General features: G+C 37.6%; 50 protein-coding genes, 21 tRNA genes, 3 rRNA genes and 1 pseudogene (2 of these 75 only partly in view). 9 read left to right on the top strand and 66 right to left on the bottom strand.

Annotation, left to right across the window (positions count from 1 at the left end; all coding sequences use genetic code 11):
• From D9842_RS21585 to D9842_RS21525, 13 genes are all read right to left on the bottom strand, one after another.
• Positions 1-248, bottom strand: a 16S ribosomal RNA gene (locus tag D9842_RS21585); it reaches 1,302 nt to the left of the window's first position.
• 106 nt (positions 249-354) lie between these two features.
• Positions 355-428 (bottom strand) — tRNA-Gly (locus tag D9842_RS21580).
• A 13-nt stretch (positions 429-441) separates the two neighbouring features.
• Positions 442-518, bottom strand: a tRNA-Pro gene (locus D9842_RS21575).
• Positions 519-522: 4 nt separating this feature from the next.
• Positions 523-599: transfer RNA gene (locus D9842_RS21570), tRNA-Arg, on the bottom strand.
• Between the two features lie 93 nt (positions 600-692).
• Positions 693-778, bottom strand: a tRNA-Leu gene (locus tag D9842_RS21565).
• A gap of 30 nt (positions 779-808) precedes the next feature.
• Positions 809-894, bottom strand: a tRNA-Leu gene (locus D9842_RS21560).
• Between the two features lie 12 nt (positions 895-906).
• Positions 907-982, bottom strand: a tRNA-Lys gene (locus D9842_RS21555).
• Positions 983-1,114: 132 nt separating this feature from the next.
• Positions 1,115-1,189, bottom strand: a tRNA-Gln gene (locus tag D9842_RS21550).
• A gap of 100 nt (positions 1,190-1,289) precedes the next feature.
• Positions 1,290-1,366 (bottom strand) — tRNA-Asp (locus tag D9842_RS21545).
• Between the two features lie 133 nt (positions 1,367-1,499).
• A tRNA-Glu gene (locus D9842_RS21540) sits at positions 1,500-1,571 on the bottom strand.
• Positions 1,572-1,580: 9 nt separating this feature from the next.
• A tRNA-Ser gene (locus D9842_RS21535) sits at positions 1,581-1,671 on the bottom strand.
• Between the two features lie 3 nt (positions 1,672-1,674).
• Positions 1,675-1,749, bottom strand: a tRNA-Asn gene (locus D9842_RS21530).
• Positions 1,750-1,873: 124 nt separating this feature from the next.
• Entirely contained in the window at positions 1,874-2,338 is a 465-nt protein-coding gene (locus D9842_RS21525) for a SprT family protein (RefSeq protein WP_121664250.1), read from the bottom strand.
• A 93-nt stretch (positions 2,339-2,431) separates the two neighbouring features.
• On the opposite strand from D9842_RS21525, the gene cmpA reads away from it, so the two are divergent.
• Complete coding sequence (cmpA, locus tag D9842_RS21520; RefSeq protein WP_098799762.1) at positions 2,432-2,545, top strand: cortex morphogenetic protein CmpA; 114 nt, start codon at positions 2,432-2,434, stop codon at positions 2,543-2,545.
• A gap of 34 nt (positions 2,546-2,579) precedes the next feature.
• Here cmpA and D9842_RS21515 read toward each other — a convergent pair whose 3' ends face one another.
• From D9842_RS21515 to acpS, 14 genes are all read right to left on the bottom strand, one after another.
• Positions 2,580-4,742, bottom strand: coding sequence for a Tex family protein (locus tag D9842_RS21515; protein WP_121664249.1), 2,163 nt, complete (start codon positions 4,740-4,742; stop codon positions 2,580-2,582).
• A gap of 144 nt (positions 4,743-4,886) precedes the next feature.
• Positions 4,887-5,486: a PP2C family serine/threonine-protein phosphatase gene (locus D9842_RS21510; protein ID WP_121664248.1), complete on the bottom strand. Its 600-nt coding sequence runs from the start codon at positions 5,484-5,486 to the stop codon at positions 4,887-4,889.
• On the bottom strand, positions 5,483-6,274 hold the full coding sequence (sigB, locus tag D9842_RS21505) for an RNA polymerase sigma factor SigB (RefSeq protein WP_121664247.1): 792 nt from the start codon (positions 6,272-6,274) through the stop codon (positions 5,483-5,485). The genes D9842_RS21510 and sigB overlap by 4 nt, the downstream gene beginning before the upstream one ends.
• The gene (gene rsbW, locus D9842_RS21500) at positions 6,240-6,722 is read right to left on the bottom strand and encodes an anti-sigma B factor RsbW (RefSeq protein ID WP_121664246.1); all 483 of its coding nucleotides are present in this window, start codon (positions 6,720-6,722) and stop codon (positions 6,240-6,242) included. The genes sigB and rsbW overlap by 35 nt, the downstream gene beginning before the upstream one ends.
• Entirely contained in the window at positions 6,719-7,051 is a 333-nt protein-coding gene (locus D9842_RS21495; protein ID WP_121664245.1) for an anti-sigma factor antagonist, read from the bottom strand. The genes rsbW and D9842_RS21495 overlap by 4 nt, the downstream gene beginning before the upstream one ends.
• A gap of 55 nt (positions 7,052-7,106) precedes the next feature.
• On the bottom strand, positions 7,107-8,114 hold the full coding sequence (locus D9842_RS21490) for a PP2C family protein-serine/threonine phosphatase (RefSeq protein ID WP_121664244.1): 1,008 nt from the start codon (positions 8,112-8,114) through the stop codon (positions 7,107-7,109).
• A 10-nt stretch (positions 8,115-8,124) separates the two neighbouring features.
• Positions 8,125-8,526 (bottom strand): anti-sigma regulatory factor, encoded by a 402-nt coding sequence (locus D9842_RS21485; protein WP_098797601.1) that lies wholly within the window; start codon positions 8,524-8,526, stop codon positions 8,125-8,127.
• A 3-nt stretch (positions 8,527-8,529) separates the two neighbouring features.
• A complete protein-coding gene (locus D9842_RS21480; RefSeq protein ID WP_098797600.1) occupies positions 8,530-8,892 on the bottom strand; it encodes an STAS domain-containing protein in 363 nt (120 codons plus the stop codon).
• Between the two features lie 3 nt (positions 8,893-8,895).
• Positions 8,896-9,726: an STAS domain-containing protein gene (locus D9842_RS21475; protein WP_121664243.1), complete on the bottom strand. Its 831-nt coding sequence runs from the start codon at positions 9,724-9,726 to the stop codon at positions 8,896-8,898.
• Positions 9,727-10,077: 351 nt separating this feature from the next.
• The gene (gene ndoA / locus D9842_RS21470; protein WP_026562078.1) at positions 10,078-10,428 is read right to left on the bottom strand and encodes a type II toxin-antitoxin system endoribonuclease NdoA; all 351 of its coding nucleotides are present in this window, start codon (positions 10,426-10,428) and stop codon (positions 10,078-10,080) included.
• A 4-nt stretch (positions 10,429-10,432) separates the two neighbouring features.
• Positions 10,433-10,714: a CopG family ribbon-helix-helix protein gene (locus tag D9842_RS21465; RefSeq protein WP_098797598.1), complete on the bottom strand. Its 282-nt coding sequence runs from the start codon at positions 10,712-10,714 to the stop codon at positions 10,433-10,435.
• 410 nt (positions 10,715-11,124) lie between these two features.
• On the bottom strand, positions 11,125-12,270 hold the full coding sequence (gene alr, locus D9842_RS21460; RefSeq protein WP_121664242.1) for an alanine racemase: 1,146 nt from the start codon (positions 12,268-12,270) through the stop codon (positions 11,125-11,127).
• Positions 12,271-12,535: 265 nt separating this feature from the next.
• Complete coding sequence (locus tag D9842_RS21455) at positions 12,536-13,555, bottom strand: LolA family protein (RefSeq protein ID WP_121664241.1); 1,020 nt, start codon at positions 13,553-13,555, stop codon at positions 12,536-12,538.
• Positions 13,556-13,770: 215 nt separating this feature from the next.
• A complete protein-coding gene (acpS, locus tag D9842_RS21450) occupies positions 13,771-14,136 on the bottom strand; it encodes a holo-ACP synthase (protein ID WP_121664240.1) in 366 nt (121 codons plus the stop codon).
• A gap of 133 nt (positions 14,137-14,269) precedes the next feature.
• On the opposite strand from acpS, the pseudogene D9842_RS21445 reads away from it, so the two are divergent.
• Positions 14,270-14,863, top strand: a pseudogene (locus tag D9842_RS21445) (rhomboid family intramembrane serine protease); the annotation flags it as partial.
• Positions 14,864-15,033: 170 nt separating this feature from the next.
• Here D9842_RS21445 and D9842_RS21440 read toward each other — a convergent pair.
• From D9842_RS21440 to D9842_RS21420, 5 genes are all read right to left on the bottom strand, one after another.
• Positions 15,034-16,473: a PH domain-containing protein gene (locus tag D9842_RS21440; protein ID WP_121664238.1), complete on the bottom strand. Its 1,440-nt coding sequence runs from the start codon at positions 16,471-16,473 to the stop codon at positions 15,034-15,036.
• On the bottom strand, positions 16,463-16,942 hold the full coding sequence (locus D9842_RS21435; protein WP_121664237.1) for a PH domain-containing protein: 480 nt from the start codon (positions 16,940-16,942) through the stop codon (positions 16,463-16,465). The genes D9842_RS21440 and D9842_RS21435 overlap by 11 nt, the downstream gene beginning before the upstream one ends.
• A 164-nt stretch (positions 16,943-17,106) precedes the next feature.
• Positions 17,107-18,072 (bottom strand): UV DNA damage repair endonuclease UvsE, encoded by a 966-nt coding sequence (gene uvsE / locus D9842_RS21430; protein ID WP_121664236.1) that lies wholly within the window; start codon positions 18,070-18,072, stop codon positions 17,107-17,109.
• Between the two features lie 811 nt (positions 18,073-18,883).
• Complete coding sequence (locus tag D9842_RS21425; protein WP_121664235.1) at positions 18,884-20,653, bottom strand: sensor histidine kinase; 1,770 nt, start codon at positions 20,651-20,653, stop codon at positions 18,884-18,886.
• Positions 20,650-21,372 carry a response regulator transcription factor gene (locus D9842_RS21420; protein WP_121664234.1) on the bottom strand — a complete coding sequence of 241 codons (723 nt, stop codon included), beginning with the start codon at positions 21,370-21,372 and terminating at the stop codon, positions 20,650-20,652. Before D9842_RS21420 ends, D9842_RS21425 begins: the two co-directional genes overlap by 4 nt.
• A gap of 159 nt (positions 21,373-21,531) precedes the next feature.
• On the opposite strand from D9842_RS21420, the gene D9842_RS21415 reads away from it, so the two are divergent.
• Positions 21,532-22,707: a DUF418 domain-containing protein gene (locus D9842_RS21415; protein ID WP_121664233.1), complete on the top strand. Its 1,176-nt coding sequence runs from the start codon at positions 21,532-21,534 to the stop codon at positions 22,705-22,707.
• Between the two features lie 43 nt (positions 22,708-22,750).
• Here D9842_RS21415 and D9842_RS21410 read toward each other — a convergent pair whose 3' ends face one another.
• The 5 genes from D9842_RS21410 to D9842_RS21390 form a co-directional block, all read right to left on the bottom strand.
• A complete protein-coding gene (locus D9842_RS21410) occupies positions 22,751-24,259 on the bottom strand; it encodes a degradosome RNA helicase CshA (protein WP_121664232.1) in 1,509 nt (502 codons plus the stop codon).
• A 373-nt stretch (positions 24,260-24,632) separates the two neighbouring features.
• On the bottom strand, positions 24,633-25,346 hold the full coding sequence (locus tag D9842_RS21405; RefSeq protein ID WP_121664231.1) for an alpha/beta hydrolase: 714 nt from the start codon (positions 25,344-25,346) through the stop codon (positions 24,633-24,635).
• Positions 25,347-25,406: 60 nt separating this feature from the next.
• Positions 25,407-26,771 carry a UDP-N-acetylmuramoyl-tripeptide--D-alanyl-D-alanine ligase gene (locus tag D9842_RS21400; protein WP_121664230.1) on the bottom strand — a complete coding sequence of 455 codons (1,365 nt, stop codon included), beginning with the start codon at positions 26,769-26,771 and terminating at the stop codon, positions 25,407-25,409.
• A 110-nt stretch (positions 26,772-26,881) separates the two neighbouring features.
• Positions 26,882-27,964, bottom strand: coding sequence for a D-alanine--D-alanine ligase (locus D9842_RS21395; protein WP_121664229.1), 1,083 nt, complete (start codon positions 27,962-27,964; stop codon positions 26,882-26,884).
• A 218-nt stretch (positions 27,965-28,182) separates the two neighbouring features.
• Entirely contained in the window at positions 28,183-28,908 is a 726-nt protein-coding gene (locus tag D9842_RS21390; protein WP_121664228.1) for a class I SAM-dependent methyltransferase, read from the bottom strand.
• A 298-nt stretch (positions 28,909-29,206) separates the two neighbouring features.
• On the opposite strand from D9842_RS21390, the gene D9842_RS21385 reads away from it, so the two are divergent.
• Both D9842_RS21385 and D9842_RS21380 read left to right on the top strand, forming a co-directional pair.
• Positions 29,207-29,788 carry an LOG family protein gene (locus D9842_RS21385; protein ID WP_121664227.1) on the top strand — a complete coding sequence of 194 codons (582 nt, stop codon included), beginning with the start codon at positions 29,207-29,209 and terminating at the stop codon, positions 29,786-29,788.
• Positions 29,789-29,928: 140 nt separating this feature from the next.
• The gene (locus tag D9842_RS21380) at positions 29,929-30,384 is read left to right on the top strand and encodes a divergent PAP2 family protein (protein ID WP_285842994.1); all 456 of its coding nucleotides are present in this window, start codon (positions 29,929-29,931) and stop codon (positions 30,382-30,384) included.
• A gap of 55 nt (positions 30,385-30,439) precedes the next feature.
• Here the strand turns inward: D9842_RS21380 and D9842_RS21375 are convergent, their stop codons facing one another.
• The 3 genes from D9842_RS21375 to D9842_RS21365 form a co-directional block, all read right to left on the bottom strand.
• Positions 30,440-31,045: a class I SAM-dependent methyltransferase gene (locus tag D9842_RS21375; protein ID WP_121664225.1), complete on the bottom strand. Its 606-nt coding sequence runs from the start codon at positions 31,043-31,045 to the stop codon at positions 30,440-30,442.
• 78 nt (positions 31,046-31,123) lie between these two features.
• A complete protein-coding gene (locus tag D9842_RS21370; protein WP_121664224.1) occupies positions 31,124-31,747 on the bottom strand; it encodes a LysE family transporter in 624 nt (207 codons plus the stop codon).
• 147 nt (positions 31,748-31,894) lie between these two features.
• Positions 31,895-32,413, bottom strand: coding sequence for a YfiT family bacillithiol transferase (locus D9842_RS21365; RefSeq protein ID WP_121664223.1), 519 nt, complete (start codon positions 32,411-32,413; stop codon positions 31,895-31,897).
• 184 nt (positions 32,414-32,597) lie between these two features.
• On the opposite strand from D9842_RS21365, the gene D9842_RS21360 reads away from it, so the two are divergent.
• Positions 32,598-33,581, top strand: coding sequence for a DMT family transporter (locus D9842_RS21360; protein WP_121664222.1), 984 nt, complete (start codon positions 32,598-32,600; stop codon positions 33,579-33,581).
• Positions 33,582-33,675: 94 nt separating this feature from the next.
• Here D9842_RS21360 and D9842_RS21355 read toward each other — a convergent pair whose 3' ends face one another.
• The 4 genes from D9842_RS21355 to D9842_RS21340 all read right to left on the bottom strand — a co-directional run bounded on the left by D9842_RS21355 (position 33,676) and on the right by D9842_RS21340 (position 37,177).
• Positions 33,676-34,164 (bottom strand): GNAT family N-acetyltransferase, encoded by a 489-nt coding sequence (locus D9842_RS21355; RefSeq protein ID WP_121664221.1) that lies wholly within the window; start codon positions 34,162-34,164, stop codon positions 33,676-33,678.
• A 231-nt stretch (positions 34,165-34,395) separates the two neighbouring features.
• Positions 34,396-35,172 (bottom strand): alpha/beta hydrolase, encoded by a 777-nt coding sequence (locus tag D9842_RS21350; RefSeq protein WP_121664220.1) that lies wholly within the window; start codon positions 35,170-35,172, stop codon positions 34,396-34,398.
• 159 nt (positions 35,173-35,331) lie between these two features.
• Complete coding sequence (gene ribD / locus D9842_RS21345) at positions 35,332-36,429, bottom strand: bifunctional diaminohydroxyphosphoribosylaminopyrimidine deaminase/5-amino-6-(5-phosphoribosylamino)uracil reductase RibD (RefSeq protein WP_121664219.1); 1,098 nt, start codon at positions 36,427-36,429, stop codon at positions 35,332-35,334.
• A complete protein-coding gene (locus tag D9842_RS21340) occupies positions 36,422-37,177 on the bottom strand; it encodes a GTP cyclohydrolase II (protein WP_121664218.1) in 756 nt (251 codons plus the stop codon). Before D9842_RS21340 ends, ribD begins: the two co-directional genes overlap by 8 nt.
• Before the next feature lie 250 nt (positions 37,178-37,427).
• Here D9842_RS21340 and D9842_RS21335 point away from each other — a divergent pair, with 250 nt between their 5' ends.
• Positions 37,428-37,751, top strand: a complete 324-nt coding sequence (locus D9842_RS21335) for a thioredoxin family protein (protein ID WP_121664217.1) — start codon at positions 37,428-37,430, stop codon at positions 37,749-37,751.
• 1,525 nt (positions 37,752-39,276) lie between these two features.
• On the opposite strand, the gene D9842_RS21320 is transcribed toward D9842_RS21335, so the two are convergent.
• The 4 genes from D9842_RS21320 to D9842_RS21305 all read right to left on the bottom strand — a co-directional run bounded on the left by D9842_RS21320 (position 39,277) and on the right by D9842_RS21305 (position 44,078).
• Positions 39,277-39,825, bottom strand: coding sequence for a glycerol-3-phosphate responsive antiterminator (locus D9842_RS21320; RefSeq protein ID WP_121664214.1), 549 nt, complete (start codon positions 39,823-39,825; stop codon positions 39,277-39,279).
• Between the two features lie 17 nt (positions 39,826-39,842).
• Positions 39,843-41,528, bottom strand: a complete 1,686-nt coding sequence (locus D9842_RS21315; protein ID WP_121664213.1) for a glycerol-3-phosphate dehydrogenase/oxidase — start codon at positions 41,526-41,528, stop codon at positions 39,843-39,845.
• Positions 41,529-41,699: 171 nt separating this feature from the next.
• The gene (gene glpK, locus D9842_RS21310) at positions 41,700-43,223 is read right to left on the bottom strand and encodes a glycerol kinase GlpK (protein WP_121664212.1); all 1,524 of its coding nucleotides are present in this window, start codon (positions 43,221-43,223) and stop codon (positions 41,700-41,702) included.
• Positions 43,224-43,256: 33 nt separating this feature from the next.
• Positions 43,257-44,078 (bottom strand): MIP/aquaporin family protein, encoded by an 822-nt coding sequence (locus D9842_RS21305; RefSeq protein ID WP_121664211.1) that lies wholly within the window; start codon positions 44,076-44,078, stop codon positions 43,257-43,259.
• Between the two features lie 561 nt (positions 44,079-44,639).
• Between D9842_RS21305 and D9842_RS21300 the strand changes: the two genes are divergently transcribed.
• Positions 44,640-45,944 (top strand): phytoene desaturase family protein, encoded by a 1,305-nt coding sequence (locus D9842_RS21300; protein WP_162987524.1) that lies wholly within the window; start codon positions 44,640-44,642, stop codon positions 45,942-45,944.
• 20 nt (positions 45,945-45,964) lie between these two features.
• Positions 45,965-46,564, top strand: a complete 600-nt coding sequence (locus tag D9842_RS21295) for a TetR/AcrR family transcriptional regulator (RefSeq protein ID WP_121664209.1) — start codon at positions 45,965-45,967, stop codon at positions 46,562-46,564.
• A 445-nt stretch (positions 46,565-47,009) separates the two neighbouring features.
• Here D9842_RS21295 and glmS read toward each other — a convergent pair whose 3' ends face one another.
• From glmS to D9842_RS21205, 18 genes are all read right to left on the bottom strand, one after another.
• Positions 47,010-48,815: a glutamine--fructose-6-phosphate transaminase (isomerizing) gene (gene glmS, locus D9842_RS21290; RefSeq protein ID WP_121664208.1), complete on the bottom strand. Its 1,806-nt coding sequence runs from the start codon at positions 48,813-48,815 to the stop codon at positions 47,010-47,012.
• A gap of 479 nt (positions 48,816-49,294) precedes the next feature.
• Positions 49,295-50,641, bottom strand: coding sequence for a phosphoglucosamine mutase (gene glmM / locus D9842_RS21285; protein ID WP_121664207.1), 1,347 nt, complete (start codon positions 50,639-50,641; stop codon positions 49,295-49,297).
• Between the two features lie 28 nt (positions 50,642-50,669).
• Positions 50,670-51,917 (bottom strand): CdaR family protein, encoded by a 1,248-nt coding sequence (locus D9842_RS21280; RefSeq protein ID WP_121664206.1) that lies wholly within the window; start codon positions 51,915-51,917, stop codon positions 50,670-50,672.
• Positions 51,910-52,731: a diadenylate cyclase CdaA gene (cdaA, locus tag D9842_RS21275; RefSeq protein WP_121664205.1), complete on the bottom strand. Its 822-nt coding sequence runs from the start codon at positions 52,729-52,731 to the stop codon at positions 51,910-51,912. The genes D9842_RS21280 and cdaA overlap by 8 nt, the downstream gene beginning before the upstream one ends.
• Positions 52,732-52,943: 212 nt before the next feature.
• The gene (locus tag D9842_RS21270) at positions 52,944-53,555 is read right to left on the bottom strand and encodes an anti-sigma factor family protein (RefSeq protein ID WP_121664204.1); all 612 of its coding nucleotides are present in this window, start codon (positions 53,553-53,555) and stop codon (positions 52,944-52,946) included.
• A 13-nt stretch (positions 53,556-53,568) separates the two neighbouring features.
• Positions 53,569-54,132 carry an RNA polymerase sigma factor SigW gene (gene sigW, locus D9842_RS21265; protein WP_098798136.1) on the bottom strand — a complete coding sequence of 188 codons (564 nt, stop codon included), beginning with the start codon at positions 54,130-54,132 and terminating at the stop codon, positions 53,569-53,571.
• Positions 54,133-54,385: 253 nt separating this feature from the next.
• Positions 54,386-54,461, bottom strand: a tRNA-Ala gene (locus tag D9842_RS21260).
• A gap of 11 nt (positions 54,462-54,472) precedes the next feature.
• Positions 54,473-54,547, bottom strand: a tRNA-Gly gene (locus D9842_RS21255).
• Between the two features lie 6 nt (positions 54,548-54,553).
• Positions 54,554-54,626: transfer RNA gene (locus D9842_RS21250), tRNA-Lys, on the bottom strand.
• Positions 54,627-54,629: 3 nt separating this feature from the next.
• A tRNA-Gln gene (locus tag D9842_RS21245) sits at positions 54,630-54,704 on the bottom strand.
• A 260-nt stretch (positions 54,705-54,964) separates the two neighbouring features.
• Positions 54,965-55,048, bottom strand: a tRNA-Tyr gene (locus D9842_RS21240).
• Positions 55,049-55,059: 11 nt separating this feature from the next.
• Positions 55,060-55,132 (bottom strand) — tRNA-Thr (locus D9842_RS21235).
• A gap of 35 nt (positions 55,133-55,167) precedes the next feature.
• Positions 55,168-55,243, bottom strand: a tRNA-Val gene (locus D9842_RS21230).
• Between the two features lie 62 nt (positions 55,244-55,305).
• Positions 55,306-55,380, bottom strand: a tRNA-Glu gene (locus tag D9842_RS21225).
• Between the two features lie 18 nt (positions 55,381-55,398).
• A tRNA-Thr gene (locus tag D9842_RS21220) sits at positions 55,399-55,471 on the bottom strand.
• A gap of 2 nt (positions 55,472-55,473) precedes the next feature.
• A tRNA-Asn gene (locus tag D9842_RS21215) sits at positions 55,474-55,548 on the bottom strand.
• A gap of 10 nt (positions 55,549-55,558) precedes the next feature.
• Positions 55,559-55,674, bottom strand: a 5S ribosomal RNA gene (gene rrf, locus D9842_RS21210).
• A 249-nt stretch (positions 55,675-55,923) separates the two neighbouring features.
• Positions 55,924-57,671: ribosomal RNA gene (locus D9842_RS21205) — 23S ribosomal RNA — on the bottom strand; it runs 1,182 nt beyond the window's last position.

Genomic DNA, 57,671 nt, shown 5'->3' with positions numbered 1-57,671 from the left:
GCGCCGCGGGTCCATCTGTAAGTGACAGCCGAAGCCGTCTTTCAACTTTGAACCATGCGGTTCAAAATGTTATCCGGTATTAGCTCCGGTTTCCCGGAGTTATCCCAATCTTACAGGCAGGTTACCCACGTGTTACTCACCCGTCCGCCGCTAACCTCAGGGAGCAAGCTCCCATTGGTTCGCTCGACTTGCATGTATTAGGCACGCCGCCAGCGTTCGTCCTGAGCCAGGATCAAACTCTCCAATAAAGAGTTGATATAGCTCATATAAATTTGTACTATATAGTACGTTTTTTTGTTAATCGAAATTAACGTTGGCACGCTTGGTTTTGTTTAGTTTTCAAAGATCATTTTTTGGAGCGGGTGAAGGGAATCGAACCCTCATCATCAGCTTGGAAGGCTGAGGTTTTACCACTAAACTACACCCGCAAGGTGACTCGACTGGTCGGGAAGACAGGATTCGAACCTGCGACCCCTTGGTCCCAAACCAAGTGCTCTACCAAGCTGAGCTACTTCCCGTATATGGCGCGCCCGAGAGGAGTCGAACCCCTAACCTTTTGATCCGTAGTCAAACGCTCTATCCAATTGAGCTACGGGCGCATTTTTAAATTATATTAACGAGCGACTTTACAATAATAACACCTTTAGAACCAACAAGTCAATACTTTTTATAAAAATATTTTTTGTGTGTTCTGGTGCGGCCGAGAGGACTTGAACCTCCACGGGGTCGCCCCCACTAGGCCCTCAACCTAGCGCGTCTGCCATTCCGCCACGACCGCGAAATCAATTCTAATAATGTTAAAAAACTCTGGTGCGGGTGAAGGGACTTGAACCCCCACGTCACAAGGACACTAGATCCTAAGTCTAGCGCGTCTGCCAATTCCGCCACACCCGCAAGGTGTGTAAATGGTGAGCCATGAAGGACTCGAACCTTCGACCCTCTGATTAAAAGTCAGATGCTCTACCAACTGAGCTAATGGCTCTTTTTTCAATATACTCTTAGTTTTGACAACTAAACCTCTGAAGGTTTCTTCAAGGAACAATTCGATCTGCGTGCTGAAGTTTCACTTCGTAGCATATTTGATCGCCACTACCAACTGAGCTAATGGCTTAAATGGCTGGGCTAGCTGGATTCGAACCAACGCATGTCGCAGTCAAAGTGCGATGCCTTACCGCTTGGCTATAGCCCACTGAAGTTATGTCACTAGACATTTATCGTCAAAGCAACAAGAAGTTAATAGTATCAAATTCTAAGTGTTATTACAACTGGTAATTCTCGCCAATAAATAATGGCGGTCCGGACGGGACTCGAACCCGCGACCTCCTGCGTGACAGGCAGGCATTCTAACCAACTGAACTACCGGACCAAAGTTTTTTCACGTAGTGAAAATAACTCACCTTAACTTAAAGTTTCATTACCTAGCAACACTAATCATACCAGAGAAAAAATAGGAGGTGAGCTACAAGTGTGCCCACTTCCTACTCTCTAAAATATAATTATGACCCATACGGGATTCGAACCCGTGTTACCGCCGTGAAAGGGCGGTGTCTTAACCGCTTGACCAATGGGCCATTATAATATGGCGGAGAAGGAGGGATTTGAACCCTCGCGCCGCTCACGCGACCTACACCCTTAGCAGGGGCGCCTCTTCAGCCTCTTGAGTACTTCCCCATATGGCTCCGCAGGTAGGACTCGAACCTACGACCGATCGGTTAACAGCCGATAGCTCTACCACTGAGCTACTGCGGAATAATTTCTAACAGACTTCTTTAATTATATTTAATCAAGCATGTCTTGTCAAGAATTCATTATACTTAACTTTGTTTTTCAACCGCCATCAACGACGGCTTTTATAATTTAACATAGTATCAACTTAAGAGTCAACCCCTTTTAAAAGATAGATTTTACCAGCACACTTGCCGCAAACTAGACGTGTTGTGTCTACTTTTCTCTTTCTTTTGTACTCATGATGACAAGCTGAACACTTGTAGATGAGAGAAGCTTGTCTTTTTTTAGATTCAGTTTTTAAAGGCGTACAAAATCTAGGAGCACCCACTTCTTTTAATAATAATTTAAAGTCTTCGTCCCCGTGCTTATATCCCTTTCCTTCTATATGAAGATGATAGTGGCAAAGCTCATGTTTAATGATCCCAATCATTTCTTCCAATCCATGTTCAAGAAAATATTTCGGATTAATATCAATGTTATGGGTACTTAGCATATACCTTCCACCGGTTGTTCTCAGTCTTTTGTTAAAGGTTGCTTTATGCTTAAATGGTTTTCTAAATAAGCTTATTGAAATGTCTTCCACCAATTGTTGCAGTTTATCATCATTCATGAAAAATTCCTCCATATATGTAACACCACACTTGCCTAGTGCATACATTATAAACACCCATACTCCATTATAATAGTTAAGGAGGTATGAGCAATGCCATCTTGGTTACAAAATCAAATGCAGCGGGCGTTTTTAGAAAAAAATCGCTATCAAATAAAATTACTTAATCAATGCTGGTTTTTCTATAGAGAAAAACACTGCTCCTAAAAGCAGTGTTTCTTTTTGGTTTCTTCACTCACCTTCAGCTCTTCAGCATAGTAAGTGCTACTCGACCTTTCTTAAAGTCTACATCGTCCACCCAAACTGTTACAACGTCACCTACAGATACAACATCTAATGGGTGTTTTACAAACGAACGACTAAGTTTAGAAATATGCACCAATCCATCCTGTTTAACGCCTATATCAACAAATGCTCCAAAATCGACAACATTGCGAACTGTTCCTTGAAGCTCCATTCCTTGCTGCAAATCCTCCAGTTTTAATACATCCTTCTTTAACAAAGGCTTAGTTACTTCATCACGAGGATCCCGTTCTGGACGAATTAATGCATCACATATATCTTTTAGAGTTAGCTCCCCAATTGATAATACATCAGCTGTTTCTTGTAGATTTAGGTTTTTCACTTTATCTTTTAACTCTTCGCTTCCTAAATCGGCTAAAGATACGTTTAATTGCTTCAATAGTTTTTCAACTTCCCCATAGCGTTCAGGGTGAATACTTGTTCGATCTAAAGGATGATCTCCATCAAGAACTCGTAAGAAGCCAATACACTGCTCATATGTTTTTGCTCCTAGACGAGGGATATCTTTTAGTTGTTTACGGTTAGAGAATCTCCCTAACTCTTCTCTTTTTTTCACAACATTGTTTGCAACTGCCTTACTGAGTCCAGCTACATACTGAAGTAAGGAAGACGAGGCAGTATTTACGTTAACTCCAACCTGGTTTACGACTGTTTCAACAACAAACGTTAGTGATTCATTTAATTTCTTTTGGGAAACATCATGTTGATATTGCCCTACACCAACTGATTTAGGATCAATCTTAACTAGTTCAGCCAAAGGATCCTGAAGTCTTCTTGCAATGGAAACTGCACTTCTTTCTTCTACCTGTAAGTCAGGGAACTCTTCTCTAGCAAGTTCTGAAGCCGAATACACACTTGCACCTGCTTCGTTTACGATAAGATATGAAATATCTCCAGATAATTCTCTTAATATATCTGCAATGAATTGTTCTGTTTCTCTTGACGCCGTTCCGTTTCCGATTGCAACAACCTCTATTTTAAATTGCTTTAAAACATCAATTACCTTTTCTTTTGCTTGTTCTTTCTTATTAACAGGTGGATGTGGATATACCACTCCAATATGAAGCATTTTTCCAGTCGGATCTACAACAGCTAATTTACAGCCTGTTCTAAAAGCAGGGTCAACACCTAGCACCATTCTTCCTTTCAATGGTGGTTGAAGAAGTAGATTTCTTAGATTTTCAGAGAAAATATGTATTGCACGGTCCTCTGCTTTTTCTGATAACTCTTTTCTGATTTCACGCTCAATTGATGGTTGAATAAGACGCTTATATGCATCTTCTATTGTTTCAATCACCAAATTATTCACAACCGATTTTTTCCCTTTCAACTCTTCTTTTTGAAGGTAATCTAATATCTGATCAGTTGGTGGTTGAAGGGATATGCGCAATATATCTTCTTTTTCACCTCGGTTAATCGCCAAAACCCGGTGAGGAACAATTTTCTGGATTGGCTCTTCGTACTCATAATACATTTCATAAACATTCTTCTCATCTTTTTCTTCATCCTTGGCAACAGAAGAAATAGATCCTTTTCGGAACGTTAACTCTCTAATCCATTGGCGATATTTCGGCTGATCTGAGATTTGTTCTGCTACAATATCTTGTGCACCTTGTATAGCCTCTTCTACTGTTGTTACACCTTTTTCTTCATTTATAAATTCCTTAGCCTTGAGTTGGATATCCCCCTCACCTGGCAAACTTAGGATCCAAGTGGCAAGTGGCTCTAACCCCTTTTCCTTTGCAACTGTCGCCTTTGTTCTTCTCTTTTGTTTATATGGTCTATATAAATCTTCTACCTGTTGAAGCTTCATAGCTTTATTAATATCAACAGCTAGTTGTTCAGTTAATTTTCCTTGCTCTTCTATTAAACGCAGTACTTCTTCTTTACGATTTTCAAGGTTTTGTATGTATGTCCATTTCTCGGATATATCACGTATCTGCACTTCATCCAATGCACCAGTTTGCTCTTTTCGATAACGGGCAATAAATGGAACTGTATTGCCTTCTTCTAATAATGAAATAACATTCGCAACCTGTTTTATATTGATCGCAAGCTCCTTGCTAATATGCTGCATGATTTTAGTTTGTTTTTCTTCCATATCCGAATCCTCCAACTGAGTTATATTCCTTCAAGCACATGTAAACATTTTACCAAATATATTTGTTCTATTAAAATAAACGCCATGTTAAGTTTAAAATATTGTCCTAGTTTGCAAATAAAAAATAGCCGGCTCACTATTTCCTTAGAATAGCTGACCGACTATATATGTTAAATCATCATTTAATGTTTTTGTATAGTCTTCAAGTTGTCGTGATAGATCTTCAACAGATTCACCTTTATTTAATAGTGTCTTTATCCCTGGAAGAACTAATCCGTCAGTATGAATGATAAACTTAGAACCTTGTTCATATGTGTAGGTTTGTGTACGATATTTTTGAGGTTTACCAGAAAGATAACCTAATATCGGAAGAGGATATATATAAGTCCCGGATGGCGCACAAAGAATAAAGCGTATATTCCCAACGGAGCTATAGGTAAATTCTCTTGTCTTAAAGTCTACCTTTAAGATAGAAACAGTTGCTCCCCGTTTATCTTTCAGCTCTTCATTACATAATTTCATTAAGTCTTCTACATCTTTATCATCATTCTTTTCGACTAACGAACTTATTGCCTCGGAGGATTCATTCGCCCGTTCCCCACTACCTAACCCATCGGCTAAGGCACAAATTAAATATTCGTCTGTTGCTTTTATAAAAAAGCTATCACCACAACACGATTTCCCTGCTTTCGGTAACTGAAATGCTAATGTATGAACATGTTGATTATAATCTTGAACAATCATTTATTTAACTCCGGGGGCATGTCTTTTGACAATGCTTCTCTTAATTTTTGAATGGCTCTCCTTTGCAGCCTTGATACATGCATTTGAGAGATACCTAACTGTTCACCAGTTTCTTTTTGACTTTTATTCAAAATAAACGTACATTCGATAATTTCCTTTTCTCGATCTGATAAAACATGCAATACACTCTGAAGCATTAGTTTTTGATTCACTTTTTCATACCCCTGCTCTTGTGAACCAACAATGTCAAGAATGGTGACAGTACTCCCGTCAGAATCAGCCTCAATAGAGTGATCGACCGATAAAGCCTGGTAGCTTTTTCCCATTTCCATTGTTTCTAATACTTCCTCTTCAGTTACATCTAGATATTCTGCTATCTCCCTCACTTGTGGAGATCGTTGATTTTCATTTGTTAACTTGTCTACAGCTGCCTTAATCTTGGGTCCTAATTCTTTAATCCTTCTCGGAACATGAACACTCCATGTTTTATCTCTTAAGAAACGTTTGATTTCTCCAATTATTGTTGGAATGGCAAAAGCTTCAAACGGCTTTCCAACAGAAGGGTCATATCTTCTAATAGCGCCCAATAAACCAATCATGCCCACCTGTCTAAGATCTTCATGAAAGCTTTTCCCTTTGGAATATTTCTTCGCTAAGGTTTCAACTAAACCTGTATAGTGTTCAACGAGTGCCAACTGGGCTACTTTACTTTCCGTTTTCTGAAAGTCAAGTATTAACTCGTTCACCTCTTCTTTAGTTAGCTTCATATTTTGAGATGGTTGTGCCATGATCTATTCGCTCCCCGCTTAAATACTTGATCATGAAGACCGTTACCCCAGCGTTAACATGGACACGGACTTCATCCATGAGCGTTTCCATCAAATAGAGACCTAAACCTCCTTCGGGAAGTTGGTCTACTGGACTTGAAGCAGAATAAGGACCAAGTTCATCTTTTGTTTTCTCAAAATCAAAGCTTTTGCCATTATCAGCAATCATCACTTCTAATCGATCTTCATATAAACCAAATCCAACGACCACTTCGCCCTCTTCATTGTTCTTATATGCATGCTGAACAGCATTTGTACAAGCTTCACTTGTAGCAATTTTCAAATCTTCAATATCATCATATGAATATCCCATTCTACTAGCAATCCCAGAGAGGGTTAAACGAATGATACCTACATATTCTGGTTTAGCTGGCACCTTCATCTCTATATAATCTACTAATTGCTTCATTGTACCCCACCCTCTGATTTTGAAGATATATCAATGATGTCACTTAGTCCAGTAATACTAAATAAGCGCTCCAGACGATCTGATAATTCTACTAAATTTAACTGCCCGCCGTTTTTTCTTACGCTTTTTAACAACCCAACAAACACACCTAAACCCGTACTATCCATATAAGATACATTTTTTAAATTAATTGTAATATTAGGATTCGGCTCTTCCGCTAATGGTATGATGGCTTCTCTTAACTTAGGTGCTGTATAAGCATCAATTTCACCTGCGACAGAGACAATCGCTTGATCTCCAAGCTTATTTATTTCAACTTTTAAATTCACCCGTTATCACCTCAAAAGAACTTTTATGCTATTACATACCCCGTAAAAGATACTACTAAACCATTCTTCTAATAATTATTAACGTAAAATCATCCCTTAACTGGAAATCCTGCATTTTTTCAAAATGCCTGTAGATTTTTTCTACAATTTGCTGAGACGGAAGATCTATATTCTGATGAATTAAATCTGTAATTGCTGTTCTTTCAACAAACCCTTCGTCAGTCCTAGATTCTGTTACGCCATCTGATAATAGGACAACCATATCTCCAGGTTTAACATTCTTCTGATACTGCTTATACTTGTAGTTTTGATCAATCCCTAAAACAAGACCCTTAGCAGTGAGATCCTCAAACTCTCTGGTTGAGGAGTGGTAATAAAACCCCGGTTCATGCCCTGCTGAAGCATATGTGAATAGGTGATCGACTGTATTGTACATTCCGTAAAACATCGTAATAAACATGCTCGGATCTACATTGCGTTCAACCACTCTATTTAAATTCTCCAGGATTTGATTTGGATTTTTACGTGATTCCGGAAAACTATCCATCGCATATTTAATCATAGACATACACAATGCTGCCGGAATTCCTTTTCCAATAACATCTGCCACCGCGATACTTATTCCTTGTTCATCCTGAACAAAGTGATGATAATCCCCATTCATTTGCTTTGCAGGAACACTTATCGCTCCAATATCCAGAGAATCAATAGTAGGAACAGATGTCTCTAACAGTGTTTGCTGAACATTTGCGGCAATTTGGATTTCAGATCTAATCTCTAGCTGTTGGTCCCTCAAGCTCTGATGTTCTTGATAGGCTAATCCGTATCCCATCATCACCTCAAGCAGGAAGTCTAATGAAGATAAAACCTCTTGCTGTATATCAGGGAAAAGCTCTTGAAGAACTTTCCTATGTGTACTAATGATTTCTTCAGGTGGAATCTGATGTTCAATCGTTTTTCGACTGAATTTTTGTCCTTGATATAGTGCTGTTTCTGTTTGTTCATTTAAGTAATTTCTTAATAGCTCCGAATATTTTGTCTCAAGAAAATCACGATAATCCATTTATGTCCTCCTACCGAAGCCATTTCACCGCCTGAATATCTGTTCCTTCGCCCACAGTGGAAGAAATATCAAATTCATCCATTAGACGTTTGACTCCAGGCAAACCTGCACCTAATCCTCCAGAAGTAGAAAACCCATCTTCCATCACTTTTCGAATATCAGGAATTCCCGGTCCATTATCAATGGCTGTTATTTTTAAACCACTTTTCCCAAGGTCATTAATGCGCTCAATACGCATTTCTCCTTGCCCTGCATATAGATATATATTACGAGCTAGTTCGGATATAGCAGTAGTAATTCTCGCTTGATCCACTGTACCGAAGCCAAGCTCTTTTGCAACATTCCGACCAAGTTGGCGGGCTGCTACAATGTCCCATTCGGTGACAATTTTAACACAGGATTGGTTTTCCATTTTTTACTCCCCCAACTCCCGCTGTAATGTTTCAAGCCCTTTTTCTAGGTCTAAAGCTGTTTGTACATCCTCAAGCTGGATGCCTAACTCAATTAATGTAATGGCAACAGCAGGCTGTATTCCTGTTAATACAACTTTTGCTCCCATAAGCTTCGACATACTAATTACATCACCCAGGACCTTTGCGATGAAAGAATCGATAACATCAACTGATGTTAAATCAATAACAACCCCATTTGCACCTGTCTCATGTATCTTATGAAGAAGATCTTCCTGAAATTGTAGAGCTGTTTGGTCATCTAACTCCCACTGAATTGAGATAAGCAAACAATTATGAAGCTTTAAGATCGGTATTCTAGCATTCATTAGTTATTCCTCCAAGGATACGATTTGACGATTAGTCATTTCCAATGCAGATTCTATTCCTTTTTGAAGACTATTCTTTGTAATAACCTGACTTAAATCAATTCCCAGGTTGACAATTGTTTGAGCAATTTCTGGTCTTATCCCAACCAATAAACATTTTGCGCCAACTAATCTTACTGCTTCAGATGCCTGAATAATATGGTGAGCTACCATTGTATCAACAACTGGAACTCCCGTAATATCAATTAAAACAACCTCAGCGCGATGCTTTACAACACCTTGCAGCAAGTTCTCCATAATTCGTTTTGCTCTCTCAGTATCAATTGTTCCTACTAAAGGCATAACGGTAATATTATCAAAAACCGGTATAAGTGGGGCAGATAATTCTTGTAAAGCTATCTTTTGAAGAGAAACAGTACGCTCCCATGAAGATGCATATTGATAAAGAACTTCACTGTTAATTGGAGCAATCCACTTATCAAATGCCCAGACTAACGCCATTTTCTCCTCATCAGTGTTCTCAACTGTCATCAACTCAAATAAAAGCTTACTCATTTCTTGTAAACTTGTTGAAATAAAACGAAGAGACCATCCTAATTGAACAACTTTCTGTGAAAAATCTGATAGCTTACTATTAATCTCATCATCTGGATTTCTAAAATAATGTAATAGTATATTAATATATTCATTGCAAATATTTGTATATACTTGATCAGAAATAACGTTTGATACCTTCTGGTCATCTACGTTCTTCATTTTTTCTTCCCATTTTATAATCAGTTCTTCTCTATTTGTTTGAATAAATGTCAAAAATGGATTAGAATCTTGACTCATCGTTCTGTTACTCCTCCTTAAAATTCACGGTCAATATCATCGTTTTAATTATACAGATTTCTTTGGACAAAAAAAAGAAATACACAGAATACTCTTTTAAGCGCTACCTTGATTTACCTTTAGTAAGACAACCATGTATACATAGATACGATAAAACCATATACAAAAGAACCTTTCAAAACAAAAATAGAGACTCTGTTAAAACAATTGTTATTTTAAAAAGAATCACCTGTTCAAACAAAGGTCATCTGTCATCCGTCATCGTACTTACAAAGTCAAAAAAATAAAAAAGGATGCTTTTCGGGCAACCTTTTTAGTTTTTAAAACATATATTCTATTGTATAAGGATATTTAAAAATCGATAAGTCCTAAGCTTATTTGTAAGGCTTCATCAACTTTATCCATCATCTCATCATCAAGATGGGTAATTTTATCAGTAAGCCTTTGTTTATCAATCGTTCGAATCTGTTCAAGCAGGATAACCGAATCCCTTTCAAACCCGTAACGCTTAGCATCAATCTCAACATGAGTTGGCAATTTTGCTTTTTGAATTTGGGCCGTAATTGCCGCTATAATAACTGTAGGACTAAAGCGGTTCCCAATATCGTTTTGAATAATTAATACAGGACGTACGCCACCTTGCTCTGAACCTACAACTGGAGAAAGATCGGCAAAATAAACGTCGCCTCGTTTAACAATCAAATGATTAACCCCCGCTGACTAAGCGTTCAACGGTATGGTCAGCCTCAGATTCTGCCAAAAATGCTTCAGATGCAATATTCAAATTGATTTTTGCCATTTCCATGTAACCACGTCTCATAGACTCACGAATTTGGCGCTTTTTACGCTCACGAATATACATTTTTGTCGCTTGATAAATAAGCTCGTTTCTGTTCCCGTTCTCTTGTTTTACCAATACATCCAATTCTGATACTAATGCTTGAGGTAACTGAATTAAAATTTCTGTTGTTGCGCTGGATTCAGACACAAACATACACCTCCACCAAACTTACCATCCTATTATATTCATTCCAAATTTAATAATAACATTTACTTTCAAAGATGCAAAGTATTTTCACTAGAAAGCGGCATTTGTAAAGCCTTTTAGGCATAAATACATACAACTTTTCGATATTGAAGGGTCACTCTAATGACTATATGACTGTTTTACTCTTTTATCACAATTTTATTTAAGAAAAGCGCAAGCACCTTGCTAAAGCCCCGACTAGCATAAGACGCAAATGAATGGAAGACGCTCTTTGTCTTCAATTCATCTGTGGGCTGCTCTTTAACAGAGACACCAAACTGAAAATTTACCCTTCTCTATTATGGTCATGTAAAGGATTATTATTCATTTTTTTGATGACATTTGAAAAGTTTCTATTCGTTGGGCATATTTCATAAAAGAGGATTACTCACTTCAATTATACACTCATCTTTTATATACATACGGGGAACACGTGAAGTAATTGTACATGGCACCTCATAATTTATTGTATCCAGACGCTTTGCTATCTCATCAATCGTGATGTTCTCATGATCCTGCTTACCAATTAGCGTAACGTTTGTTCCTACAGGTATTTCATATGGAAGCTTGACCATACATTGATCCATGCAGATCCGACCTACCAAAGGTACACGCTTATTTTGAATAATTACTTCTGCATCTTTTAACTTTCTTATCCATCCATCAGCATAACCAATTGGTAAAGTTCCAATCCATTCATCTTCTTTAGCTTCATATGTTGCTCCATAACTGATTTTCGTCCCTTTTGTAACTTTCTTTACGTGAACTAATTTTGTTTGTAGAGAAAATGCCTCTTGTAGGGAAAATGGAAGTTCACTTTTCATCTCCGGTGAAGGAGATAACCCATACATAGATATCCCAAATCTGACCGCATTATATACCTTTGATGGAAATTTTAATCCTGTAGCACTGTTTGCACAATGAACGAACAGACGATGATTCGGTACGGTTGAAATCATTTTTTCAAATTTATCATATTGTGTTAGAAAATAAGATGAGTCATTTTCATCTGCTGTTGCGAAATGTGTATAAATGCCTTTAACATGAAAACGATTTGATTCTTCCGCAAAATTAAAAATGTCTATGAGTTCATTTTCATCCTGAACGCCAAGACGCCCCATACCTGTATCTACTTTTATATGAAGATCAATGAAATCTTGAATACAGCCTTCTGCTTCTTTTAGCCAAGTTAACGAAAATACAGTCACTGTTAGTTTATGTTTTTCAACAATGTCAACATCTGAGGCTCTAATGGCTCCCATCACTAAAATTGGTGCTTGTATACCTTGATTGCGTAATGATATTGCCTCATCTAAAAAAGCAACTGCAAGCATGGTTGCACCAGATTTTAATGCAGTCTCTGCTACTTGCTTAGCCCCATGACCATAAGCATTTGCCTTTACTACCGCAATTAAATGAACCTCTTCACCTATATATTGTTTCATTAAACGAACATTATGTTCAATTGCATCTAGATTTACTTCAACCCATGTATCACGAAAAAAACCCGGTTGCATTACTCCACTTCCTTACCTATATTGACTGTTAAGCAAACATATTAAGTTTGTACAGTTATCCAATTATTTTACTTTTATATTGTGATTATCTCGACTAAAGGACAGAATTGTCAAATTAATAGGAGTAAAAATATGAAAAAGGGGTAAATTAACCTTGGAAATTAGGAGTAACTCCTGGAACATATAAAAATCTTGCCTAAGTTGGGCAAGTTTCACAATGTGGAGAATGATAAAAAAATCGGGTGGATTCCCCACCCGAAAAGGATTATTTGGCTGTTTGCCCTTGTACAGATTTAGCAACCATTAACATCTCATCTTCTGTTAAATCTTCAGATGCTAACATATAATCTACTCCATCATGTGACCATGTTAATGTAGATTCTGACATAGCACCAATTGTGAAGCCTAAATCCGCCGGATAACCATCTACGTATGTTGATGTAGAAGCAGATGCAGGTGTTGCAATTTCAGCTGTTTCTTGAATAAGCGTAAATGACTTTTCTCCACCGAATGATAAAATAACACGTTTACCACTTTCAGTTTCAACTTCTGATTCCTCAAGTAGTTTCACACCGTTTGGTTGTTCTAAAGGATACTTAACAGCGAATGGTTCGCGGTCACCAGTAGCCATTGTTGGAACTTCAATTTGAGCACTTGACATATTTTTCTCTACATCAAATGAATTTTCATCAAAAGATGCATTAAATTCAAAGCTTGAGAATTCTACAACAACAAGTGGATTTCGGTCTGTATCCATCACCTTGACCATTGTTGGAGTTAAATCTTTCTTGTTAAATGTAATTTCTTGTGCAGGTAGCATTTTATTGTTTTGATAATTTGTTTTCGTTTCAAAAACATACTTATCTTCAGCAGCAGAAAACTTCGCTTCAGCATCTTTCAAAATATCACTTACTAAAGATTCATATAAATATGCCTGACTGCTATTTTGTGGCCAGTCACTTTGGAAACGGAAGCTTTTATTTAGTGCTGGAGTTAATACAAATACCCCTTCGTCATTACGCAAGATCATTTGACTTTGTTCTTTCTGCGAATTCTTAAGATTTACTCGGTAGTAAGAAGGATTTTTATGCCAAATTTCAATTTCATATTCCTGTGGATCACTACCTGTTTGAAGTGTCATCTTTCCTTTTGCCTTATACCCTGACATTTCATCAATCTTCTTTTCTAACGCCTGAACTACATCTGCCTGTGATTTTTCACCACATCCCGCTAGAACAAGTACTGTTAAAAGCCCTACTAATAATAACACAAAGCTTTTTTTCAACTTTTTCAACCCCTTTGCCTCATATAACGTTAAAAAGGAAGAAATGTTTTGCTAGATCTCATCTCATTCAACTACTAGACTCCGTTAAATCCGAGAACGCTGAAAGATGGATTCTTAAAAACAACTTGTCTTCCCTATCGCATTACCAAATATATGAGACAAACTTTCCGAATATGCAGACTAGCTATAAAATTATTCAAAAAGCATAGGGTCTTTTATTTACCTTCTATTATTACTTGAGCAGCAGCATATTGTCTTGAATGTGTAATTGATACATGAACAACAGAATCCCGGGCTGTATCCTTTAGAATTTCAATACTCGGCTTTCCTTTATCATCATTTGTTATTTCAATGTCTTGAAATCCAATCTCTTCCCCAATTCCCGTCCCTAACGCTTTTGAATATGCTTCCTTTACAGCAAAACGTCCAGCTAAAAACTCTACTTTTCTTTCCCTAGATAAAGTAGCAAACTTCTCAATTTCTTTCATTGTTAATATTCGCTTAATAAAACCTGGCTGACGATCAACAATTCTTCTAATGCGATCCAATTCAATGATATCTAAACCAATTCCTGTAATCATATGTATAACAACACCTTCCAAGCCTTAATAGTACTATTTCCTAGAACTCGTACATATTCGTGTTAGTATAAAAGCATACTTGAACACTAATGATTAAAACAACATATCAGAAATGATCCAAAGGAGGACATTTATGTTTACTAGAACAGAGAATTTCCGCACCTTTTTACAATTATATCCTATTGTTTCCATTATTGTTGGCATTCACATCTTATTTTGGGTTCTCTTTCAGGTGCCAATTCCTCAGTTACAAATATTATTGGGATTATTAGATGGCTTTAACGCGGGAATTGCAAATGGAGAGTATTGGCGACTAATTACACCAATCTTTCTTCATATTGGATTTGGCCATTTGTTTTTTAATACAATCTCACTTATTTTATTTGCACCTGCCCTTGAGAAGATGATTGGGAAAGCCAAGTTTATTCTTTTATATGTAGGTGCCGGAGTTATTGCAAGTGTTGCGACCTATATCATTGAGCCCCTTCAATATTCTCATATCGGGGCTTCTGGTGCTATTTTCGGTTTATTTGGAGCTTACTTATTTATGGTGTATTTCAGAAAAGGAATCATTGATCAAGCAAACACTCAAATTATTATTAGTATTTTAGTCATCGGTCTTATTATGACTTTTATCAATACAAATATAAATGTTGTCGCGCACATTTTTGGGATGATAGGCGGGTTTTTACTTTCACCTATTTTAATAAAAAAACCAAGACATTATTCTTATCAATCTTTTCACACACCTAACACAGCTCGGAAGACAAATGTTTTTTCTTTAAACCTCAGAACACTCTTTTGGATTATTTTCGGCATCCTAATTTTAATTGGATTGTTTTTTAGATTTTAGATTAGCGTAAAAAACAGACACAGCCGCTATATGGCTGTGTCTGTTTATTTTCCTGTTTCATAAGAATACCAAGAAATGATTTTGTCCGTATCCCGATCATCCATATCTTTGACGGGAAAGCTGTTTCCAACCAGTCCGGTTTTTATCGTACACTCAAATGTTTGGAGTGAATATTTCTTTTGGAAATAGGAGGTTTTCGTTTTCACAGACTGCAGACGATTTCGATAAACTAGAATATCTGTTTTAGACACCCTTCGAAATGCTAACTGCATCTGATCACCTTCTATATTCCAGCCTGCATCTTTATATGAATAGTACCCCCACACTAAACAAATTGGAATGAGAATAAGTGAAGTATATCCCCATGGTTGAAAAAAATAAATAAGCGGAAGTATTAATGCAATTGCAGGTAGCACTTTCCTTATCATATACCTTTTCTTTGATCTTATAGGTAAACGGTGCAACCGGCTATTTTGTTTAAATAATGGTACAAACTGTTCCATTAACATTGAAACTTCGTGCTTAGAGACAACCGGAAATAGAATTGTGGAAGTGCCCTCATCAACTGCACTACCTCCTGCACTTTCTATATAAACGGTTTTATAGCCAAGCAGTTGCCTTAGCGGGTTTTGCACAATTTTAATTGCTTGAATTCGTTTTAACGGAATGGATACTTGGCTTTTTTCAAAGATCCCTCTGGAAATCCTAATTTCATCTTCCTCTTTAACAACTGTAAAGTACGCATATTTTAATAACACACCAATAATACTTAAGATCCAAGCAATAAAAAAACCAATAAATACTAAAATGGCATACAAAGTAATACTTGCATGTGTAAGAAATTCAAATCGCTCAAAAATTTCCTCAAACGAGATCAATTCATCGAATTGCGATACAAAAGCAGCAACTGCTGAAATAATTACTCCTATTCCACTCGACGTAGATGCAGCAACTAAAAGATCTTTCATTTTCATTTTATAAACAGTCTGCTCTTGTGGAATTGTTTGATCTTCTTCTATTAGAGAAGGTTTTTTTATTTCCTGCTTATACTCCGCTAACACTTCTTGAATTCGGTCGGCATCTTGTTTTTTTATGGCAGATAAAACAGCTTCAGCTTCTATTCCAGTTCCAGCAGTTTCAACCTGGACCTTTACAAGTCGGAACAGTTGTTGAACAATCCCCGCACTAATATTAATCGTTTGAATTCGTTCAATCGGAATGTACCTTTTCTTTGTCACAAAAATTCCGTGCTTGATTCTCAATTCACCATCTTCAAACCAATATGTAAACTTCCACCACTCCAATATACTTGTTACAACAATAAGAAGGGCTAAACAGCATCCACCAATGATAAAATAAAGATCAAACCGATCATTACTACCAACAAAGAAGAAAACAATTGCAGGAATTATATATGACTTTATCATTCTTGCAAAGCTTAAAATCATCCCTACTGGGTGAATTCTTTTAGGCTCAAACATCATCGTCTGTCACCCTCGCCAACTTTGAGATATGATCCCGCATAAGATCTGCTTCTTCTAAATCTAATGCTGGTATCTCATGCTTAGTTGCAGCGGTAGAAATTTCGATTGAAGCTAATTTATATCTCCGTAACAAAGGACCTTGGTGAGTATCAACATGCTGAACCCTCACCATCGGGATTAATACTCTTTTTATTACAAAAAGTCCAAACTGCAAATCAATTTCATGTTCATGAACCTCATATCTCCAAACACGGTGCCTTACCCTCGGGATGACCAAAACACTGATGATTGTATAAACCACCCAAACAGCTGCAGCTAATCCTAGGAACCAATACGATAATTCCAGAAAATAAATACCTACTCCAATGGCGACTACAATGAGTAACCAAAAACCTGCACTAATTAAAGCACCCATCTTCCAAGCTGTTAATGCCTTTTTACTAATTTGATTTTTCGGCTGTTCTCTCAACCCTCTCTCTCCCTTTTTAAAAATTATAATGAAAATTACGTACTTGCTTGTGGAAAGCAGGCCGTTCCAACACTTGTTCTCTAGTATTTTCTAAATGAAAATAATCCCATTTATTATAGCATAATGGGATCTTTCTATTTGTTACCACCATGTAAATAATTCCTTTATTTTATCTTAAAGGATGATTGATCAATCCATTCAATTTCTGAATGAGACTTCAAATCGGACACTAACTGAAAAAGGGCATTATCCTTTTGCTTTGCTTCAATCATGCAATCAATTTGATCAATGCTTCCTTTTACAGTGTGTAAAAACGTTAGGAACATGTTTGGATCAATATAATCTGCATGTGCTCGAAAGTCCTTCTCATTTTTAGGGCTTGAGATATGCATTTTTATAGGAAGGGTAGATTCCTTCCAAGTTCCAACAATACGGTCCCAATGCTGTTCCCAATCAGGATCCTCATGGAAAGCTAAATGATGGTGGTAGTCAAACACCTGTGGAACACCAAGCTTTTCACATAAATAAAGAGCATCACTTAAGTCAAAGGTAGTATCATCATTTTCAAAGATAAGCATTCTTTGTAATGATAGTGGAATCAAACCCCAATTATGAATAAATTGCTCGAGTGATTTTAACTTGTCATCATATGCTCCACCAATATGAATCACACATCGATGCTCAGGATCTATCCCCATTCCTTTTAATAGCATCTCATGCATATGTAAAGTCTTTAAAGACATTTTCATAATTTCTTTTTGAGTAGAATTCAATACAACAAAATGATCGGGATGAAAGCCAACACGCATAGGATGTTTTTTAAGATACTCCCCTATTTCAGCTAAGGATTCATCTAAATTGCTCATGTATTTCCAATCTCGAAGTTCTTCATGATTAGCCAAAGGAATCAACTTTGAGCTAAAACGAAAAAAATGAATATCGTGTGCCACATTATGCTTTAGCAACCTTAAACAGTTTTGAATATTTGATTGAGCTATCTTTTCTAACTTCTCTATCGCAGCTTCCCTGTCCTTAATTTTTTGAAACTGTGTAAAAGTCATGGTTTGAGAGGGTGAGCAGTTTTGTAAGTTCATACTCATTGCCACATACCCTAACCGTACAATTGTCATGTTTGTCACCTCTTAAGGAATAGTGTGTAGGTATAGCTTGCCCTAAGTAGATATTTTGAGTAGGGGAGTTGGCTGTGGGGACGGTTTTTATTTGTGTAGAAACTTCTATTCTAACTGGGGTTTTGGTGGGAGGTGGACTTCATTCGGGTTATGAAGACCGGTGGCGCGCGATTTCTTGCAGGGGGTGGTCTTCATTCGGGCTATGATGACCGGTGGCGCGCGATTCTTTGCGGGGGGTGGTCTTCATTCGGGCTATGATGACCGGTGGCGCACGATTCTTTGCGGGGGGTGGTCTTCATTCGGGCTATGATGACCGGTGGCGCGCGATTTCTTGCGGGGGGTGGTCTTCATTTGACTTATGAAGACCGGTGGAGTGCGATTCCTTGACTGGGGGGTGGTCTTCATTCCGCTTATGAAGACCGGTGAGGCGCGATTTCTTGCGGGGGGTGGTCTTCATTCGACTTATGAAGACCGGTGGAGTGCGATTTCTTGCGGGGGGTGGTCTTCATTCCGCTTATGAAGACCGGTGGAGTGCGATTTCTTGCGGGGGGTGGTCTTCATTTGGCTTATGAAGACCGGTGGAGTACGATTTCTTGCGGGGGGTGGTCTTCATTTGGCTTATGAAGACCGGTGGGGCGTGATTTCTTGCGGCGGGTGGTCTTCATTCGGTTCATGAACGACACTACCCGCTCTTTCCTTACCTCTTTTGTCGTTCATCCCTCTCATGAACGACACTACTCTCTCCCCACTTACCGCATATGTCGTTCATCCAAACCATACCATCCCAATTCCCCCCAAACGAAACAATATACTACTCATCCTGCTCAACATGCTTAGCCTGAACAGGAAATCTAAGCTTAATAACCGTTCCTTTCCCAACTGCCGAGGTTACATGAATCTCACCATGGTGCAATTTGACGATTTCTTTTGCGATACTCATCCCTAGTCCTGCTCCATCAACTTTTTCCTCTGTGTTAGTTCCTCTAAAGTATCGGTCAAAAAGATTTTCTTGCATCTCTTCGTTCATACCAACACCCTGATCTTCAACTGTTATTTCTACAAATTGTGGTTCAATTGCCTTTTTGAGTGTCACAAAAATAGCTGTATCAGGAGGGTTATGTTTTATTGCATTCATAATTAAATTATCAAATATACGCTCAAACCATTTCCTTGAAATCTCAAGTTCTATGTTTTTAGCCTCTTCAACAAAAGAAATGCTCACATTTCCAAGCATTCGATCATTCTTATATTTCTGTACAACATCCTTAAGGAAGTCATTAAGTAATATTCTTTCCTTTAAATAATATAGAGAATTGTTTTTTAATTGAAAGGCTAATGAAAAGTCCTCCACAAGCCCAAGCATATATTCCCCTTTTTCTCTGATGACCTTGCCCATATCTTTTATTTCTTCATTGGACCAATCATATTTATCGCTTTCAAGTAAATGACCATATCCTTGAACAGATGCTAAAGGTGTTCTTAAATCATGAGAAATCCCTGTCATCCACTCTTCCCTTGTTTGATCCAGTCGTTTTCTTTCTTTTTCTGTTGAACTTAGTGTTTCCGCCATATTGTAGAAGGCTTGAAAAACTTCCTGATAAAGGCGATAACGTACTTTGACTTTTCCATTTTTACGAAAAATTCTTTTCCTTTCATCCTCAGTAAGAACTTCCTGATATTGACCATGTTCCATTCGTTCTAGCCAACTAGTAAAAATGATGATTGGACGACCGTATCTAAACCCGTGCCATACAGCAATACTAATCGTAATTAACAGAATAATGATCCCAACTATAGTAAATGCAATTAAGATGTCACGATAAAATGATTGCTCAGCATAAGCTTCTTTCATATTATTTTTGGAGTGAAGAACCCAAGTTCGATTTGTCTTCTGATCATGGATAACTGTTACCCTTGTTTTATATAAACCTGGGGCCGTTTCTCTTGTGAGAATTTCAATTGGTTTATAGTATTCAATGTCAAGGTCTTTCCCAAAAGATTGAACTACTTTTCCTTGCTCATTCACTAAGTGAAGAGTATTGGATTTACCCATTTCCTTCTCTAATAAGCTTGCCTTGCTTTTATCCACTTCTCCATTTTGACTATATTTTTCAATAAGTTTCTGTAACTGTTCATATGTCATGTCCCTAAAACCTAATAAATAATAATAAGGCTCGTTATAGCTAATCGTATCTAATTCAGTGTAAACGGAGTAACCTTTAAAACGCTGGTCTTCTTCTATTTTTAATATTTCACTTAATGTATAGGAATCTTTTATATCTGGTGGTTTATTACTGGATGCAATTTCTTTTCCATTTTCATCAACAATTTGAAACCACATATCTTTTTTTTGCAGCTGTTCTTCCCACCCTTCACTAATGCTTGCTTTGCCATCAGTGATTGAAGTTTCAGTAGAAATTGATTCTAATGCACCTGTCGGGAAGCTCCTTTTCAAATCTTCTGTGGAAATAAACCAGATTAATAAGATTAATAGTGCCACGAAAATGGTGCTGATTAATAAGGTAATCCCTATATATTGTAGTAGAAAGTGAAAGGTCAGCCTTCGCTTTACAACTCTCACACATCTTTCTCCTTCACAAGCTTATAGCCTAATCCACGAACAGTTTTTAAATATTTAGGATTACTTGGATCTTCTTCAATTCGCTCTCTTAGCTTATGAATATGGACAGTAACTGTATTGTCGTCAACAAATCGGTCATAACCCCAAACTGTTTCAAGTAATTGTTGCTTAGAAATGACAATATTAGGATTTTGACAGAAATAGATTAATAGTAAAAAAGCCTGTGCAGGACACGGGACAACCTTTCCCTTTACAAGTAACTCCCCTGCATCTACATCCACTACAAAGCCTTTATAATCATAGCTATTACCTGACTTCACTTGATCATTAAACGAGGTCCTTTCAGATAAAGTTCTTCTTTTCAATGTTGCTTTTATTCTTGCTGCAATTTCAAGTGGATTAAATGGCTTCGTCACATAATCATCTCCACCAATTGCAAAACCTGTTAACACATCTAAATCAGACACTTTTGCAGTTAGAAATAAAATATAGGCATTAGAAATATCTCTTATTTTTGGACATAAATCAAAGCCCGATAAGTCCGGAAGCATAACATCTAGAACGATATAATCAATATCTTGCTGCTGAACAATTTCCAGCGCTTCTCTGGCTGTATATGCTTTAAAAATATTTATAAACCCTTCTTTATTCAGGACCATTTCAACCATCTTCACAATGGATGTTTCGTCATCTACCAATAAAATATTCGCTTCTTGCATTCAATCTCACCTCAACCCGATCGTATCATACAAACATTACCAAAACATTAATTTCCTTTTTGAACAATTAAGTTATTGTTAATCTCTAGGTTTCTTTAAATTAAGAAAAAAGAATTATAGTGAATTGACATAAATAAACAAATGAAAAGGAGAAAAATCATGAAGGAGAGCATAACTAGAATAACATTTATCGATGCCTTGAGAGGAGCTAGTCTTTTTGGCATCTTACTTCCTAATATTTTAATTTTTCAATTTGGAATGTGGGGCAAGGATGAAATACATTTATATAATCTTTCGAACTCAAATACTGTTGCTTATCAGTTTATAAAAATTTTTATAGAGGGGAGCTTTATGCCGATCTTCACCTTTTTATTTGGGTATTCCATGGTTAAAATGAAGGAAAAACTTGAGGCTCACCATCTTAAATTCAAACGATATTTTGTAAGGAGATTTCTTATGCTCCTGTTGCTTGGCATTTTACACAGTACCTTTTTGTGGGAAGGCGATATTTTAACTTTTTATGGTATGATGGGGTTTTTCTTATTACTCTTTTTAAATCGTCGTATGAAAACCATCTTTATTTGGGCAATCATCTTATTGTGCTTAACACCACTAATTGGTTATGGACAACTAGAAGAAACAAAACAAGAACAAGCTCAAATGGAAGAGTATGTTTCAGATACAATCCAAACCTACAGTTCGGGCTCATACACAGAAATTATGGATCATCGAAACAATGAATTACCAATGGATGTTTCACCAGGCTTGCTCATATTCATTTTGGCTTTTATTCCATTTATGTCTGCACCGCTTTTTTTATTTGGTATATACAGTGCAAAAATGGGTCTCTTTACACAGCCAGCACTCGAAAAAAGGCAATATCTCCTTGGTATGATCCTTGTTCCTGTTGGCTTATTATTAAAAAGTTTTAACATTTTCTTGCCTGACTTTAACTGGTCTGGGGTCCTTGGCATGCTAGGCGCTAACCTGCTGTCTCTTGGTTATATCTTTTTATTCGCCTTCCTATTTCATTTTTTAAAAGGAAATAAATTTCAGAATGCATTCGCCAATGTTGGGAAGCTTTCTCTTACAAATTATTTAATGCAAACTGTTATTTGCACAACCATTTATTACGGATATGGGTTTGGTCTGTTCGGTCATACGAACTTGTTCACCGGCATCCTTTTGGCTCTTTGTATTTTTTGTCTACAAGTAATTTCCAGTACGTTTTATTTAAAGATATCATCGCAAGGACCAGTTGAAAGAGTACTTCGCGTTGTTACAAATTTTTCTTTTAAGTCAACACTTAAAAAGAAAGAAACGATTTCGCTTTAAATATGCAAAAAAGCCGATCCTATTTAGGTCGGCTTTTTCGATATTATTTTGAGTTTGAGTAACGGCGTTTATTATTACCGCCTTGACCACTTTTACCACCACGATCACGGTCACGGTCACGGTTACCGTATGATGAACGATTCTTTTGTCCACCACCGCCGCCGCCGCGATTGTAATCACCTTTTCTTCTATTGCTAGAAGAGCGGCCACCTTTGTTTTTAGATCTTGAGTATAACGGAGCTTCTTCTGTTAGTTTAACCTCAACAGCAGTTGGCTCTTTAGTCATAAATTTAATTGCAGCAGCTACTACATCTTGTGCATCGAACTCTTCAAGAAGCTCTTCTGCTGTACGCTTGTAGAAAGAAAGGTTTTCACCTTCAATGATTGAGCGGATTTTTTCCACTGTCATTTGTTGTTGACTTTCAATTGCCTCATCAACAGTAGGTGGCTTCATACGATCCATTTTGCGTTTTGTTGTACGCTCAATGTTTTTAACAATGTCTAATTCTCTAGGTGTAACGAAAGTCATCGCCATACCTGTTTTACCTGCACGACCTGTACGTCCAATACGGTGAACATAGCTTTCTGGATCTTGAGGTACATCAAAATTATAAACATGTGTAACACCTGAAATATCTAGTCCACGCGCTGCAACGTCTGTTGCAACTAGTACTTCAATTGCACCTTCTTTAAATTTACGTAGAGTAGACATACGTTTAGCCTGTGTTAAGTCTCCATGAATACCTTCAGCTGTATAACCTCTTAACGTTAATGCTTCAGATAATTCATCAACACGACGTTTTGTACGACCAAAAACAATCGCAAGTTCAGGAGATTGAATATCAAGTAATCTTGTTAAAACATCGAATTTCTTTCTTTCGTGTGTTTCAAGGTAATATTGTGTAATATTTGGAACTGTCATTTCTTTTGCTTTTACTTTTACAAGCTCAGGGTCTTTCATAAATTTCTCTGCGATACGACGGATTGGATCCGGCATTGTTGCTGAGAAAAGTAATGTTTGACGATCCTCTGGTACATTAGAAAGAATGGATTCAATGTCCTCAATGAAGCCCATGTTTAACATTTCATCTGCTTCATCTAATACTATCGTATGAACGCCGCTTAAACGTAAAGTTTTACGATTAATATGGTCTAATAAGCGTCCAGGTGTTCCAACGATAATATGTGGATTTTTCTTTAATGAACGAATTTGTCTGTTAATATCTTGACCACCATAAATCGGAAGAACACGAGAGCGTTTGTGATAACCGATTTTGTAAAGCTCTTCTGATACCTGAATAGCAAGTTCACGTGTTGGAGCAACAACAACAGCTTGAATGTTGTTACTTTTCACATCAATCTTTTCAATAAGCGGAATACCAAATGCAGCTGTTTTACCAGTACCTGTTTGCGCCTGTCCAATAACATCCTTCTTTTGCAAACCTAACGGGATCGTTTGTGCTTGAATTGGTGATGGTTCTTCAAATCCCATTTTACTTATTGATTCCATCAATGACGTACTTAAACCTAAATCTTGAAACGTTAATGTCAATGTATTCATACTCCTTCTATATCGTTTGCTGTAAATATTTACAGACCTTATAGGTAATCTATATCGTATTCATAATGAAACGATGTTTAAATGAATCCTATATGCTCGGGGATCAGCCAAGCTTAATGTAGATTATCAACTGTTGTGTCATCATGAAAAACAGTCAGATGTTTAAAAAACCGGCAAGGATATGCCTGCTCTTCTTATACTACCCACACTTAGAAGATAGTAAAACCGTTCTGATTATTTGCCAACAAAAAATGCCCTTATTTCAACAAGGGCAGCAGTTTACCTTATTTAAAGCCCGCAAACACTTTAAATGTAATCATACCACTACCGGTTTCTTATTTCAACTTAATGTCAGAACAGCTTGCTAACTATAAATAGCACTTTCCTCATGTTGATTTCCTAAAAAGCGTTCAACATATTCCTTTAAATCCTCGTAATCATCACCATGACAAACATGGTGTTTAGAGCATGGGAGTAAGTGTAGTTCTTTTTGTTTAGAGGGAATAGTGTTGTACAAATAAAAAGCACTTTTAACCGGAACTATTCCATCACATTCACCTTGAACAATTAATACTGGCATGTTTAATTTCTGAATGTAGGGCTTTATTTCTTTCACTAACTTTCTAAATTCAATAGTTGACGATAAAGGTGTTTCGACTATCTTTTTCTTATACCGGTTAAATAGTTCATTATTATTAATTTTCCCACCAAATAAATCTTTTATCATATTTTTTACATCCACTGCTAATTGTTTAGGATTCACATAATAAACAGCAGCACTTAATAGAACCAACTTTTTCACTTCGTATTTAGCAGCTAAATACGAAGCAATAACCCCTCCCATTGAAAACCCAATAACATAGACCTCATCCACCTCTTTCATTAATAAAAGAAGTTCTTGTTCAGCATGAGAAATCCATTCTTTATATGTATGCCCTTTTAATGAAAGAGTTACTCCATGTCCAGGGAGAGTGGGAACTTTTACAATCCAATCAGTTTGTTTTTTGATATAGCTGGCAAGTGGTTCCACCTCATAAGGTGCTCCGGTGAAACCATGAATAAAGAGACATCCTTTCAAATGATAGAAACCTCCTTTACCGTTCAACTGGAAGGGATACACGCCTTAATCCCTTCCCTCTTACACAAATGAATTTACGACTTCTTCAAGCTTCATTCCTCTTGAGGCTTTTACAAGTACAATATCCTTTTCCTTCACAATTGACTGAAGATGCTTAATTAATTCATCCTTATGATCATAATGATGAACTGCATCAACCGGTTGATTTTCTTTTGCACCTTTTGCAATTTCTTTACCAAGTTTTCCATAAGTGAAGATGTGGGAAATATTATTTTGCTTTATTTCTCTCCCTACTTGTTGGTGATATTCTACTTCATCATCACCTAATTCAAGCATATCACCTAAAACGACAATCTTTTGATCAAAACCTTTTAAATTTTCGATAAGATCAATTGCCGCTAACATTGAAGTAGGACTTGCATTATAAGCATCATTAATGATTGATGCTCCATTTTTAGCTTGAATTAACTCCAAACGCATCCCAGTCAATTTCATGGACGAAAATCCCTTTTTTATTGCATCCTTTTCAATACCATAATGATCAGCAACCGCATAGGCTGCTAAAGCATTCCACACATTATGTTTTCCAAGTACAGGAATAAAGTATTCCTCATTATTCACTTCAAATAATGTTCCAGTTGGTTCTTGAATAATTTTTGAAGGAAAATAATTGTTAGAACTTGCTTCTCCAAAAGTAGCTGTTTTTAAAGACAGTCCTGGCACTCTCTCTTGTAAAAGTGGTTCATCGCCGTGATAAATAAATAATCCGTCTTTTTTTAAGCCTTTAGTAATCTCAAGCTTAGCTTCTGCAATTCCTTCTCTAGATCCTAAATCCATTAAATGAGCTTCACCGATATTTGTAATGACCGCAACATCCGGATGGGCAATTTCAGATAATAGTTCAATTTCTCCTTTACCACTCATCCCCATCTCTAAAACGGCTATTTCTGTATCCTCACTCATACTTAAAACGGTTAATGGTAAACCTATATGATTATTAAAGTTCCCTTGTGTTTTATGTACTTTATATGTTGTTTCTAAAACGGCTGCAACCATGTCCTTTGTTGTTGTTTTACCGTTACTACCTGTAATACCGACAATTTTCAGATTAGGTAATTCATTAATATATGCTGTTGCAAAAGCTTGTAGTGCCACTAAAGTGTCTTCAACTAAAATTAATGGCACTTCTTTTGGAGGGTTTTTTTCGGATTTCTGCCATATAACTGCTTTTGCTCCATTACTTATTGCTTTGTCAACGAACTCATGCCCATTGAACACGTCACCAACAAGCGGAAAAAATAAGTTATCTCTTTCAACTTTACGTGAATCAGTTGTTACGCCTGAAATTTCAACATGTTGATATTTTTCTTCTAGTCCTTCTCCATTCACCATGTTTTGTACATCAAGTAGTGTTCTTGTAATCATTAAATCCTCTCCTATTTAAGGAATCTTATGTGCTAAAGAAAAAAGGAACTGATTTATGCCATATTCAGTTCCTTTTTAAATATAATTAAGAATTTCATAAGCTTAGTTGATTAAAAAGAATGTTTAATTTGTTGCTTTTGTTCATAGCGCTCCAATGCAAGGTCAACAAGCTTTTCTATTAGTTGAGGGTATTCAAGGCCCGAATGCTTCCACATTAGCGGGAACATACTATATGGAGTGAAACCAGGCATTGTATTAACCTCATTAATAAGAGCCTTGCCGTCTTCAGTTAAGAAAAAATCAGCGCGAACTAGGCCTGATCCATCTATTGCCTTAAATGATGTGATGGCCATTTCTTTAATCATTTCATATTCCTCTTTAGTTACGTTACCTGGAATGATTAAATCTGTTTCTCCATCTTCATACTTTGCTTTATAATCATAGAATTCCACTTTAGGAGCAATTTCACCGACTACTGAGCATTCCGGATGATCATTACCAATAACGGCAATTTCAATCTCTCTTCCTACAATCGCTTCTTCAATAATCACCTTACGATCGAACTCAAATGCTTCCTTAATGGCCGCTTCTAAGCTTTCTCTATCTTTACATTTATTAATGCCAACACTTGATCCTAAATTTGCAGGCTTTACAAAGCATGGATAACCTAATTCAGCTTCGATTTCCTCATATTTGGCAGCTGGTGATTGCACATAATCACTTTTTATAAAAGATACATATTTTGCTTGAGCTAAGCCAGCTTGTGCAAATAAATTCTTCATGACAACTTTATCCATACCAGCTGCAGATGCTAATACACCATTCCCTACGTATGGAATATTTAATAATTCAAGTAATCCTTGAACCGTTCCATCTTCACCATTTGGTCCATGTAGCAACGGAAAGATCACATCAATTTTTTCCTGCTCCTCAACCTTTGCAGGAAATAACTCAGTATTTAATGTAACGGGTGAAATAGAATCTCCGTTCTCCTGCAATCTTAATGTACTTACTTCTTTTACAGGAGCATCTAATGCCTTCCCTCTTACCCATTCTCCATTTTCTTTAATGTATATAGGATGTATGTCAAATTTACTCATATCCAGTGCATTGATAACGGCTAGGGCTGTTTGCAAAGAAACATTGTGCTCTGCAGATTTCCCACCATAAATTAAGCCTAACTTCATTTTCATCCGGATTTTCCTCCTCAGCTCTTTCATCATTCTTATTTTATCACTTTAGGGCAAAATTGTTATTAACGATTCCTTATTTCTGTTATAAGTTTTCGAACATTTTCTATTTTTTTTGCCCATTTGTTCTATCATACGATAGGATTTCAATTTCGTTTCTGTCTTTAAGAAGGATGAATTGCTTGAACTAAGGAGGGTTCAGTATTTCTACTATGTATTTGTTATTTTTCTCCTATAAATGTGAATACCTTTTTATCGGATGGTTTAGTTGATTCTGTTGTTGAGTAGTTGCTATACATTTTGACATTAGTAAATCCAATTCTCTCCAAAATCAACTTGAATTCTTTTATTCCATACCATATAAAGGGCTGTAATTTTTGCTCTTTTTCAATCATCCTTCCTTCTTTTATCCGTTCAACTGATAACAAATATGTTGTTGATTGTTCGAGCATATCTAGCTTGATTAATTGTTTTTCACAAACATATAGATCACTCATAAATTCTTGAACCATACTATGCTTTTGCTGAACAAGAAATTCATCCTGTATAAAAAGATCAACAATAATGGTGCCCTTACTTTTTAGATGATCATAGACATTTTTTAAAAGTTTTATTGAATTAAGTCTTTCTTCTACAGCTAAGACAGACCCAAAAGGGATAATAATGGCGTCGTAACGAGTAGATTTTTTAAACTCATTCGGGCTCAATTGATAGATGGTCGCAGTCTGATTTAACTCCTCACATTTTTGCTTACAAGCCTCCTCTCCTTTCTTTGAATCCACCAGACCCTCCATTTGGATGCCATGATTCAAAAGATCAGGAAGAAGGAATAAATGACTTTGACCTATCTCAAGAATTTTGCCCTTTTTATTAATTAATTGTTGTTCATAAAAGTCTAACGCACTTTTTAATTCATATTCTTGAATATATGCTTCTTGCGCCTCCATTACAAACCACCTGAGATCTAATTTCACTATCATCTCTCCTAAAATAATTCTGTACGTATCTAAGGTCCCACTTATACAAGAAATTTATGTAAATTCAAACTGAATTAAGAAGCTTCATTTCATTTCTGTCATTATCACCATGAACATAAGTTCTTTATAAAGATGTTGTAAATTCCAGTACTTTTTATTTTCAAATAATGAAAAACCATCTAAACTAAAATAAGATGTATATTTTTCATTTAAAAGAATAGTCCTTTTTTACAACCCTTTTCACACACTTACTCAAGGAGGGGATAACATGAAAAGAATTTGTGTTTTTTGTGGATCTAGTCCAGGTGCTTCAGATTTATATTCAGAGGATGCAGCAAAACTTGGTACTCAATTAGCTAAAGAGGAAATTACGCTTGTATACGGTGGATCTAAAGTAGGTATTATGGGTGTAGTAGCGAATGCAGCTCTGCAAGCGGGCGGAGAAGTGATTGGCGTTATACCTAAAATGCTAATGGACCGTGAACTTGCCCACCCTGGTCTTTCTGAGCTTATTATTGTTCATTCCATGCATGAGCGTAAGGCAAAAATGGAAGAGCTATCAGATGGGTTTGTTGTTTTACCAGGTGGACCTGGGACAATGGAGGAATTTTTTGAAGTTTATACTTGGGCTCAATTAGGAGAGCATAGAAAGCCAATTGGCATGATGAACAGTAACCATTATTACGATAAGCTTCTTGCTTTCTTTGACCATATGATTCAAGAACAATTTTTAAAGCCTCAATATCGATCAATGGTTATTGTAGATTCTGACCCCGAGCAATTGATCCAGAAATTTCGTTCTTATGAACCTCCACTGTTAACAAAATGGATTACTCCACAACAAACATAGAAGGCTTTTGTCTTCTATGTTTTTCTTCACTAAAACTTTTTTATGATCCTTTGATACAGATTCATTCACATAACATTTTTTAAGCATCATTGTATATAGAATTTATTTTGTTAAAGACTATATACATAGAGGTGAGAGAAATGAATCGAGGAATCTGGACAGCTTTATCTGCCATTGGAATCGCACAAGGGCTTAAAATTTTTACACATAAAAAAGAAAACAATGTTTGGGACTGGCGTCCGATTTTCCAAACAGGTGGCATGCCAAGTTCTCACTCAGCCGGTGTATCTGCTTTGGCAACATATGTTGCAACGAAAAAGGGGTTTAATTCCACTGATACTGCATTAGCTGTTATCTTTGGAATTATTGTTATGTATGATGCACAAGGTATTCGTCGACATACAGGCGAAATCGCAAAGATTGTAAATGATATTGATGCAGACATTGAGGTATTATCCGGACATATGCCCGGTTTATTTCATGTAAAGCAGGAAAAGGAATTAAATGAGCTTCTAGGTCATCAACCTGCTGAAGTTGCTGGGGGAGCCCTTTTAGGTATACTAATCGGTATGGTAAGTAGCATGATGGAAAAATAAATTCAGAATAAAAAAATCATGAGTGAATGGCTTGTTTCCTTTCACTCATGATTTTTTATCCCTTCTTAACGGCTGTTACACAAACTGCTAATTCTGGATGTATTCGCTTATAAAAGATGTTTATTTCAGAAAAACCACAATCAGAAAGGTTCTTGTAGATTTGATTCGCAAACATCCTTGTTTTTATAGAACTGGCATTTTCTTCTCTAGGCTGCATTGTAATAGCAATTTTTCCTCCTATTTTCATTACCTGATGGAGACGTTGTAATCCTCTTTCAGGATGGGACCAAATTGTATAATTGTTCACTGTGACAACTTTATCGTATTTTTCCTCATCCAACCTTACTTTCTCAACATCACCTAGCATAAGAGTCACTTGTCCACTCTCAACATAATTCCCTAGTCTATGTTCCGCCTGGGCTTTCATCGTTTTCGAAACATCAAGACCGTCAATCTTAATCGTTCTATTGGCTTTTAACATGTACTCTATACACTTTCCTGAACCATAGCCAACCTCAAGAATACGATCACTACCATCTATATGTAAATGAGAAAGAGTCCATTTGTTTAACTTCTTATTTTCCATTGCCATAATGATTCCAGCCACTCTTCCAAGTAAGCCGTTAGGAACACTAAATTGTTTTTTAAACGAATTAATCATGTTTTGGCACCCCGGTATCGTTTTTCACTATTTACCCTATTTTTCACAAATCAAACGAATCGGGAGTTTTTCTCAATGTTAAAGAAGCAATAAAAAGCCTTGATAGCCAAAATATAAGCCGAACAAAATTAAAGAAATACCTGAAATTGTAGATATAACAGCAAGAAGGGTTGTTGTTAAATATCTTCTTAATACGCTAGCAAACATCGCCATCGTGAAATCCCATAATAAAACTCCTGATAGGATGGCAGCACTACAAATAAGAAGTTGTGTTCCACCATTTCCAATTGTGGTGTTGGCGAGAATTGCCCCATAAATTCCTATCCAAAATAAAATACTTAGAGGGTTAAGTAAAGACATAAAAAAGCCTGAAAAATAGGACTTAGAATAGCGGAGATTTACTCTACTAGTTGTGAACGTATGTTTTTTAGCTGCCATTAAACTTTCAATACCCGTATATACTAAAACAAAAAAGCCAAAAAACCATAGAAACATTTTCACTGTCGGGATTTGCAAAAAGTTTACAAACCCTAAATACACTAACACCATATATACAACATCAGCAGTTGTTGCCCCTAAACCAAACAGCCAGGCATGAAGGAATCCTCCTTTTATGCCCCGATCAATTTGACCTGCGTTTACAGGGCCTATGGGTGCTGCTAGTGAAACCCCTAGAAATACGTAGCTGAATAAGAAATTCAAATTCTTTACCCCCAATATTGATAGATGCTTGTACATCATATTCAACTGGATGAAGAATTATGTGAAAGTAATAACTGTTTTATTTGATTTTGCCCCTTTAAGCTTACTAAAAAAAGCAGCCCTATATAATTAGGACTGCTGGCTCTTTTAATGAACTCTTACTAACTTTATATGTTCTATATGATGCTTTCCATGCCACGAGTATAATGCAACATTAGTAGATAAGGAGATTTCCTTATTTGTTTCAGGATGAACGAATGTTTTTTCAAAGTCAGACATAGACATCGATTTTAATAAAAATACCCATCGTTCGTGTAAAGATTCAAGGAGATTAATAGAGATAGATAATGGTAATTTCGTATCAGGTAAAGCTGCCCATGTTTTTTCATCATATGCTTTAATAGTTGGACGATCTTCAGTTAGGGCTAATTTAAAGCGAATATAACTATTCATATGACTGTCTGCCAGATGATGAACCACTTGTCTAACCGTCCATCCACCTGGTCGGTATGATGTATCTAGCAAAGGCTCTGAAAGACCCTCAAGAGCTAACTTCACTTGCTTGGGAGTATTTTCTATATCTTCTATCCACCCTTCGATGTCTTTCTGAGATACATGCTTAGGTTTCTTAAATTCACCAATAGGATATTGAAGGCTTTTCCTCATCTCTACACTCTCCCTTTATTTGACTTTGTTATTTTCATTATATGGACGAAAGATCTTCTGGACAATATCTTATGTTAAAAGAAAGGATTGAATTTTACAAAAAAACACACTAAATTAAACAATTGTATGTTATATTATGTTAAACACACTTTTCCATTTAATGGAGATGATTGGAGGCTTCGCAATGCGGGCAATCTTATTAGGAGTTTGTTCTTCTTTCTTTTTTGCTTTTACGTTTGTGTTAAATCGTTCCATGGAGCTTTCCGGAGGTAGCTGGTTATGGAGTTCTTCTTTACGTTATTTTTTTATGCTTCCTTTTTTACTTCTTTTCGTTATGTGGAGAAAAAAGTGGCAGCCTCTTCTTATAGAGATGAAAAAAAATCCTCTAAAATGGCTTTTATGGGGAACAGTAGGATTCGGATTATTTTATGCACCTATTTGCTTTGCAGGAGCTTATGGACCAGGTTGGCTAATTGCGGCCACATGGCAAATGACAATCCTTTCAGGTTCTCTACTTGCACCACTATTTTATGAAAAAGTCCAAACAGTCAATGGATCTGTAAAGGTGAGAGGTAAGATTCCATTAAGAGGCTTAAGCATGTCTCTTATCATTATCTTCGGGGTAGCATTAATGCAATTTGAACATGCAAGTCAGTTATCAATCATGCCTGTTTTATTAACGATTATTCCAGTTCTCATTGCCTCCTTTGCTTATCCGCTGGGTAATCGGAAAATGATGGCGGTTTGTGAAGGAAGATTGGATGTTTTTCAAAGAGTATTGGGGATGACAATTGGAAGCTTACCACTTTGGATTATTTTTGCTATTATCGCTATCTTTACGACAGGCCTTCCAAGTAAAACGCAGACAATCCAATCATTTTGGGTTGCAATTTGTTCAGGTTTAATTGCTACTCTACTTTTCTTTCAAGCAACAAATTTAGTTCAACACAATATGGCTCAACTTGCAGCTGTAGAGGCAACTCAATCGATTCAGGTCCTTTTTGTACTAATTGGAGAAATTATATTTCTCGCTTCACCTCTTCCTACAGGTATGTCTTTATTAGGAATGGCCTTTGTCATGATCGGCATGGTGTTGCATAGTTACATATCAAGAAGCAGCCGCCCTGCTCAAACAATTAAACCAGACCCATCTAGGCAGCTTTCATAGCAGTTCTGCGAGAGTTTATATTTAGTGTCCAAAGGGAGACTCTTTCTTGGCCTACTTACCAAAAAGACTCCCTGAGCACTAATAATTTATTTTATCAATAATGATCTAGTACCATTCTTACAGTTTGTAATACATGACCATCAAACAAATCCTCATATTCCGTTTCAATTATAAACCCTTTTGATTTATAAAAATTGACACCAGCCAGATTTTCTTTTTCTACATTTACATATATTTTCTTAACATCGTTTAAGTGCTGTATCCCCGCTTTTAATAAGTCCGTACCAATACCCTTTCCTTGGTATTCTTCATAAAGATAAATGGCCCCTAATTCTACCTTTCTCTCATCTTTTAGAGGAGTAAAATTTGCAAAACCAATAATTTCATCCTCTTCTTCTGCTACTAAAAAAAGTGTTTCATTAAGTCTTTTGAGTAACATTTCAGAAGAATATGCAGTTGCAACAAAATTCTCTTGAGTGGAATCAGGAATAATTCCATTATATGTAGTCCGCCAACTAGATCTAGCAACATGTTGTACTTGTTCTATATCTCCTTCATTCATCTTTCGAATAGCTATCGTCATGTAATCTCCCTCTGTACTAATTTTTCACTTATATAATTACAAATTATAGCATTTCTTTGTTTAAATTCGAACATTTTTGCAAACGTATACAACTTTTAATAGACAAGCATTTAATATCTCTTGAAAAATAGTCAAATATTTAAAACGTTTTCACAACTGTTAATAACTTTTATAATATGTGGAAAAGCATGTGGATAACTCGAGAGTTATCCACTTCACCTTCATAAACCATTAGCTATTTACCAGCTCTGTTACTGATATACCAGCATTTAAACTCTGAATATGGTGATTTATGTTATCCACAATAAGCTGTGCATCATAATCCATTGATGCAACATGATATGAGTTTTTTAATTCTATTATCCTCTTATCAACTGAAGAAATTTGCTCATAAATAAAATCAGAATTTGCTGGTGGAACAACATGATCAACTGATGATTTAAAAATAACAGTAGGGGTTGTGATATACTTGGTTTTATTTTTTGTATCATCCATTAAATCTAACAGCTGATGTACAGCCTCTAACGGAACAGATTCATACGTTATTTCATGGACAGCAGGCTTTTTTATGTCCGGCTCCCCTTCTTCAATCATTTTCGGCTTTGTTTCATCGCTGTATTGTTTATAAGCAACATCTGTTACAGCTGCATTAATTAAGAAGATTCCATTCACTATTGTATTAGCAGCGAGTTGAATTGTTAAGGCACCGCCCATGGACTGACCAACTGCAAAAACATGGTCGCAGTTCTTTTTTAATTCATCAAATGCTATCTGTAAATCTGAAATCCATTCGTTATAAACGCAATTTTTCATATCTTCAACATTTGTCCCATGCCCTTTAAGACGAGGAATTGACACAGTGTACCCAAGCTTAGCAAGTTGCTTCCCTATATACTCCATGCTTTGTGGTGTACCGTTAAATCCATGACATAATAAGATTCCTGTACTATTACCAGAGAAATATAAACTTTCTGCACCCTTTATAACTGGATATACTTCTTTTTTCATCTATAATCCCCCTTAGGCTAATGTGGATAAATTCATTTATATTATATACATTATAATTCATATAAGATTACTTGGTTTTATTGTAACCTATTCTTTTCATTTTCACAACAAAGAACAAGAAAACAAAATAGATAATGAAAAAGCATGATGCGTATAACATCATGCTTCTTTATAGTGAGGATACCCTACAAACTTATAGTCTGGCCCAATTTTAATGATATCTAAATGCTGCAGATCAATGGCATCGGCCATCTTTTCAATTCCTTGGCCTCCGATAAAGCCTGGGGCTTGCTTTCCACCGATAATTTTTGGAGCCATATAAACAACTACTTTATCAACTAACTGCTCTGCTAAAAAAGAAGCATTCACTTCTCCTCCACCTTCAATTAAAACAGAGGAAATAGAATTCTCCCCTAGTATTCTTAGCACTTCTTGAATGTTTACACGCTCTTCACCATTTGTTACAAAGATTTTCACATTATGGTCTTCAAGCGCCTTTTTTATCTCTTTATCGAATTTTTTTGAAGTAAAAATCCATGTTTCGGCTTTTTGATCTTTTACCACCTTTGAATGAAGTGGTGTTCTTAATTGGCTATCCAAAATAATTCGAACCGGATTACGACCATGTTCAATTCTAGTCGTTAATTCAGGATCATCTTTTATCACCGTTTGGACCCCTACTAAAATTCCAGTATGTTCATGACGTAATTGATGAACATCCTTACGTGCCTCTTCAGAAGTAATCCACTTGCTATCAGATGTAAAAGATGAAATTTTACCATCTAACGTTGTAGCAGATTTTAACGTCACAAAAGGCATTTTTGAAACAATGAATTTATTAAACACTTCATTCATTTCACGTGACTCTTTTTCACAAATTCCTACTACCACTTCAATATTTGCTTCTTTAAGGATGTTAACACCATTTCCTGCAACAATCGGGTTAGGGTCAAGAGTAGCCACATATACCTTCTTAATACCCGCTTCAACGATGGCTACAGCACATGGTCCTGTACGTCCATAATGAGAACATGGTTCCAACGTTACATACATTGTGCCACCTCTTGCCTGTTCTCCTGCCATATTAAGTGCATGTATTTCTGCATGTGGTCCTCCAGCCTTTAAATGAGCTCCTACACCAACAATTCGATTATGATTTACAACGACAGCCCCTACCAATGGGTTTGGATCTGTTTGCCCCTTCATAGCGGCGGCATTCTCAATTGCTAACTTCATATAAAACTCATGTTCATTCAACGGTATAGCCTCCTCTAAAGTGGCCAGCCTTCTCCATTTTTGTTTCTAGGTAGCGTTGATTAAAGCTCGATATATCCCCCCATAAGGGAATACGACCTGAGACATTTGCACCTGAATCTTGCAATGCCTTTAGTTTAAGTGGGTTATTCGTAATTAGCGTTACCGGTAATTGACGAAGAGTTTTCAATACACGAATCGCATCATCATAATTTCTTTGATCATCCGAGAAACCAAGTGCCTCATTTGCCTCCACTGTATCTAAGCCCTCTTCTTGTAGGAGGTATGCAAGAGCCTTACTGAATAATCCAATACCTCTTCCTTCATGATCAGCAAGATAAAAAAGAGCTCCTGTACCATGTTCTGTAATCATTTTCAAAGTTTGTTTAAGCTGATATCCACAATCACATCTTTTACTTCCAAAGATATCACCTGTATGACAAATACTATGCATACGTATAAGAGCTTCATCATTATGAGCAAAATCACCATAAACAAGCACACTTGATTGCTGATGTTTTGATAAGTCTGCACTAGGTAATTTTCTTATGATTGATTCAAATGTTTCAGCTGAGTCCTGTTCAGCTTCAGCCTCCAGCCAGCAATACCATTTGAAGAATTCGGTTTTGCCATCTAATTGAACTGGGAGGTTTATTGGTCCCACAATATACGTAGCTCCTTGATTATGAGGAACAATCTTTACTTTTTCTTTTATTATATTTAGAGGGATATCTTTTATTGTTTCTACCATTAGGTTTCTCCCCTTTATAGGCTATCTATTCTTAACTTACTTATTGTAAGTGAGTATAAGGTTGAAAAGGAATGTCGTCAACTAACTTGAACTGAGCATCCTTTGTGTCATCAATACTTTATACCCTACTTTCTAAAGAATCAAGCTATGATAGGTGGATGACCATCTAGTTTTTTCCTATAATAGTTTAAGTAAGCAAATTACTGTTTTTTGGTCGAGTATTGGATAAAATAAGGGTAGAGGTGATAGCATGGAACATGTAAAAACAGAAAATCAATTTCAAGAGCTTATTAATGGTAATGAACCAGTAGTCCTTAAATTTTTTACAGACTGGTGCCCAGACTGTAAAAGAATGGACATGTTTCTACCAACTGTATTTGAAGAGGTAGGAAATGTATCAATGTATGAAATAAACAAAGATGACCTTCCCGAAATTGCAGAAAAATATGATGTAATGGGTATTCCAAGTTTATTAGTATTTAAAGATGGTGAAAAACAAGCACACTTACATAGCGCAAATGCAAAAACTCCAGATCAGGTGATTGAGTTTTTATCGGAATCTCTAAATAAATAATCATTCATTAAGAGTTTTTGATGCTGTCTGTAGTAGAGGTTATTGAAGAGATATGAATTTTATAGCTACAGAAAAAAGCTGTCCCGGCTGTGCTTGTATCGGGACAGCTTTTTGCTTGGTTACTGTTTTTGGGTCCCGATTTTGCTTGTATCGGGACAGATCTTAGCCTAGATGCTGCTTTTGGGTCCCGATTTCGCTTGTATCGAGACACATCTTGGCCTGGTTACTGCTTTTGGGTCTCGATTCTACTTGTATCGGGACAATTCTTAGCTTGGTTGCTGCTTTTGGGTCCCGATTCGCCTGGTATCGGGACACATCTTTGCTGGCTTGATGCTTTTGGGTCTCGATTCCGCTTGTATCGGGACACATCTTAGCCTAGATGCTACTTTTGGGTCCCGATTCTACTTGTATCGGGACACATCTTAGCCTAGATGCTGCTTTTGGGTCCCGATTTCGCTTGTATCGGGACACATCTTTGCTGTTCTGCTCCTTTTGGGTCCCGATTCTACTTGTATCGGGACAGATCTTTGCTGTTTTGCTGCTTTTGGGTCCCGATTCTCCTAGTATCAGGACACATCTTAGCTTGGTTGCTACTTTTGGGTCTCGATTCCGCTTGTATCGGGACACATCTTAGCTTGGTTGCTACTTTTGGGTCCCGATTCCTCTTGTATCAGGACACATCTTGGCCTGGTTGATGCTTTTGGGTCCCGATTCCGCTTGTATCGGGACACATCTTAGCCTGGTTACTGCTTTTGGGTCCCGATTCCGCTTGTATCGGGACACATCTTAGCTGGCTTGATGCTTTTGGGTCCCGATTCTCCTTGTATCGGGACACATCTTGGCTGTTCTGTTCCTTTTGCGTCCCGATTTCGCTTGTATCGGGACACATCCTAGCTTGGTTGCTGCTTTTGGGTCCCGATTCCTCTGGTATCGGGACACATCTTGGCTGTTCTGCTCCTTTTGCGTCCCGATTTCGCTTGTATCGGGACACATCCTAGCTTGGTTGCTGCTTTTGGGTCCCGATTCCTCTGGTATCGGGACACATCTTGGCTGTTCTGCTCCTTTTGCGTCCCGATTTCGCTTGTATCGGGACACATCCTAGCTTGGTTGCTGCTTTTGGGTCCCGATTCCTCTGGTATCGGGACACATCTTGGCTGTTCTGCTCCTTTTGCGTCCCGATTTCGCTTGTATCGGGACACATCCTAGCCTGGTTGCTACTTTTGGGTCCCGATTCGCCTTTTATCAGGACACATCTTAGCTGTTCTGCTCCTTTCGTCCTTTCGGGTCCCGATTCCGCTTGTATCGGGACACATCTTTGCTGTTCTACTACTTTTGCGTCCCGATTCGCCTTTTATCAGGACACATCTTAGCTTGGTTGCTCCTTTTGGGTCCCGATTCCCCTGTATCGGACACCTCCTAGCTTGGTTGCCGCTTCTGCGTCCCGATTCCGCTTGTATCGTAACATCATTCAACCTACTTTTACTATGATTGTTCCAATAAAACCGGAACAAATCCTTCTTACAAATTATATCCTCCACAATTCCTTTCGGGACGTTGTTACAGCATGTGCACCTGCTTTTAACACACTAGTTACTTCCTCTTGATTTGTTATTAAGCCGCCTGCTATTACAGGAATATTTGTTTCCTGACTTACTTTTTGAATCAAATGTGGTACACAGCCTGGTAGAACTTCTATAAAGTCAGGCTGAACCTTTTGCGCTAAGCTGTAACTTGTATCAATTGCCAAAGTATCAAGCAAAAAAAGACGCTGAATCGATAAAATACCATTTTTTTTAGCTGTCTTTAATACACTTGCTCTTGTTGAAATAACTCCATCAGGCTTTATTTTTTGACATAAAAACTCTGCTGAGTACTCATCGTTCTTTAAACCTTGTATTAAATCTGCATGTAAGAGGATTTTTTTATGATTTGCTTTTGCTAGCTTCATAATATTATCTAATTGAGCGATATGCACTTCTAGCATTACGATAAACTCGACATTTTTAGTAGAAAGGACCCGCTCAAAATCCTTCATTGATTTGGTCGCAGGTAACACCTGTTGATTTTCAAACATAGTGGACCTCACCCCTTCTATACACTTTTAGCATGTGGATGTTCATCATAATCTACAGGAACAGTGGCATCATATATGTGTTTTTCTAACTCATCACGGAAACGTTGTTCTTCTTCAAGCGACCAAGAGAAAATAGTTGCCATGAATTTTGTAACCGGTTCTTTCCACTTGATCACCCAATTTATATCAAAGAATAATGCACTAGTTCTTCTAATGAAGAAATCACATAGTGTTCCTACCATTTCTTGTTCAATTCCATAAATAAGGGATGCATATACTTCTAACGAAAGTCCAGCAGTCTCCGCTTCATGTCCCCTATGTTTGATTACTTCATAGAGGGCAGAAATATTTGATCCATATCGTTTCACTAGCTTCGTTGCTTCTTCCTCTGTTAGACCTAAATTTATCCCTTTCTGAACCTGTTCTTTCACGAAACTAGGGTACTGATTGGAACCACCAACATCTCCACCTGAAAGAATAATCTGGTCTGTCGTACATGCAGGATAATTTTTTCCCCTTAGTTCTTCTAATACAAGATTTACAACACCTTCTGCCATTTTGCGATAACCTGTTAGCTTTCCTCCAGCGATTGTCACTAAGCCGGACGGTGAGACAAAGATTTCATCCTTTCTAGAAATCTCTGAAGGATCTTTTCCTTCTTCGTGAATAAGAGGACGTAAGCCTACCCAGCTTGATTCAACATCATTCGTTGTTAAGTTTAGATTTGGAAACATATAATTAGTAGCTTTTAAAATATAATCTCTGTCCTCTACTGTCATTCTAGGGTGGCTAATTGAGCCTTTGTAATTTGTATCAGTTGTGCCTACATATGCTTTGTTATCACGCGGTATAGCAAACATCATTCTACCGTCATTAAAAGGAGTGTCGAAATACACTGCTTCTTTTAGAGGAAAACGTGACGAATCAATAACAAGGTGAACACCTTTTGTTAAGTGCAAATATTTCCCTTTCTTTGATTTGTCCTTCTCTCTTAACGTATCAACCCATGGACCTGCAGCATTTACAATTTTCTTTGCGTAAATTTTCCGCTTCTCACCAGTTAGTAAATCCTGAATTTGAACTCCAATGACTTTTCCTTTGTTATAAATAAATTCTTCTGCTTTTGTATAATTAGCTGCCAAAACACCTCTGTTTACCGCTTCTTTCATTACTTCTAATGTTAATCGCGCATCATCTGTTCGATATTCAACATACACCCCAGATCCCTTTAAGCCCTGTTCACGTAAAAGAGGTTCGCGTTCGATTGAATTTGTTTTGTTCAGCATTTTCCTTCTTTCAACCTTCTTAACTCCAGCTAAATAATCATATACTTTTAAGCCTATTGAAGTGGAAAACTTACCGAATGTTCCATTTTCAATGATAGGCAACATCATCCAGACAGGTGTTGTAACATGTGGGGCATTTTCATAGACAATTGCCCGCTCTTTTCCAACCTCTGCTACTAGCTTTACCTCGAATTGCTTTAAATAGCGTAAGCCTCCATGTACTAGTTTTGTAGATCGGCTAGAGGTACCTGCAGCAAAATCCTGCATCTCAATCAATCCCGTTTTTAAACCACGAACCTGGGCGTCTAAAGCAATTCCTGTTCCTGTAATTCCACCACCGATAACTAGTAGATCTAAAGTGCTCGCTTCCATTTCTTCTAAATATTTTGAACGATTTATGCTAGAAAACTGTGTCATTGTTTATCATCCTTTCAAATTGTAGGTAAAACAACAAAAAAGGGGACCACAACATGAACTGTAAAGAAATCCTTTTACAGCTTTGTTGTGGTCCCCTCAAAACGTCTCAAGACCAATTTTTTATTAACTTTTAGATATATACATTATAGCAGGGTTTTTCTTAATTTTCAATTAAGTCGTTTGCTTTTTACCCTTTTTATTTGGCTTAAAGCTCATTGTTGCCTTTACTGCTTCCTGCCAGCCTTCATATAGCTCATTTCTTTGATCCTCATCCATAGTAGGATCAAATGATTGATCTACCTTCCATTGTGAGGCAATTTCTTCACGGTCCTTCCAGAAGCCTACTGCTAAACCTGCTAAATAAGCAGCTCCTAAAGCTGTTGTTTCATTTATAACTGGACGCTCTACAGGAACATTGAGAAGATCACTTTGGAAATTCATGAGCATATTGTTTTTCACTGCTCCACCATCTACGCGTAATTTTTTCAGTTCAATTCCTGAGTCTGCTTCCATTGCTGTTAATACATCCTTTGTTTGATAAGCAAGAGATTCAAGGGTTGCACGTACAAAATGTTCTTTCGTTGTTCCACGAGTTAATCCAAACACCGCACCTCGTGCATCACTATCCCAATAAGGTGTGCCTAATCCTACGAAAGCAGGAACGACGTATACGCCATCAGTCGAATCGACCTTTGAAGCATAGTCTTCTGATTGTGGGGCATTTTCAATCATTTTAATTCCATCACGTAACCATTGAATTGCAGACCCCGCAACAAAAATACTTCCTTCTAGAGCATACTCAACTTTCCCATCAACGCCCCAAGCAATTGTTGTTAACAATCCATTTGCTGATGGAACTGCTTTTTCACCTGTATTCATTAACATAAAGCAACCTGTTCCATATGTGTTTTTTGCCATCCCTTTTTCATAGCAAGCCTGCCCAAACAATGCAGCCTGCTGGTCACCTGCCACCCCTGCAATTGGAACAGCTTCACCAAAAAAGTGATAATCTACTGTTTCTGCATAAACTTCTGATGAAGAACAAACTTCAGGTAGCATCGATTGTGGGATATCTAGAATCTCCAAAATTTCTTTATCCCATTCTAAATTGTAGATATTATACATTAGTGTTCTTGACGCATTTGTATAGTCAGTAACATGCTTCTGCCCACCTGATAGTTTCCAGATTAACCATGTATCAATTGTTCCAAACAAAAGTTTCCTTTCGTTCGCTTTTTCTCTTGCACCTTCAACATGGTCAAGAATCCATTTAACCTTTGTTCCTGAAAAATAGGCATCTATTAATAAGCCTGTTTTTTCACGAAAAAGATCATTATATCCTTTTTCTTTTAGCTCTTCACAAATATCTGCTGTTTGTCTTGATTGCCAGACAATCGCATTGTAGACAGGCTTTCCAGTTTCACGGTCCCATACTACTGCTGTTTCACGTTGGTTCGTAATTCCGATGCTTGCAATTTCTTTTGGCGAAATATCTTTTTTAGCAAGAACTTCTGCAATAACTGCTAAGATAGAGCTCCAAATTTCTTGTGGATTATGTTCCACCCAGCCTGGTTTTGGAAAATACTGAGGAAACTCTCTTTGAGCAACCTCAACAATTTCACCCTTTTTATTAAATAGAATAGCTCTGGAGCTTGTTGTACCCTGATCTAACGATAAAATATATTTCTTTTCCATATGATTACCTCCGAAATTCGTAGTTATATATATTTACATTATTTCTTGTTTTTTTGCTACAATTCCTTTATTTGTGTGAGATACTTTTACAACCAACGCAATTACTACTAATAATCCTATTAAAATATAAAGGGCGTTAATAGAACCACCAACAAACACCGCGTGATGAAATTGTGCACCAAGAACACCACCAACAATTGGACCTATAACAGGAATCCAAGCATATTTCCAGTTAGAAGAACCTTTCCCTGCAATCGGGAGTAAAAAGTGTGCAATACGCGGACCTAGGTCACGTGCAGGATTTATTGCATAACCTGTTGTACCACCTAGTGATAATCCAATGGCTGTGATAAAGAAACCAACTATAATCGGATTTAACCCTTCTGTAAATTCGTTAGCACCAATTGATAGGAGACCAAAAATTAAAACAGCTGTACCTATCACTTCACTTATAAAGTTAGAAGGTGTATGTGCAATGGCTGGATCTGTAGAAAAGACCGCTAATTTTGCAGCTTTATCTTCCGTTGCCTGCCAGTGTGGGTAATAATATAACCATACAATCGTAGCACCGAGGAATGCCCCGATCATTTGCCCGGCAATATATGATGGAACATCTGCCCATGGGAACGCACCAATAGAGGCGAAACCAATTGTAACCGCTGGATTTAAATGTGCACCGCTTACACTTCCAACAGCATAAGCTCCAAATGCTACTGCAAACCCCCAGCCTAATGTAATAACAATCCAACCAGAGTCCTGTGCCTTTGATTTATTAAGCACAACACCACCTACTACACCACCACCGAAAATAATTAAAATCATCGTTCCTATAATTTCCCCTAAAAATGCTGACACTGTTATATCCCCCTTCATACTCTTTCATAAAAAACTTGAATGCAATGTGCTGAAAAAGAAAAAGACAGCCACCTGCATTAATAGGATATAAAATCCCCTATTAAAGCAAATGGCTGTCTCTCAATAACTCATCAGCACGATTCTTAACTTGTTAACATTATTATAAGTGTAAGAGTTTATTTTGTAAACGCTTTTTTCTAAAAATTTATATAATGATAGATAGTCTGAACACAAACTATTAGCTCTTTATCCGTTTCTTCATAGACCTTAATAGGTAACCACCTTTAAATTTCCAAGGTTCATAGAAAAGAACAAATGCTTACTGTTCAACTTGTTCAATCATTATTATTAATTTTTCCTCTAATCTTCTTTTTCTAAGAATTTTGAAGTTGATATCGGATGCCATCTTTACCCATCCCTTCAAATATAGTCACACTGAAAAATATTTAATAAAACTGTAATAACAATACAGGTTAAATCATTATATAAATTTTAGTTATTGACTTAACTAACTAGTTAGTCTAAATTATAATTAACAAATTATTCCATGGGGTGATGTTAATGAAAAAGGTTCTTGTTGTTGGAGCAGGTTTAGGTGGGTTATTTACAGCAGGTTTATTAGCAGGAAGGGGACATCAAGTCACAGTAGTTGAACGATCACCAATTTTAGGTGGCAGGTCACACGTTTTAAAAAAGGATGGGTTTACCTTAGGTTATGGAGCCCATGCCATCTTGGCTCCAAAAGCACACCCCGTAAAAAGTATCTTCAAAGAGTTAAACATTAATTTAACATATAATAAAGCAAGTCTATCTAAATTCAAGCTCTTTAAGGATAGCAAATTACTATCTACCCCTTTAGGATCAGGTATTCTAACATCACCTGCCATTCATGGGATGATGAATCATTTTGTGTTTTTAAAAAAATTCATCCAAATGGTGAAATCAAAGCCAACGTTCGATCCTAATGTAACAGTAGAGGATTGGATAAACGAAAACATAAAAGATGGAACTATAGCAAAGGTAATCAAGGCATATGCAACTCTATCCGTCTATGATGGAGCATTGGATTGTTATTCCATGAACGCTTTTGTCGAGCTTGCAAACTGTGAATATTCAAACAACGAGCCACTTGCATATGCAGCATATGATGAATTATTGGATAAGTTAAAAACACATATTTTAGTAAACGGTGGAGAAATCCAATTAGGTTGTAAGGTCGAAGCGCTTATTATTCAAGATGGAAAAGTGGTAGGGGTTGAAACAAAGGAACAAAACTTATATGCAGAAAATGTTGTATTGAACTTGCCTCCTCAAGCTATAGAGAATATGATTAAAAATGATTCTTTAATTGAAGAACTTAGCCCCTATTTTAACCAAACACCACAGTTTGTATATGTTTATGATTTAATGCTATCTAAGCCTTTAAGAAAAGATATAACAAACATATTGGATCTTGACGAAAACGTATATATGAATGATTACACCTTAAATGTTCCTTCATCGGTTACAAATAACGGGCAGCTACTCTCGTGTTTAAAGTTTTTAAGTAAACAGGAGCAGCAAGACGATTGCCATGCAGAGCAGTCCAAAAAATCAGTAGAAAGAATTCTCGACAGCGTCTATACCGGATGGAGACAGCACACAGTTGGATCAAGAATAATAAATAGGGCAATGGTGAACGGAATTGCAAGACATACTGGTAATAAACTCATTCCATTTGAAAGTAAGAATGTGGATTCCCTCTATTTTGTTGGAGATTCTACGTCTGGTCGTGGAGGCCTAGGATTGCCAGCATATGAGAGTGCTTGGCTAGTTTCGGAGAAAATTGATATAAAAAATTCAATTAAGCATGTTAGTAATGTCTAATTAAAGGAAGATCAGTACAAATGACAGAGACAATTTCTGGTAAAGAAAAGATTTTGGAGACGGCATTAACTGAATTTGCCGATAAGGGGTACGAAGGGGCAAGAGTAGATCGGATTGCAATTGAAGCTGGCGTAAATAAGGCTCTAATTTATTATCATTTTAAAAGCAAAGAAGAGCTTTATGTATCAACGATTAACTATTTATTTAAAAAAGCAGCACCAACAGAATTAAAAATACCCTCTTCTTTAACTGTTAGAGAAAAAATGTTACTTGTAATAAGGCACTTCACAACGTTTATTCATTATAACCCGACTTTTGTAAAAATCATGGATCAAGCTGTTAATAATGGCAATAGCCTTTTTGACAATTTATACGAACAAAACCTCTATTTTCAAAAGGTTATAGCATTATACTTCGAGGGAGTCACAAAAGGAGAAATTAGAATCATTGATGAGCCAGTCGATTATTTGATTTCCCTTTTAGGATCTTGTTACTTCTTCTACTCCCATCGAAATGCCTTATATAAATTTTATAGTAGCCATTTGGATGAAAAGGAGTTTCTTGAAATGCGTATCCGGACAGTACAGGATATTGTAGATCGGGTTTTATTTCAAAAATAAAGGGTACCTTGGTATTTTCCGAACTAAAAGAACGAGAAAACTTAAAAGGCATTATGCATCGAACTGTACCCTGTAAAGTGACCTGTGGAGGCTTCAGCCCTGATAAAAAAGGGCTGAAGCTATATATTTGTTTTTAATATATTCCCTGATTATTTAATTCTTTAGTCATACCAATTGCAAGTTATTCACTATCGTTATTTTCGAAGTACATCTGCTCTATAATGTACTACTAGTTGAACAGCATCTGTTACAGCTAGAAAAAGTGTATTGACCTTGCCAATATTTTTATGCCGACCATCTCACCGTCCGGTAATGGACAGCGACACTTCTTTAGTCGTGGATGGCGCATTATATAAGAATTAAAAAAAAGCCCCGGGAATCGAGGCTATCTTTTTAATCAATCTTTATTTTAAAACTACATTTGTTTATTCGTTATTATTTAAAATTACTCAACCGTCACACTCTTAGCAAGGTTACGTGGCTTATCAACGTCACAGCCACGGTGTAATGCTGCATAGTAAGAGATCAGTTGTAATGGTACTACTGATACTAAAGGTGCAAGCTGTTCATGAACAAGTGGAAGAACGAAGCGATCGTCTTCTTCTTCTAAGCCTTTCATAGAAATGATACATGGATTTGCACCACGTGCCACAACTTCTTTTACATTCCCACGAATACTTAGGTTGACGTGTTCTTGAGTTGATAAAGCAATAATTGGTGTACCATTCTCAATAAGAGCAATTGTACCATGCTTTAATTCTCCACCAGCAAAACCTTCTGCTTGAATGTAAGAGATTTCTTTCAGCTTTAATGCTCCTTCTAATCCAACATAATAGTCTACAGAGCGTCCGATAAAGAAAGCATTTCTAGTTGTTGCAAAGTATTCCTTCGCAATTTCTTCCATTTCTTCTTTTTGATCACAAAGTACTTCCATTGCATTTGCTACAATACCAAGTTCTTTTGTTAAATCAAATTCCAATGAGCGGCCTTTTCCTTCAGCTGCAACTGCTGCAAGAATGGAAAGAACAGCTAATTGTGCTGTATATGCTTTTGTAGAAGCAACAGCGATTTCAGGGCCCGCATGTAATAACATCGTATAATCCGCTTCACGAGATAAAGTAGATCCTGGCACATTCGTAATCGTTAACGCTTTGTGACCAAGCTCTTTAATTTGCACTAGTACTGAGCGGCTATCTGCGGTTTCACCACTTTGTGAGATAAAGATAAATAATGGATTTGCTGATAGTAATGGCATATTATAAGAAAACTCACTTGCAATATGCACTTCTACTGGAGTCTTCGCCCAATTTTCAATGAATTGCTTACCGATTAAACCAGCATGGTAACTAGTTCCCGCTGCAATAATATAAATTCGATCTGCTGCATTAACTGCATTTACGATATCTTCATCAACCGTTAGACCACCATTTTCATTACGGTATTTAGCAATGATTTTTCTAGTTACTAATGGCTGTTCATCAATTTCTTTTAACATGTAGTGAGGATATGTGCCCTTTTCAATATCGCTTGCATCAAGCTCTGCTTTATAAGGAGCACGTTCAATTACGTTACCTTTTAAATCTTTAATTGTAACTGTTTCGCGTTCAACGAATACCATTTCTTTATCCATAATTTCTACGTATTGATCAGTTACTTGCAGCATTGCCATTGCATCTGAAGCAACAACATTAAAGCTACCGTCTCCTAAACCAACAAGTAGTGGACTTTTATTTTTAGCTACGTAGATCATATCCGGATTTTGCTCATCTAATAAGGCAATTGCGTAGGAGCCTTTTAAGATTGATAACGTTTGACGGAACGCCTCTTCAACCTCTAATCCTTCATGAACAAATTTCTCAATCACTTGAACAATAATTTCAGTGTCTGTGTCACTTTTAAACTCAACACCAGTTAGATGTTCACGCTTTATGATTGAGTAATTCTCAATAACACCGTTATGAACAAGTGTAAATCTTGATGAAGTACTTTGATGTGGATGTGCATTTACTTGACTTGGAACACCATGTGTTGCCCATCTAGTATGACCAATCCCAGTAGTTGCTTCAACTTTTTCATCAACGATTTCACGTAGCTTAGCAATACGACCCTTTTCCTTAAAAATATGAACGCCATCTTGATTCATAGCAGCGATACCTGCTGAATCATATCCACGGTATTCTAATTTTTCTAAGCCTTTTAACAAAATTTCTTTAGAGTCCTGTTTGCCAATATAACCAACGATTCCGCACATAATTCATTTCCTCCCATAGCGTGCTACCAGGGACAGGAAGTCATTTTTAAACAAACGGAGACATCACTGTCCCCTCACACATGTCTTTTTTTATTGGAAGGCTATACCATTCCCTTTGTTCAAAAAGTTACCTTTCTGTTTTAAGGAATAGCTTACGGCTGTAACCAAGAACAACCGGGAGGCATCCGCCGATATTTTCGATAACCTCCATCCTCGTCAACTAAGTTTTATCGACCACTTAGTTCAGGCGCTTTGATTGATACGTTATTAATATAATGAATGTACTCCTTTCTAGTATGAGTATTTTTAACAAAATTAATAATACACAAGTTAAAAACAATCGTCAATTGTTTTTCCAATCTATAACAACCCTTTTGAATTGTTATACATTATCTATATGTTCAAAAATCTATAAATGTTACCACAATCTTGTCTTCAAGTTTCTAGAAAAATTAAATAAAAAGACGGGTTTCCCCGCCTTATTCCATACCCATTTCTTCTTTTACTACAGCAACAATTCGATTAACATAGTCACGACATTGCTCTTCTGTTGGAGCTTCTGCCATAACACGGACAAGTGGTTCTGTTCCTGAAGGACGCACTAATATACGGCCGTTACCGTTCATTTCTTCTTCAACAGCAGAAATGATTTCACTTACCTTTTCATTTTCAGTCACTCTATGTTTATCCGTTACTTTTACGTTTATCAACAACTGTGGATACTTTGTCATTTCATTTGCAAGTTCAGATAATTTTTTACCTGTTAACTTCATAATATTAACTAATTGTAATCCCGTAAGAAGACCGTCACCCGTTGTGTTATAGTCAAGGAAGATAATATGACCTGATTGTTCTCCACCCAGGTTATAATCATTTCTTTTCATTTCTTCTACAACATAACGGTCTCCAACAGCGGTCGGAATGCTATTAATAGCATGCTCTTCTAACCCTTTGTAAAAGCCTAAGTTACTCATTACTGTTGAAACAACAGTGTTCTTTTTTAATCGACCTTCACTATTTAAGAATTTTGCACAAATGTACATAATCTGATCACCATCAACAATATCACCGTTTTCATCAACAGCAATGAGGCGATCACCATCTCCATCAAATGCTAAACCAATATCAGCATTCTTCTCCTTTAAGAAAGCTGCTAAAGCTTCTGGATGTGTCGATCCTACCCCGTCATTAATGTTTAGCCCATTAGGTGATGTTCCCATTGTAGATACATCTGCATCAAGATCTGCAAATAAATGTGTAGCAAGAGATGATGTAGCTCCATGTGCACAATCTAACGCTACATGTATACCAGTAAAGTCTTCGTCAACTGTCTGTTTTAGGAATTGTAAATATTTTTGTCCACCTTCAAAATAATCATTTACTTGTCCTAAATTCTTACCAACAGGTCTCGGTAATGTATCTTCTTCTTCATCCATTAGTCTTTCAATCTCAAGCTCTTGTTCATCAGAAAGTTTAAAACCGTCTGGACCGAAATATTTAATTCCGTTGTCTTCTACAGGATTATGTGATGCTGAAATCATGACCCCTGCTTCCGCACCAAGAGCCTTAGTTAAGAAAGCTACACCTGGTGTTGAGATCACACCTAAACGCATCACCTCAGCTCCTATTGATAGTAGTCCTGCTACAAGAGCCCCTTCTAACATATGCCCTGAGATACGAGTATCTCTCCCTATAATAACCTTTGGTCTTTCTTTATCCTTTGTTAGAACATATCCACCAAATCGACCAATTTTAAAGGCTAATTCAGGTGTTAATTCACTATTTGCAACTCCTCGTACTCCATCTGTACCAAAATACTTTCCCATTGGTTTCGCTCCTTTATACAAATCTGCCTTAAGAGGCTGAAGAAATTCTCACTTTTACCTTTTCTTTTTGCAATGACCAAGTAAGATTTTGAGGACCATTAACTTGAACTTCCACCTCATGTTCACCATCCGCTAAATCTGACAGGTTTATATATAATTCAATATCATCTGATTTTATGTCATTAATCACACTCGGAGCTCCGTAAACGGTAAGATCCATTGCTCCTGAATCGGGATCAATATAGTCGAAGACCTTTCCTTCAGAAAGCCCTACTTCCTGTATTTTTTGACTGGAAAATACCTTTTCTTGTTGCTCTTCGATATCTATTTCAATCTTAATTTTTTCCGGACTAACTTTCGTGATGCCCTCCGGTACCGGGACATCCACTTCTATAGTTGTATCCTTTTGAATCTCAGAAAGGTCTACTTTTATACCATCTAGAAATTCATATTTTTCAAGAACATCAAGTGGTCCATATACAGTAATTTCTTTTGGATTAGGTTCTATACTTAAGATACTTAAACCCTTTTCAAGCTCACCTTCCCTGCTTATTTTAAAAGGGAGGGTTTTACTTGGGCTTTTAATTGGTACTGTAACATCTACAACAGACGGTTCTACTTCCACTGGAAGAATGTTTCCATCGCTGTCATAAATCGTAATTCTAGATTCCTGGTTAATCGTTTCCTTAGCAGTTTCTAAATTCACTGTTGCCTGAACCGTTTCGATACGGTCAATAACCTCTTTTGATGCTGTAACTCGAATACTGTTTGGATTTACAATTGGTTGATCAGGTGTGTATCCTTCCTCTAATTTATCTTCATTTGTAAAATCAACCTCAACTGGGAAATCCTTTGTAACCTTCTCTTCAATTGAAACTGTGATAGTAGAAGGATTAATACTTGCCTCTAAATCCTCGGATAAGTTTTTCATTTTAAGTTGAACTCGATGAGTACCTATTGATAATTTATTTAAATCAGCATATATCTCAAAATCTTTAACTGTCCTTGCTTTTGTTAATGCAACCGTTGGACCCTCTAATGTTACATTAACTGTTTCTGGCACACCTGTAACAACAAGATTTTCTTGATCAAAGTATGTAACGACTGGCACATCCGTGACAGTTGCCTTATCCAATGAGGGAGAAGAATTAAAAGGATTTGTTGATTGGGTTCCTCCTTGAGAGCCAGATTCTATATTAACGGATGCATATAGCATGATTGCCAGGAACAAGGCAATAATCCTCATTACCCAATGGTTATTCATCAACCTATCCATCTTTTTTCCCCCTCCAATGCCAACGGTTTGAGGAAACAGTTTTTGTTGCAGAATGTAATTCTTTTTGTAAAATCTCTCTTAATTCATCTTGATTTAAATTTCGATGCAGCTCACTGTTTCTAGCAGCAGAAACGCTTCCTGTTTCTTCTGACACTATAATTGTAAGACTATCGGTAACTTCACTGATTCCAAGTGCTGCACGATGTCGTGTACCCAATTCCTTGGATATGAATGGACTTTCTGATAAAGGCAGATAACAAGCTGCCGCAGCCACTTGATTTTTTTGAATAATAACAGCACCATCATGAAGAGGTGTGTTAGGAATAAAAAGATTAATTAATAACTCAGATGAGATTCTTGAATTTAATGCGATTCCTGTTTCTATGTAATCACTCATCCCAGTTTCTTTTTCTATCGACATAAGTGCACCAATACGACGTTTTGCCATATAGTCTGTTGCCTTCACAATAGATTCGACTATTATTTCAGGATCATCTTCACCAGGCTGACCGCTTCTGGAAAAAAAGCGACCTCTTCCTAATTGTTCCAAGGCTCTACGTAGCTCTGGTTGAAATATTATGATGATGGCTAGAAATCCCCATGTTATTGCTTGGTCCATTAACCATTGTAGAGTACTTAGCCCAAAATAATGACTAAGCATTCGAACAACAATAATCACGGTAATTCCTTTTAACAACTGTACAGCTTTAGTTCCCCTTGCTACCATTATTAATTTATAGATAACGTACCATACAAGGAGAATGTCAACAGCTATACGGAGGTATTGCAATATTGGTAAATCCTCATAACCCATTCACTCGTCCTCCATGAGCTCACTCTATTTATGAATAGACATTGTCTATTTATTGTTGTGTATGTAACTTTATTATTATATCACTTCATTATTAGGAATGTAAAAAGGTCACCAAGTGGATGACCTTTACTATTTATTCTTGTTAACCATGTGTATTTGTTTCTCATAGTCACTGGTCAAGAAGAACCCTAAATTCCAATCCTTACTACATTCTAGTTAAATACCTCTACGACTTCTTTAGAAACAGATTTCATGTGATACCATAACCATTCAAACATTTCATCAACTTCCTCAATTTCTCCAGTTACTTGACCAGCAGAAGCCATGAATTGCTCTCCATTTATAACTGTCACATCTCCATCAACTGTACCCTCAATCGTTAATGTTCCATTTTTAACAATTACATCACCTTTAACAACTTCATCTTTAGGAACGATAACTTTACTATTTTCAACAACTAAATTACTTTGTTTCGATACACTAAAATGTTGATCTTCATTCCATGCAGAAAGCAAGCTCCCAGTCATCAAAACAATAAAAAGAGATGCTGCCGTTAATAGTGGGTGACTTTTTAACCAACGATTCCATGAAACAGTTCTTTTTTCTCGCGGAAGATTATTCATAACAGCTTCAGTAAAGTTAAGAGGAGCTTCAATATGTGATGTGCTTTTGACTAGAGCAACAGCCTTTTCAAGTTCATGAAAGTGCTGATAACAAGACTCACATGTATGAAGATGGTCCTTAACCATTTTTTCCTCACTTGGTGTTAATTCAAGATCCAAATATTTATGCAATAGTTGAACATATTCTGAAGAACAGCTCATTATCATCACCTCATCATAAGTGCCTTAATTGTTTTCTTAAAGCCTCTCTACCTCGATGTATACGAGTTTTAACGGTTCCAACAGGTATATTCAGGATTTCGCTTATTTCTATAAGAGAAAGCTCATCTATATACTTTAAGACAATTACAGTTCTATACTTATCCGGAAGTTTTAATATTTCCTTTTGAATGGTCTCTTGCAATTCCAATGTTTCAAGTTCCTCTTCGGGTAGTGTTACATCGGCAGCTACTTGTGAATACATATTTAAACCATCTGTTCCGGAAACCTCAGCATCCAGATAATAATCTGGCTTTTTTTTACGAATACGGTCTATAGAAAGATTCGTTGCAATACGGTATAACCATGTAGAAAACTTTTTATTCATATCATATGTGTGAATATTTACATATGCTCTTATAAAGGCTTCCTGGGCAATATCCTCTGCTTCATGCGCATTTCCTAGCATCCTGTAACAAAGTTGATAGATTTTATCCTTGTACAAATCGACAATCTCAGCAAAAGCATTTTGATCACCTTTTTTCACCTGTTTTATTCGTTTTTTTACTATTGTCTCCATTTATCATACCTCCGCACTCTGCGGGTCTCTTTTTATACGAATTAGAAACCACTAAGGTTTCATTTTTTTTCACAATCATTATTTTAACAAATTTTGGAGAATGAAAGGAGAAAAGTTTCTAGTTTTTTGCTATTTAGATATACTTTTTCGGCATTTCTCATATTTAAATTGTTTGCACCAGCTTTTAATACATTAAAAAAACGATAAACAGTGTTTATCGTTTTATGTATCAAAGTTATTATTATTAAATTTATGGTGGAGCCTAGCGGGATCGAACCGCTGACCTCCTGCGTGCAAAGCAGGCGCTCTCCCAGCTGAGCTAAGGCCCCATGGTGCCGTATGGAGCGGAAGACGGGATTCGAACCCGCGACCCCCACCTTGGCAAGGTGGTGTTCTACCACTGAACTACTTCCGCAAATAATGAGCCATGAAGGACTCGAACCTTCGACCCTCTGATTAAAAGTCAGATGCTCTACCAACTGAGCTAATGGCTCTAATGGCTGGGCTAGCTGGATTCGAACCAACGCATGTCGCAGTCAAAGTGCGATGCCTTACCGCTTGGCTATAGCCCATTGATTAACCTTCATGAATAAGCTTCTTCGAAACTTCTTCATGAATCCTCAACGTAAGAGGATGTTTTGTGATATTTCTGACAGAAAATATCGTCGACTACTAGGTATTCTTTATACCTTTTATATCTGTCGTTCCATACTGAACTTTAGTTTTTATTACTTTAATTTCAGTATACCCACTCATTAGTGAAACTATTCACAATCCACTAAACAATTTTTATGATAAAACTTCTCAACGTACCTGTTTTATTGTTTATAAATGGTGGAGGGGGGCAGATTCGAACTGCCGAACCCTAAGGAGCGGATTTACAGTCCGCCGCGTTTAGCCACTTCGCTACCCCTCCGTTTGTAAGAGTGCCGGCGAGAGGACTTGAACCCCCAACCTACTGATTACAAGTCAGTTGCTCTACCAATTGAGCTACACCGGCATATGGTAAGTTATTTTTGCTAGCGCAAAAAAACATGGTGGAGGATGACGGGATCGAACCGCCGACCCCCTGCTTGTAAGGCAGGTGCTCTCCCAGCTGAGCTAATCCTCCGAAATAATACTAATTTATGACTTTCATTAAGGTAAGTTATTTTCGCTAGCGCGAAAAAACTATGGTGACCCATACGGGATTCGAACCCGTGTTACCGCCGTGAAAGGGCGGTGTCTTAACCGCTTGACCAATGGGCCTTATTTACTTTTCATCTAAGCTTCCAACCGGGCTCGAACCGGTGACCTCTTCCTTACCATGGAAGTGCTCTACCAACTGAGCTATGGAAGCAATGGCTCCGCAGGCAGGACTCGAACCTGCGACCGATCGGTTAACAGCCGATAGCTCTACCACTGAGCTACTGCGGAACAATCCAAAGCCTGGCAACGTCCTACTCTCACAGGGGGAAACCCCCAACTACCATCGGCGCTGAAGAGCTTAACTTCCGTGTTCGGCATGGGAACGGGTGTGACCTCTTCGCCATCATTACCAGACAATGTGACAAAAACTATTATACTAAATTAGAAGAAGATTTCAAGTGTTTTTTTCACTTTTATATTCCTTCAAAACTAGATAACGATTCACAATTCAATTCACTCTACTGAGTTTATGTTCTTACTTTGTCCAGCTCCAGAAGCCAAATCCTACGGTAATTTCACTCTCTCAAAGAAGTCAAAGAACGACTTCCTTTCGATCGCTCCAATTCCCTATGGATTTGAACGGGCTTCTTCCGCATTTCTATTTAGGTTAAGTCCTCGATCGATTAGTATCAGTCAGCTCCACACGTCACCGCGCTTCCACCTCTGACCTATCAACCTGATCATCTTTCAGGGATCTTACTCACTAATGTGATGGGAAATCTCATCTTGAGGGGGGCTTCATGCTTAGATGCTTTCAGCACTTATCCCTTCCGCACATAGCTACCCAGCTATGCCTTTGGCAAGACAACTGGTACACCAGCGGTGCGTCCATCCCGGTCCTCTCGTACTAAGGACAGCTCCTCTCAAATTTCCTACGCCCACGACGGATAGGGACCGAACTGTCTCACGACGTTCTGAACCCAGCTCGCGTACCGCTTTAATGGGCGAACAGCCCAACCCTTGGGACCGACTACAGCCCCAGGATGCGATGAGCCGACATCGAGGTGCCAAACCTCCCCGTCGATGTGGACTCTTGGGGGAGATAAGCCTGTTATCCCCGGGGTAGCTTTTATCCGTTGAGCGATGGCCCTTCCATGCGGAACCACCGGATCACTAAGCCCGACTTTCGTCCCTGCTCGACTTGTAGGTCTCGCAGTCAAGCTCCCTTGTGCCTTTACACTCTACGAATGATTTCCAACCATTCTGAGGGAACCTTTGGGCGCCTCCGTTACATTTTAGGAGGCGACCGCCCCAGTCAAACTGCCCACCTGACACTGTCTCCCAGCCCGATCAGGGCTGTGGGTTAGAATTTCAATACAGCCAGGGTAGTATCCCACCGACGCCTCCACCGAAGCTAGCGCTCCGGCTTCTCAGGCTCCTACCTATCCTGTACAAGCTGTACCAAAATTCAATATCAGGCTACAGTAAAGCTCCACGGGGTCTTTCCGTCCTGTCGCGGGTAACCTGCATCTTCACAGGTACTATAATTTCACCGAGTCTCTCGTTGAGACAGTGCCCAGATCGTTACGCCTTTCGTGCGGGTCGGAACTTACCCGACAAGGAATTTCGCTACCTTAGGACCGTTATAGTTACGGCCGCCGTTTACTGGGGCTTCGGTTCAAAGCTTCGCTTGCGCTAACCTCTCCCCTTAACCTTCCAGCACCGGGCAGGCGTCAGCCCCTATACTTCGCCTTGCGGCTTCGCAGAGACCTGTGTTTTTGCTAAACAGTCGCCTGGGCCTATTCACTGCGGCTTTTCCGGGCTATTCACCCTAAAAAGCACCCCTTCTCCCGAAGTTACGGGGTCATTTTGCCGAGTTCCTTAACGAGAGTTCTCTCGCTCACCTTAGGATTCTCTCCTCGCCTACCTGTGTCGGTTTGCGGTACGGGCACCTCTCACCTCGCTAGAGGCTTTTCTTGGCAGTGTGGAATCAGGAACTTCGGTACTATAATTCCCTCGCCATCACAGCTCAGCCTTCACGACAACGGGATTTGCCTCGTTGTCAGCCTAACTGCTTGGACGCGCATATCCAACAGCGCGCTTACCCTATCCTTCTGCGTCCCCCCATTGCTCAAACGGTGAGGAGGTGGTACAGGAATTTCAACCTGTTGGCCATCGCCTACGCCTTTCGGCCTCGGCTTAGGTCCCGACTTACCCTGAGCGGACGAGCCTTCCTCAGGAAACCTTAGGCATTCGGTGGAGGGGATTCTCACCCCTCTTTCGCTACTCATACCGGCATTCTCACTTCTAAGCGCTCCACCAGTCCTTACGGTCTGGCTTCACAGCCCTTAGAACGCTCTCCTACCACTGTTCGTAAGAACAGTCCACAGCTTCGGTGATACGTTTAGCCC

The sequence above is a fragment of the Metabacillus litoralis genome (genome assembly GCF_003667825.1).
Taxonomy (GTDB): domain Bacteria; phylum Bacillota; class Bacilli; order Bacillales; family Bacillaceae; genus Metabacillus; species Metabacillus litoralis_B.
The sequence above is the reverse complement of the archived record's forward strand: the minus strand, read 5'-3'. Positions and strand labels throughout refer to the sequence as shown.

What these genes read in the sequence shown, in the direction of transcription:
- D9842_RS21525 (WP_121664250.1), bottom strand. Translation starts at nt 2,338, where the DNA reads ATGAATGATGATAAACTGCAACAATTGGTGGAAGACATTTCAATAAGC.
- cmpA (WP_098799762.1), top strand. Translation starts at nt 2,432, where the DNA reads ATGCCATCTTGGTTACAAAATCAAATGCAGCGGGCGTTTTTAGAAAAA.
- D9842_RS21515 (WP_121664249.1), bottom strand. Translation starts at nt 4,742, where the DNA reads ATGGAAGAAAAACAAACTAAAATCATGCAGCATATTAGCAAGGAGCTT.
- D9842_RS21510 (WP_121664248.1), bottom strand. Translation starts at nt 5,486, where the DNA reads ATGATTGTTCAAGATTATAATCAACATGTTCATACATTAGCATTTCAG.
- sigB (WP_121664247.1), bottom strand. Translation starts at nt 6,274, where the DNA reads ATGGCACAACCATCTCAAAATATGAAGCTAACTAAAGAAGAGGTGAAC.
- rsbW (WP_121664246.1), bottom strand. Translation starts at nt 6,722, where the DNA reads ATGAAGCAATTAGTAGATTATATAGAGATGAAGGTGCCAGCTAAACCA.
- D9842_RS21490 (WP_121664244.1), bottom strand. Translation starts at nt 8,114, where the DNA reads ATGGATTATCGTGATTTTCTTGAGACAAAATATTCGGAGCTATTAAGA.
- D9842_RS21485 (WP_098797601.1), bottom strand. Translation starts at nt 8,526, where the DNA reads ATGGAAAACCAATCCTGTGTTAAAATTGTCACCGAATGGGACATTGTA.
- D9842_RS21480 (WP_098797600.1), bottom strand. Translation starts at nt 8,892, where the DNA reads ATGAATGCTAGAATACCGATCTTAAAGCTTCATAATTGTTTGCTTATC.
- D9842_RS21475 (WP_121664243.1), bottom strand. Translation starts at nt 9,726, where the DNA reads ATGAGTCAAGATTCTAATCCATTTTTGACATTTATTCAAACAAATAGA.
- alr (WP_121664242.1), bottom strand. Translation starts at nt 12,270, where the DNA reads ATGCAACCGGGTTTTTTTCGTGATACATGGGTTGAAGTAAATCTAGAT.
- acpS (WP_121664240.1), bottom strand. Translation starts at nt 14,136, where the DNA reads ATGATTACAGGAATTGGTTTAGATATCATTGAATTGGATCGCATTAGA.
- D9842_RS21440 (WP_121664238.1), bottom strand. Translation starts at nt 16,473, where the DNA reads ATGATGTTTGAGCCTAAAAGAATTCACCCAGTAGGGATGATTTTAAGC.
- uvsE (WP_121664236.1), bottom strand. Translation starts at nt 18,072, where the DNA reads ATGACAATTGTACGGTTAGGGTATGTGGCAATGAGTATGAACTTACAA.
- D9842_RS21420 (WP_121664234.1), bottom strand. Translation starts at nt 21,372, where the DNA reads ATGCAAGAAGCGAATATTTTATTGGTAGATGACGAAACATCCATTGTG.
- D9842_RS21415 (WP_121664233.1), top strand. Translation starts at nt 21,532, where the DNA reads ATGAAGGAGAGCATAACTAGAATAACATTTATCGATGCCTTGAGAGGA.
- D9842_RS21400 (WP_121664230.1), bottom strand. Translation starts at nt 26,771, where the DNA reads ATGATTACAAGAACACTACTTGATGTACAAAACATGGTGAATGGAGAA.
- D9842_RS21395 (WP_121664229.1), bottom strand. Translation starts at nt 27,964, where the DNA reads ATGAAAATGAAGTTAGGCTTAATTTATGGTGGGAAATCTGCAGAGCAC.
- D9842_RS21390 (WP_121664228.1), bottom strand. Translation starts at nt 28,908, where the DNA reads ATGGAGGCGCAAGAAGCATATATTCAAGAATATGAATTAAAAAGTGCG.
- D9842_RS21385 (WP_121664227.1), top strand. Translation starts at nt 29,207, where the DNA reads ATGAAAAGAATTTGTGTTTTTTGTGGATCTAGTCCAGGTGCTTCAGAT.
- D9842_RS21380 (WP_285842994.1), top strand. Translation starts at nt 29,929, where the DNA reads ATGAATCGAGGAATCTGGACAGCTTTATCTGCCATTGGAATCGCACAA.
- D9842_RS21375 (WP_121664225.1), bottom strand. Translation starts at nt 31,045, where the DNA reads ATGATTAATTCGTTTAAAAAACAATTTAGTGTTCCTAACGGCTTACTT.
- D9842_RS21365 (WP_121664223.1), bottom strand. Translation starts at nt 32,413, where the DNA reads ATGAGGAAAAGCCTTCAATATCCTATTGGTGAATTTAAGAAACCTAAG.
- D9842_RS21360 (WP_121664222.1), top strand. Translation starts at nt 32,598, where the DNA reads ATGCGGGCAATCTTATTAGGAGTTTGTTCTTCTTTCTTTTTTGCTTTT.
- D9842_RS21355 (WP_121664221.1), bottom strand. Translation starts at nt 34,164, where the DNA reads ATGACGATAGCTATTCGAAAGATGAATGAAGGAGATATAGAACAAGTA.
- D9842_RS21350 (WP_121664220.1), bottom strand. Translation starts at nt 35,172, where the DNA reads ATGAAAAAAGAAGTATATCCAGTTATAAAGGGTGCAGAAAGTTTATAT.
- D9842_RS21340 (WP_121664218.1), bottom strand. Translation starts at nt 37,177, where the DNA reads ATGGTAGAAACAATAAAAGATATCCCTCTAAATATAATAAAAGAAAAA.
- D9842_RS21335 (WP_121664217.1), top strand. Translation starts at nt 37,428, where the DNA reads ATGGAACATGTAAAAACAGAAAATCAATTTCAAGAGCTTATTAATGGT.
- D9842_RS21320 (WP_121664214.1), bottom strand. Translation starts at nt 39,825, where the DNA reads ATGTTTGAAAATCAACAGGTGTTACCTGCGACCAAATCAATGAAGGAT.
- D9842_RS21315 (WP_121664213.1), bottom strand. Translation starts at nt 41,528, where the DNA reads ATGACACAGTTTTCTAGCATAAATCGTTCAAAATATTTAGAAGAAATG.
- glpK (WP_121664212.1), bottom strand. Translation starts at nt 43,223, where the DNA reads ATGGAAAAGAAATATATTTTATCGTTAGATCAGGGTACAACAAGCTCC.
- D9842_RS21300 (WP_162987524.1), top strand. Translation starts at nt 44,640, where the DNA reads ATGAAAAAGGTTCTTGTTGTTGGAGCAGGTTTAGGTGGGTTATTTACA.
- D9842_RS21295 (WP_121664209.1), top strand. Translation starts at nt 45,965, where the DNA reads ATGACAGAGACAATTTCTGGTAAAGAAAAGATTTTGGAGACGGCATTA.
- glmS (WP_121664208.1), bottom strand. Translation starts at nt 48,815, where the DNA reads ATGTGCGGAATCGTTGGTTATATTGGCAAACAGGACTCTAAAGAAATT.
- glmM (WP_121664207.1), bottom strand. Translation starts at nt 50,641, where the DNA reads ATGGGAAAGTATTTTGGTACAGATGGAGTACGAGGAGTTGCAAATAGT.
- D9842_RS21280 (WP_121664206.1), bottom strand. Translation starts at nt 51,917, where the DNA reads ATGGATAGGTTGATGAATAACCATTGGGTAATGAGGATTATTGCCTTG.
- cdaA (WP_121664205.1), bottom strand. Translation starts at nt 52,731, where the DNA reads ATGGGTTATGAGGATTTACCAATATTGCAATACCTCCGTATAGCTGTT.
- D9842_RS21270 (WP_121664204.1), bottom strand. Translation starts at nt 53,555, where the DNA reads ATGAGCTGTTCTTCAGAATATGTTCAACTATTGCATAAATATTTGGAT.
- sigW (WP_098798136.1), bottom strand. Translation starts at nt 54,132, where the DNA reads ATGGAGACAATAGTAAAAAAACGAATAAAACAGGTGAAAAAAGGTGAT.